Below are 53,172 nucleotides of genomic sequence, written 5' to 3'. Positions count from 1 at the left end.
CCGCTGGACCGCGGAAGGGGCGGTGTCGGCGGCGCATGCGCCGGCTGCGGCCAAACCCGCCGCCGCGGCGATGCCGGAGGCGGCGGCCGGCACGACGGATGAGCCGGGCGTCGTCCTGTCCGACGGGGCGCCCGGCGGGGCCGCTTACGCCCGCGCCCCCAAGCCAACGCGGAAGCGAGGGAACAGCCATGATCGAGCTTCTTCTGGTGGATGACGAGCCGTACATCATCGACAGCCTGAACGCGACGATCCCGTGGGATGCGCTCGGCATCAGCGAAGTGTACGCCGCCTCGTCGGGGCCGGAGGCGCTCCGGCTGCTCGAAGAGCGTCCGGTCGACATCCTCGTCACCGACATCCGGATGCCGGAAATGGACGGCCTCGAGCTGATCGAGCGGGTGAATGAGCGCTGGCCGAACGTGCGCTGCCTGCTGCTCACCGGCTATTCCGATTTCGAATATGCGAAGCGGGCGATCCGGCTGAAGGCGTTCGATTACATCCTGAAACCGGTCAACGATGAGGAGTTCATGCGCAGCGTCGCGAGCGCCGTGGATTCGCTGCGCGACGAATGGGCCGAGGCCGAGCGGGTGCACCGGATGCGCTACCGGCTGAACGCGGACCGCTCGGTCCTGAGCGGCGACCTGATCCGCGGGCTGGCGCTCGGCCGGCCGTGGCCGCGGCGGCAGATCGAGGAACGGCTGCGCGAGTACGGCATTCCGCTCGAGGCGGGCGGCATGGCGCTGCTCATGCTCGTGACGTTCGGCCGCTCCTTCGCCGGCTACGACGAGCGGTCGCTCGACCTGATCGGCTACGCGGTCGGCAACATCGCCGAGGAAGTCTTTGCCCCGGCCTTCCGGATCTGGCACGGCAAGGCGCCGCACGACGGCGTCATGCTGCTCGCCGCGCCGAAAGGCGGCGAGGCCGGGGAGGCGGGGTTGCCGGTCCGGGAGAAGCTGGAGCCGCTCGCGCGCGAGTTCCATCGGCAGGTGCGCCATTACCTCAAGGGCGATATTTCCACGATCGTGTCGCCGTGGTTCGTATTTCCGGACGAGCTCGCGGTCGCCTACCGGGCGGCGCTGGCCGAGCTGTTCCGACATCGGGGGGACGCCGGCGGGCAGATTCTGTTCCGGGAAGAGGAGCCGCACGATTCCGCGGCCGTGGCGACGCTCGAGTGCCTGTATCGCCCGCCGACGTTGATCCAGTTGCTCGAGTCGCGGAACTGGCAGGCGGCCGCGGACAAAATCGGCGAAGTGTTCGATGCGCTGGAGCGGATGCCCGCAACCCGCGAGCACTTGTACGAGGCGTTTCTGTCGATTGCAAGCGCTTTCCTCTACCTGGCGCACAAGCATGGCCTGCTGCTTCACCAGATCGGCGGTCCGGGGCTTGATCCGCTGCTTGATCCGCCGCTCCTGCTCGCCGCGGACAAGGTGCGGGCGTGGGCGTTCGACACGCTCGACAGCCTGCGCCGGCAGCTCACGGAGAGCGAGCGCGACATCAAAAGCCGCATCGTCCGGCAGGTACGGGAGATGGTCATGGCCGAGCCCGGCGAGATCACGGTCCGGTCGATCGCGGAGCGGGTCTACCTGCACCCCGTCTACCTGTCGAAGCTGTTCAAGAGCGAGACCGGCGAGAGCCTCGGCGACTACATCATCCGGGTCAAAATGGAGCGCGCCCGCTGGCTGCTGCAGCATACGAACCGGAAAATTTACGAGATCACGGCCGAGCTCGGCTACCAGAATCCGCAATATTTCAGCAAGATGTTCAAGAAGCACTTCGGCATGACGCCGCTTGAATACCGCGAGCGTTAAGCCGCACGAAAGTGGTTGATTAAGGTGCGGAAATGTTGAAATCGCGCCATGGGTTCGCGCCGGTTCCCTTCCTATAATTGAACATGCAACCACTTACATGTTGCATCATGCTTGCGACGATTGGGGGAGGGACACGTGAGAAGAGGCATGCGGAAATGGTGGTCCGCCGCGCTCGTGCTCGCGCTCGCGGCGATGCTGGTCTCGGCCTGCGGCGGTTCGAAGAACGGCGGCTCATCGGACGGCGGAGGAACGCAATCCCCGGCAACCTCTTCGTCTTCGGGCTCCAATTCCGGTTCGGAAGCCGGATCGTCCGACGGCTCCCGGCCGACGGACAGCCCGTACCGGGACAAATATGATCCGCCGGTCACGATCACGACGGTGTGGGGCATCGACCCGGCGCTCACGTTCAAGAACGGCGAGACGATCGAGAACAACGTCGCGACGCGGTGGGCGCTCGAGACGCTCGGCATCCGGATCGAGACACTCTGGTCGGTCACCGACACGAACAACGCGTTCGTCACGAAAATGCGCCTCATGATGGCGTCCGGCCAGCAAATGCCCGACGTCGTGACGGTCGGCGACGAGCAGCTCGCCCACGACCTGATCGATTCCGGCCTGTTCCGGGAGGTCGGCACGCTGTTCGACGCCTATGCGAACGAGAAATGGAAGCAGGCGATGGCGCTCGACCCGCACGTCTGGGATCCGTACATCCGGAACGGCCAGCGGATGGGCATCCCGGTGCTGGACTACGCGTACAACCACGACTATCTGCTCTGGATCCGGCAGGACTGGATGGACAAACTGGGCCTTGAGGCGCCGAAGACGCTCGACGATCTCGAGAAGGTAATGGAGGCGTTCAAGTACAACAATCCGGACGGCCTCTCGCCGGACCAGGTCATCCCGCTCTCCATCGGCTTCAAGAACACGTTCAATACCTGGATGGGCGATCCGTCCTGGGTGTTCGGCGCGTTCGGCACGATTCCCGAGCAGTGGAATCTGACGTCCGAGGGCACGCTGGAATGGGGTTCGATCCACCCCGGCGCGAAGCAGGCGCTCGAGACGCTGAAGCGCTGGCGCGACAAGGGGTACATCCCGGCCGAAGCGGCGCTGTGGGACGAGAACAAGACGGCCGAGCCGGCGGTGGCGGGGGTTGCGGGCATCATTCCCGGTCCGTACTGGATGAGCGGCTGGCCGCTGCAGGATACGGCGAAGAACGTGCCGCACGCGGTCTGGAAACCGTACCCGATTCCGGCCGGTCCGGACGGCAAGGCGGGCCGCCACGGCACCCGGTTCACGAACGGCGTCACGCTCATCAGCAAGGACGCGAAGCATCCGGAGGCGCTGTTCACGTACCAGAACTACCTGTTCGAACATCTGGCCGATCCCGAGCCAGGAAGCCAGTGGGACATCGGGGTGTTCAAGGGATACGACTATGACCTCGACGAGAACGGCAACCCGGTCTACGGCGACGACATTCCGGGCGGCGCGGTCAACATCAACCGCTACTGGCTCGTGCGAGACGGCGCGCGGATACCGGATGCGCAGATGAAGGCGCTGCTCCGGCTGGCGGACGGCAAGGAGCCGGAGACGCGGCTCGAGAAAGAGCTGAAGAACAACTACGGTCCGGAGACGCCGCTCGCCGCGAAGGTGCTCCTGTCGCAGCCCGACATCTCGTACATCGACATGTTCAGCGGCCCGCCGACGCCGACGATGAAGGAGCGGCTCGACTACCTGAAGAAGATCGAGCTGCAGACGTTCAGCGAAATCATCTACGGCCAGAGAAGCATCGACGAGTTCGACCGGTTCGTCGAGAACTGGAAGAGCTCGGGCGGCGACCAGATGACGAAGGAAGTCAACGAGTGGTTCGAACAGACGAAGGTGAAGTAAGGTCCGCAAGCCGGGCAGCCCCGCGGCCGCGCGTGCGGGGGCCGGACGCGGGACAAGCGCGGGAACCGGAGGCGTCGGGCCTCCGGTTTCCGTCTTCCGGATGATTGCGAAAAGATGCCAAGGGGCGCGCTTACAGGGGGGAGAGGAAATGAAGCCCGACATCAGGCGAACCTGGCCGCTTCATCTCATGCTGCTGCCCGCGCTGGCCGGGCTGATCGTGTTCAACTACGTGCCGCTCGGCGGCATCGTCATGGCATTCATGGACTACAAACCTTGGCTCGGCTTCGACGGTTCACCGTGGATCGGGTTCGGGCACTTCCGGGCGCTGTTCGAGCGGGAGGACAGCCTGCAGGTCATATGGAACACGCTCGTCATTTCGGTGTTCAAGATCATCTTCAATCTGCTCGTGCCGTTCGGCTTCGCGATTCTGCTCAACGAAGTGCGCATCCGGTTGCTCACCCGCACGATCCAGACAATGGTGTACCTGCCCCATTTCCTGTCCTGGGTCATCCTGGGCGGCATCCTCGTCAACTTCCTGTCGACGGACGGCGGCTTCGTCAACCGGGTGCTCGGGGCGATCGGCATCGGCCCGATTCCGTTCCTGATGCACGGCGACTGGTTCCGGTTCACGGTCATCGTCTCCGACGTCTGGAAGGAATTCGGTTACGGCACGATCGTCTTCCTCGCGGCGCTCGCGAACATCGACCCGTCGCTCTACGAGGCGGCCGAGGTGGACGGCGCGGGCCGCTGGAAGCAGACGCTGCACATCACGATTCCTTCGCTCCTGCCGATGGCGATCGTCGTCGGAACGCTCTCGCTCGGCAACATCCTGAACGCCGGGTTTGACCAGATCTTCAACCTGTACAACGGCATGGTGATGAACAAGGGCGACATCATCGACACGTTCGTCTACCGGACGGCGATCCTGGAAGGCAACTTCGGCTTCGCGACCGCCGTCGGTCTGTTCAAGTCGGTCGTCAGCATGGTGCTCATCGTCTGCGCCTACCGGCTGGCCTACAAATACGCGAACTACCGCGTGTTCTGAGGAGGGAGCGCCGTGTACCACAAAACGCTGTCCTGGCGCGTCTTCAACGTGTTCAACATCGCGTTCCTGTCGGTGCTCGCGGTCATCTGCGTCATTCCGCTCGTCCACGTGCTGGCCGTCTCGCTCAGCGCGAAGTCGGCGGCGGACGCGAATCTGGTCGGGCTGTGGCCGGTCGATTTTTCGCTCGAGGCGTACAAGGCGACGATCAACAACAAATACTTTCTCGGTTCGCTCTGGATTTCCGTGATGCGGACCGCGCTCGGCACGGCGCTCATCCTGCTCGTCACCGTGCTCGCGGCCTACCCGCTCTCGAAGGAGCCGCGCGAGTTCCGCGGCCGGTCCGTGTACGCCTGGCTGTTCGTGTTCACGCTGATTTTCAACGGCGGGCTCGTCCCGTTCTACATCCTCATCCTGAAGCTCGGGCTGATGAACAAGTTCGCGGTGCTCATCATTCCGGCGATGGTGAACGTCTGGCTGATCGTGCTCATGATGAACTTCTTCCGCGGCGTGCCGAGAGCGCTCGAGGAGGCGGCGTTCATCGACGGCGCGAGCCACTGGGATGTGCTGTTCCGCATTTACCTGCCGCTGTCGCTGCCCGCGCTCGCGACGCTCGGGCTGTTCGCCGGCGTCTGGCACTGGAACTCGTGGTTCGACGGGCTGCTGTACCTGAGCCGGAAGGAAGACTATCCGCTCGCGACCTACCTGCAGACGGTCATCGTCTCGCGGGACATGAGTTCGATGAACTTCACGATCGAGGAAATGCAGCTTCTGTCACAGAAGACGATCAACGCGGCGCAGATCTTCATCGGCGCGCTGCCGGTGCTCATCGTATACCCGTTCCTGCAGCGGTATTTCATCAAGGGGCTGGTGCTCGGTTCGGTGAAGGAATGACGGCGCACGGCCGGAGGGAAGCTTTCCGGCGCCATGTCCGATGCGGGATGCGTCGGCGGGACGGGTGCGGCAGGCGTTTTTCAGATGGACGACGGGGGCGGATGCCGTTTCATGCTCCGTTGACGGGACGGAACGGACGGGCCCCTTTTTTGCGCAAGGAAGACGGAAATGACGACGGAGGGATGACGATGGACGGAAGGTTCAGGCGCTGGCCGCCGGTCAGCCCGAAGCTGCCGGTGCTCATGCACGGCGCAGACTACAACCCGGACCAGTGGCTGCACGACCCGAAGGTGCTGGAGGAAGATGTGCGGCTCATGAAGCTGGCCGGCTGCAACGTAATGTCGGTCGGCATTTTCGCGTGGGCCGCGCTGGAACCGGAGGAAGGACGCTTCGCATTCGGCTGGCTGGATGACGTGATGGATCGCCTCCATCGGAACGGCATTTACGTGTGGCTGGCGACGCCCAGCGGAGCGCGGCCGGCGTGGATGTCGCAGAAGTATCCCGAGGTGCTGCGCGTCGGTCCGAACCGGGTGCGCAATCTGCACGGCTTTCGGCACAACCATTGTTACACGTCGCCGGTGTACCGGGAGAAGACGGCGATCATCAACCGGAAGCTGGCGGAGCGGTATGCGCATCATCCGGCGGTCGTCGGCTGGCACGTATCGAACGAGTACGGCGGCGAGTGCCATTGCCCGCTCTGCCAGGAGGCGTTCCGGGAGTGGCTGAAGGCGAAGTACGGCACGCTGGAAGCGCTGAACCGGGCCTGGTGGACGGCGTTCTGGTCGCACACCTTCACCGACTGGTCGCAGATCGAGTCGCCGGCGCCGCACGGGGAAAACCAGGTGCACGGGCACAACCTCGACTGGCGGCGGTTCGTGACGCATCAGACGGCCGATTTTCTGCGCCACGAGGTGCGGCAGCTGAAGGCGGTGAATCCGGACCTGCCCGTGACGACGAACATGATGGAGCTGTACGACGGGCTGGATTACCGCGTGCTGGCCCGGGAGATCGACGTCATTTCCTGGGACGCGTACCCGCTCTGGCACAAACCCGGAGCCGACAGCGACGCGGACACCGCTTCGTGGTTTGCGATGAACCACGATCTGTTCCGTTCGCTGAAGGGCGGGCGGCCGTTCCTGCTGATGGAGAGCACGCCGAGCCTGACGAACTGGCAGCCGGTGAGCAAGCTGAAGCGGCCGGGCATGCACCGGCTTTCTTCTCTGCAGGCGGTGGCGCACGGTTCGGATTCGGTGCAGTATTTCCAGTGGCGGAAGAGCCGCGGATCGAGCGAGAAGTTCCACGGCGCCGTCGTCGACCACGCCGGCCACGAGCACACGCGCGTGTTCCGCGAAGTGGCGGAATTGGGCGAGGCGCTCCGGAAGCTCGGGGATGTGCGCGGCTGCGCGGTGCCGGCGGAGACAGCGATCGTGTTCGACTGGGACAATCGTTGGGCGATCCGGGACGCGCAGGGGCCGCGCAACATGGGCATGGGATACGAGCGGACGGTGCATGCGCATTACCGGGCGCTGTGGGAGCTTGGCGTGCCGGTGGACGTGATCGGGTCGGAGGATGCATTTGATCCTGGGCGGTACAAGTTGATCATCGCGCCGATGCTGTACATGGTGAAACCGGGCGTCGGGGAGAAGGTCGAGGCGTTCGTGGAGCGAGGCGGCACGTTCGTCGCGACGTACTGGTCGGGGATCGTGGATGAACATGATCTGTGCCATCTTGGAGGGTTCCCGGGACCGCTGCGGCATGTGCTCGGCATCTGGGCGGAGGAAATCGAAGGGCTGTACGACGAGGACCGGAACGGACTGCGCGTGAACGCATCCGGTGCAGCCGAGCTCGGGCTGGCCGAAGGTCGGACGTACGAGATCCGCGAGCTGTGCGAGCTCGTGCATGCGGAGTCCGCCGAGGTGCTGGCGGAGTACACGGACGATTTCTACGCCGGGCGTCCGGCCCTGACCGTGCGCCGGCTCGGCGCGGGGCGCGCGTATTATCTGGCCGGACGGGCGCTGCCGCCGTTCTATGACGACTTCTACGGCGGTCTGGTGCGGCGGCTGGGCGTGCGGCGCGCGCTGGAGGCGGATCTGCCGCGGGGCGTGACCGCGGGAGTGCGCACCGACGGCGTGCACGACTATGTGTTCGTGCAGAACTTCACCGGCGAGCCGGTGAAGCTCTTGCTCGACGCGCGCGGGTACGTAGATCTTGAGAGCGGCGAGGCGATCGCACCCGGCGGCACGCTGGAGCTCTCGGCGTACGGCGTGCGCGTGCTGCGGCGGCGCGCCTGAAGCGGGCGTCGGCGCGCGGGTGACGCCGCGCCTGTTGAAGCGGCGCGGCGCCCGGACGGAGTTCCCGCGGAACGCGGCTCCGAAAAATCCCGGGAATGGTCAATCATGCGGAGGCGCGAAGATTTTCGCGCCTTTTCGTTTGCCTCTGGTCTTTGTCCCGGGGAAAGGTTCGGATGCTTTGGAACCATCTCCCCCTCGCTCATTCCTGTTCCGGGAGTCCTTTTGCATGTCCGGATTGCCAAGCATTGTCCCTTTTTACACAAGTGGTGTATAGTAAATTTGGTTCAAATGTTTCGCCCCGTGGATCACGAGATGCCCGCGGGTTACGAGAGAAGGTGAAGGCATGAACGCACCCCTGAACAAGGTTGATCCGAACAGCCCGATTCCGCTGTACCAGCAGCTGAAAAATATCCTGAAGCGAAAGATCATCAGCGAAGAATGGCCCGTCGGCACGATCATACCGACGGAGAAGGAACTGATCGAAGCATACGAGGTCAGCCGAACGACGGTCAGGGAAGCGATCGCGGAGCTGGTCAATCAGGGGCTGCTTCAGAAAAAGCAGGGCAAGGGAACGATCGTCATCTCCACCCGCGTGGAGGAAAGGCTGGGCAGATTGACGGGGTTCGCGGAGGAGATCGGCGACAAGGGACTGGAACATTCGGCCCGCCTGCTGTCCGCCGAATTCCAGCGCAACCGTTTCTATGAGCTTTCCCAGCTCGGGCTCGACGAGAACGCGACGGTTTTTCTCGTGGACCGGATCCGGTTCGTCGACAAGCAGCCGGTGGCCTATGAACGGAGCTGCTGGCCGGAAGACATCGGACGCCTGCTCGTGAACGAGGATCTGAACACGGTGGCGTTCTACAAGGTGCTGGAGGAAAAATACGGCATCGAACTGAAGGAAGCGACGGACACGATCTCCGCGGTCAACGCCACGAAGTACGAGGCCGAACTCCTCGGCATCACTCCCGGCGACGCGCTGCTCGAACGGCGCAGGATCAGCTGCGACATCAGCGGCCGGCCGGTCGAATTCACGAGAACCAAATACCGGAACGACAAGTACTCATACAAAGTCAAATTGCTCAGGTAGCATCCCTCGGGCAGCCCGGGAGACCGGGTGCACCGGGCATCGTGGATGCATGCGACCCGCATGCGGGTTTCATCGTTCAAGCGGAGACCTGGAGGGATCACGACGTTTTCCCCGCGTTCCCGGCGGAACGCGAAGGATTCGTTCGTGGTCTCTCCTTATTTTTCCCGCCGGGGCAAGCGCGTATGGAAAAAAATCATGACGAAATGATGAAATTACCCTTTGACAAATATCATGACGTATGGTAGCATCTTAGCAAAAGATCACTACATAATAATCTTATAAGCGCTTTCATCTGCCATCCGGTCATGTCCGGGTTCGGCGTCCGCGGTCAGTGCAGCATCACGAGGAGGAACATCGATTCCCGCGAAACCGCGTCTTTTTTTCAACCCGGATGGTAAGCGCTTGCATCATCATGCGGCCGCGCGGGTGCGAGCCTTTCCGGCATCGTTCCGGGCCGAAAGGGGCCGGAAACCGGCATGCGCATGCTCCGCAATCCTGCCGCACGGCATCCGTCCTGCCGACGCGGGTCGGACGGGACGGTTCGGGAAACCCTGATCGGGAGGTGAGGACGCGGCATTTCGGGCATGCGATTTCCAGGACAGACGAACGAGGGCGGTCTTGATCGGATCGGGCGGTATTGACCGGATCCGGGACAACTTACATTTCCGAACACAATCAGGATAACGGAAGGTGGTTGAAGTGTTCAACACCCGCGGAAAAACGATGATGCTTCTGCTGCTGGCGTTCGCGCTGGTACTGTCGGCCTGCGGGGGCGGCAGCAAATCGTCGCAACATTCGTCCAATTCCGGCGGATCTTCCTCCGGACAAACGTCCTCCGGCGGCGAAGGCGGCGGCTCGAACGAAACGGTCGAGATCAGCTTCATGCATTGGCGCACCGAAGACAAGGAGGTGTTCGACCAGCTCATCGCCGATTTCGAGGCGAAAAACCCGAACATCAAGGTCACCCAGACCATCTTCCCGTCTTCGGACTACACGTCCATCGCCCAGCAGAGGCTGCTCGACGGCTCCACCGGCGACGTGTTCACCGTCTTTCCGGGATCCCAGTTTGAAGCCATGCTCAGGGCCGGGCTGATGGAAGACCTGACCGGCAAGCCGGTGGTGGACCGGTTCGTTCCGAACCTGATCACGAAGGGTGCCAAGGACGGCAGGCAGTACGCGCTTCCGTACCATCTCGTCTACAACATGCCGCTGATCAACGTGGACATTTTTGAAAAGTTGAACCTCCAGCGCCCGAGAACCTGGAGCCAGTACCTCGACGTCCTGGAAACGCTGAAGCAGAACGGTTACATTCCGATCGCCTTCCCGGGCGCCGACATCGGCCAGGGGCAGCTCATGAACCCGATGCTGATGAACGAGAACACCGACGAAGAGATGTTCCCGAAGCTTCTGACCGGGGAGACGAAGCTGACGGACGAATGGTTCGTGAACAGCCTGCGCAAGTGGCAGCAGCTGTCCCAATACTTCCAGCCGAACTCCCTGGGCACGGGTTACGAAGCGGCCGTCACGCTGTTCGTGACCGAACAGGCGGCCATGCTCGGCACCGGTTCGTTCCACGCCGCGCTGGCGCTCAGCCAGAACCCCGACATGCGGCTGGACCTGCTGCCGCCGATCACGGTGGAAGACGAAAGCCAAATCGTGTATGAGGGCGTGCACAACACGACCTTCATGCTGGCGATCAACACGAAGTCGAAGAAGAAGGAAGCGGCCGAGAAGTTCCTGGAGTTCCTCGCCGAGAAGGAGACGGCGGAATACTACGCCAACAACACGGGGCAGCTCGGCGTCGTTCAGGGGCTCGAGTACTCGTCGAAGTCGCTGCAGTTCGAGACCGATTTCACGCAGCTGAACACCCGGTTCCTGCCGCGTTCGACCATCCCCGACAAGCAGATCGAGGACGCGATCACCAATGCGATCAGCGCCGTCATCTCCGGCATGGCTCCGGAAGATGCCGCGGCCGAAGCGCAGCAAGTCGTCGAGCAGGTCAGAAGACAATAAAACGGGGGTTCGTCCGCACAAGGCGGTCAGGTTGCATAAGGCCACGTCCTGGCCGCCTTCATTTTCTCGCAACGGGGAGTAAGCCATGAAACCATCCAAAGGGATTTACCTGTTCGTGCTCCCGGCGCTCATCCTGTACGGCATCTTTGTCCTGTATCCGGCGTTCTACGGGTTGTACGTTTCGTTCACCAACTGGGACGGGCTGAGCGCCGGTTACGAGTTTGTCGGCTTCCGCAACTACCGGAACCTGCTGATGTACGACACCATCTTCGCCAAGTCCGTCGTCAACAACCTGAAATTCATGCTGTTCGTCGTCATCGGGCAAACCACGCTGTCCCTCGTTTTCGCCCTGTTCCTCGTGCGGAACACGAAGGCGAACATTGCGCTGCGCACACTGTACTTCCTGCCGACCATCCTCGCCTCCGTGTCGGTCGCGTTCATCTGGGCGGCGATGTACGACAGCAACTTCGGCATGATCAAGGCGATCCTCGGCCTGTTCGGCGTGCAAAACGGTCCGGGATGGCTGGCGGACCCGGACATCGCGATCTACAGCGTCGCCTTCGCCCAGGTGTGGGCGCATACCGGCCAGCTCATGATCATCTTCATCGCCGGGCTGCAGGCCATCCCCGCGGATCTGTTCGAGGTGGCGGCGATCGAGGGGGCGTCGAAGTTCCAGACGTTCCGCCTCGTCACCTGGCCGCTCATCGCGCCGGCGGCGGCGATCGTCATCGCCTACACGACGCTCCAGTCGTTCAAGGCCTTCGATCTCGTGTTCGCCATGACCCGGGGAGGTCCGAACAACGCGACCGAGATCATCGCCACCTTCATTTACCGGCTCGCGTTCCAGTCCTACAAATTCGGCTACGCGTCGGCGGCCTCCATGCTCTTCCTGGTGTTTGTGGCGGCCATCACCATCATCCAGTTCAAGCTGCTGCGCACCGACCGCACCGGCTAATGACGGAAGGAGGGATCCGATGTTCAGGACCGTTCGCCGATGGATCAACCTTCGCACCATCTCGCTGTTCGTCTTCACCGTCGTCATTCTGGTGCCGCTCCTGACCGTCGTGTCCGCGTCGCTGAAAACGATGCGGCAGTATGTGATGGAGCCGCTCCGTCTGCCGTCGCCGCCCACCTTTGACAACTACCGGGACCTGTTCGTCGACTACGGGCTGCACCGCTATTTCGTTAACAGCCTGGTGCTGACGTTCTGCACGGTCGTGCTGGTCATCCTGTTCAGCACGATGGTGTCGTACGCGATCGTCCGCGTCGGCGGCTGGATCGGAACGTTGCTGTTCGGCCTGTTCTCGGCGGGCCTGATGATTCCCGCGCAGGTGAACATCATCCCGCTGTACGGGCTGGTCGTGAAGCTGGAGTCGTGGTTCGCCTCCGCCGCCTGGCTGCCGGACCTGAAATTCCGCGACTCGCTGCCCGGGCTGATCGTGATCGAAGTGTCGATTCTGCTGTCGATCAGCGTGTTCATCATCACGGGATTCATGAAGACGATCCCGCGGGAACTGTTCGAGGCGGCGGCGATGGACGGGTCGTCGGAATGGTGGATGTACGCGAAATTGGCGGTGCCGCTCAGTATGCCTTCCATCGCGTCGGCGGCCATTTTCCTGTGCGTGATCGTATGGAACGACCTGCTGTATCCGCTGCTCTTCACGGGCGAGAAGGCGAAGACGCTGACGATGGCGCTCATGATGTTCCGCGGCGAATACGAGTCGAACTTTCCGATCCTGTTCGCCGGCGTGATGACCGTATCCCTGCCGATGGTGCTGGCCTATTTGTTCCTGCAGCGCTGGTTCATTGCCGGACTCACCAGCGGGTCCCTCAAGGGCTGAGCCGGCTGCCATCGGACGCAAGGAAGGATGAGCAATGAATCCGAACGGCATTGATCCGGCGAGCCCGCTGCCCCTGTACCATCAACTGAAGGAAATCCTGAAGCGAAAGATCGTCAGCGGCGAATGGCCCGTCGGCACGCTCATTCCCACCGAACAGGAGCTGATCCGGGAATACGGGGTGAGCCGGACGACGGTACGGGAAGCGGTGCTGGAGCTGGTCAACCAGGGACTGCTGCAGAAGAAGCAGGGCAAAGGAACCGTGGTCACGGCTTCCCGGGTGGAGGAACGGCTCGGCAGGCTGACCGGGTTCGCGGAAGAAATCGGGGAGAAGGGATACCGGCATTCGGCGCGTCTCATTTCCTGCGAATTCAAGAAAAACTGCTTTTACGAAAATTCGCTGCTCGGGCTGGACCTGGATGCGACGGTCTTCTTCATCGACCGCGTCCGCCTGGCGGACGGCGTGCCGATCGCCTTCGAGCGGAGCTGCTGGTCGGAGGAAACCGGAAAGCTCTTGATGAGGGAGGATTTGAACACCGTCGCCTTCTACAAGGTGCTGGAAGAAAAGTACGGCATCGTGCTGCGGGAAGCGGAGGAGACGATCCATGCGGTCAACGCGACCCGGTGGGAAGCGGAGCTGCTCGGCATCAGCCCCGGCGAGGCGCTGCTGGAACGGCGCCGGGTCAGCTGCGACGAGCGCGGAAGGCCCATTGAATACACGCGAACCAAATACCGGAGCGACAAATATTCCTACAAAATCAACCTCAAGCGTTACAGGGACTGAAACCGTGGGAACGATGCCGGCAACATCCGGCATTCGGAAAACCTGGAGGTGCATGCGGCAGTGGACGTCGGCGGCGGAATGAAGCCGAAACTGGAGCGAATCCGGAATATGCTGGCCGGGCGGCAACTGGATGCCGTGCGGCTGACCCTGCAGAAGAACGTCTCATGGCTGACCGGCGGCAGAAGCCACGTCAATCCGCTGCAGGAAGCGGCCTGCTGCCAAATCGTCGTCACGCGGGACAAATGCGTGCTCATTTCGAACAACATCGAAAGCCGGCGCCTCGTGGAGGAGGAGATCGGGGAAGCGGACCGGGCATGTTTCGACGCCGTCGAACAGTGGCCCTGGCATGAACCGGAGCAACTGCAAGACGTTCTGGCGCGCCATCTGGAGCATGCGGCGGTCATGACGGACGTGGAGCTGGAGGCGGAATTTTTCGCCCTGCGCACGACCTTCGGCGCGGCGGAGAAGAAGGCGCTGGAGGAGCTCGGGCGCCTGACCGCCGAAGCCGTCGAGCAGGCGGCTTTCGACGTCAGGCCCGGCGACACGGAATTCAAGATCGCCGGACGGCTGGCCTATCACTGCTACGAGCGGGAACTGGAACCCGTCGTGAATCTGATCGCCGCCGATGAACGGGTGTGGGAGCGGCGCCATCCGCTGCCGACGGGGAAGGCGGTGAGCCTGTACGCGATGCTGGTCGTCTGCGCCCGCAGGAACGGGCTGATCGCCTCGGCCACGCGGCTCGTCCACTTCGGCCCGGTTCCGGAGGATTTGCGCGCCCGCCATCGGGCGGTGGCGGAAATCGATGCCCGCATCATCGATGCGACCCGGCCGGGGGAATCGCTTGCCGGGCTGTACGGCAAACTGCGGGATTTCTATCGGGAAGCCGGGTATCCGGACGAGATCGACTGCCATCATCAGGGAGGTCTGACCGGCTATGCCACGCGGGAGCGGCTGGCGACGCCCGGCGCGTCCTTCACGGTGGCTCCCGGGCAGCTGTACGCCTGGAATCCGTCGATTGCCGGAGTGAAATCCGAGGACACGATGCTGGTCCTGGAAGACGGCAACGAGATTTTGACGCATACCGGCGCCTGGCCGATGGTGGAGGCGGAGGCGGGCGGACGCGTCATGAGACGTCCGGACATTCTGGTCAGAAGGATCTGAGTCGTCATGGATCGGCCCGATCGGCAATGATCAATGATGATCGGCATTGCCCAAAAAAGATCATGATGATATTATTATAACAAAAGAAACATCATGACCTAATCCGACGGGAGTGTGGCCTCAGGTGCAAAAACCATTCAAGGTGGCGGTGCTGGGCGCCGGAGACATGGGGAAAAACCATATCCGCGGCTGGACGCTGGCCGGCCACGAAGTGGTCTCGGTGACCGATCTCAACCCGCAAGCCGCCAGGGAAGCGGCCGTCATGATGAATCTGGATCACGTGACGATTTATCAGGATTACCGGGAAGCGATCGCGGACCCGCGGGTGGACATCGTCTCGGTTGCACTGCCGCTCGTCGAGCATGCACCGGCGACGATTCTGGCGGCGGAGCACGGCAAGCATGTCTTCTGCGAGAAACCGCTGGCCAGTTCCATCGAGGAAGGCATCCGCATGCGGGAGGCGGTGGAGAAGGCCGGTGTCCGCTTCGCCATCGGATTCCAGCGGAATCTGGCGCACGGTGTGGAGCTCGTCAAAACCTGGGCGCGGGAAGGAAAATTCGGCCGCCCCATGGTGATCAGCTCCGACCTGCTCCAGGAAGTTCGGCCGAAGCGGATCATGCACGACAAATTCGGCAACCAGGGCCCGGTGGTCGATACGCTCTGTCACTTTCTGTTGATGTGGCAGACGATCCTGGAGGCCAAACCGGTGCGGATTTACGCCCGCGGCGGCGTGTACGCCAAGGGGCGCCCGGAGATCGCCCACTTCCGCGAGCTGGCCGTCGACACCGCGGTGGTGACGGTGGAATACGACACGGGCGACATCGGCACGATGACGATCTCGTGGTGTCTGGCGAAGGACACGAAGATGCGGCCGCGTCCGGACCGGATTTTCGGACCGAAGGGCGGGGCGGAAGGCAAGTTCAACACCTTCGGCGCCGACGCCGGAACGGAGATCGTGCTCCTCGAGGGCGACGGTGAGGAGCGCGTGCCGTTGGAGCAGCGGGATCTGTTCCGCATCGAGATGGAGCTGTTCGCCCGGGCGATTCTCGAGAACAAGCCGGTGCCGTACGGATTTGAAACGGGCCTGGAGATGCTGCGGCTCTCCCATGCGGTGCTCGAGTCGATCGAAACGGGCAAAGTCGTGGAACTGACTTGAGAGCGGAGGGAACGACATGAAAATCGGCTTCTATCATTCCTGTTTCAACCATTGGGAGTTGGAGAGAACCTTCGCCTGGGCGAAAGAGAACGGATTTTACGGCATCGAGCTGCATGGCGGGCCGCGCTACAAGTTCATCGACTGGAAGGAACTGGCCGAAGGCCGGAACACCGGTGAGTTCGCACGCCTCCAGGAGAAGTACGAAATGCCGATCACGGGCATCATGTACGGCGCGCTGAACTACCTGTCGCCGGATCCGGCGGAGCGCGAGCGGGCAAGGGAAACGCTCGGCATTCTGCTGAAGGCGGCGGCGAACACGGGGATCCGGGTCGTGTCCACGTTCACCGGCCGCGACCCGATGAAGACGATCGAGGAAAATCTGGACCTGTTCGAGCGGGAGTTTCCGCGGATCGCGGAAATGGCGGAAAAGCTCGGCGTGACGCTGGCCTTCGAGAACTGCCCGATGTACGAGTTCTGGCCGCCGGTGTACAACATCGCCGTGTCGCCTTTTCTATGGAAGGAACTGTTCACCCGGGTGCCCTCGAAGGCGTTCGGCCTGAACATCGACCCGTCCCATCTCGTCTGGCAGGGGATTGACTGCGCGCAGGCGGTGCTGGATTTCAGGGAGCGCATCGTGCTGGCGCAGGCGAAGGACACGGAGGTGCTGCCGAACGTGCTCCGGGATCAGGGGATGCTGACGATGAAATGGTGGCGCCACCGCATTCCCGGACAGGGGGACGTGGACTGGAACAAGTTCGTCACCGCCCTGCACGAAATCGGTTACGACGGCGTGCTCAGCATCGAACATGAGGATCCGATCTGGACCGGCACGGACGAGAAGGTGCAGAAAGGTTTGCTCCTCGCCAAAAAGCATCTCGAACAATTCGTGTGAACGGGGTGACCCCATGTTTGCCGCCACAATCGCCTATTTTCCCATCGGCAGAAAAACGTTCGACATGGAAGCGGCGGAACGCCTGTTCCGGGAATCCGAAGAACTGCTCAGGGGAATGGCCGACCGGGTGCTGAGCCCCGGCGCCGTGCTGACATCCGTCGAGGAGCTCACCGCCTGGATGGACGGCATCCGGGGGGAGAAACCCGATCTCGTCGTGTACCAGTCCCTCACGTTCGCGGATGCGGAGTTCATCGCGGCCATTGCCGGACACTTCCCGGCCGAAGTGCTCGTCTGGTCCGTGCGCGAGCCGTCCGTCGGCGGCCGGCTCCGGCTGAATTCGCTCACCGGCGGCAACAGCACCTGCAACGCTCTCCGGATGATGGGTCGGAAATACGACTTCATCCTCGGCAATCCGGACGAACCCCGCGTGGGCCGTCGTTTGCGGGTGAAGCTCAGGGCCGCCGAGACGGTGCGCAAGCTGCGCGGGCTCACGGTCGGCGTGGTCGGCGATCATCCTCCGGGCTTCTTCTTCTCCGGCGCGGATGAGCTGGAGCTGAGAAACCGGTTCGGCATCCGCCTGCACCGCCTCGATCTCTACCGGCTGTTCCGCGAGTCGCGGGATGTGCCCGAAGAGCGGTACTTGCCGTTGATCGCGGCGGCCGCAAGCGGGGTGACCGGTCTGGACGCGGGAGCGGAAACGACCGTCCGCTACGCGCAATTTGCCGCGGCGCTCAAGGACCATGTCGCACGGCTCGGCATCCGGGCGACGGCGATCCGCTGCTGGCCGGATTTCTTCACGGAACTGGGCGCGGCCGCCTGCTCGACGCTGTCCCTGTTCACGGAAGAGGGCGTCGTGTCGTCGTGCGAGGCGGATATCCTCGGCGCCGTCACGATGTACATCCAGCGGGAGCTGAGCGGCGGATCGCCGCCGTATCTGGGCGACCTCGTGCACGTGGACGAAGCCGAGAACAGCGTCACCTTCTGGCATTGCGGAGCGGGCGCCTGGTCGCTGGCCAATCCGGCGACGGGGGCGAGAGCCGGCGTGCATCCGAACCGCAAGCTCGGCTTCACCCTGGAATTCGGCCTGAAGCCCGGACCGGTGACCATCGCGAGGCTCGGGAAGACGAACGCGGGATACCGGATGCTGATCATGAAGGGAGAGGTATTGGACCGTCCCCAGGCGTTCTTCGGCACTTCCGGCGAAGTGCGCTTGTCCGGCAACGTATCGGAGATCGTGCACGCGCTCATGAAGGAAGGCTTCGAGCCGCACTATTCCCTGGTGTATGCCGACATCGCCGAAGAACTGATGGAACTGTGCGGGCAACTGGGCATCGAAGCCGTGAACTACACGTGACGGAGAGGCAACGTATGAATGCACACAACAAACCGAAGGTGGCGATCGGGCAGGCGGGCGGCCCCACTTCCGTCGTCAATGCCAGTCTGGTCGGCTTTCTGGAGGAAGCGCGGGACCACTTCCGGGTGTTCGGCATCGTGAACGCCCTGCAGGGATTGGTCGAAGACTGGCTCGTCGAAGTGGACGACCAGGTGTACGGGAAAATCCGGGAGTACTTCCGCATTCCGGGGTCCGTGCTCGGATCGGGCCGCCGGCACATGGCGCCCGGCGACTTCGCCGCAGCCGTCGACCATCTGCGCAAGCGGGACATCCACCATCTCGTGCTGATCGGCGGCAACGGGACGATGTACGCCTGCCGGCAGATGGAACTGGCGGCGCAGGCCGCCGGCTATGACCTGACGGTGATCGGCATCCCGAAGACCGTCGACAACGACCTGCTCGAGACCGACCACACCCCTGGATACGGCAGCGCCGCCCGGTATGTGGCGGCGTCGGTCCGCGACATCGGGGAAGATTTGAAGGCGATGCAAAACTTCGAGACGGTCCGCATCATCGAGACGATGGGCCGGAACGTGGGATGGCTGGCGGCTTCCAGCCTGCTGCTCAAGGAAGCGGAGCATCATCCGCCGCATTTCGTGTATGTGCCCGAGCGTCCGCTGGTGCTGGACCGGTTCCTGGGCGACGTGGAGCGGGCCGTGTCGCGGTTCGGATATGCCATGGTCGTCATCAGCGAAGGCGTCCGGGACTTGAGCGGCCAGGTCCTGTCCCGGATCGCCCTGAACCGGGATGCGAACAGCACGGTTCTGGGCGGCGCCTCCAAATATCTGGCCAACCAGGTGGCCCGGCATCTGAACCTGCCCGTCCGCGCGGAATTGCTCGGCATGAACCAGCGCTGTTTTGCCGCGATGGCATCCGCCGCCGACCGCATGGAGGCGGAACTGTTGGGCCGGGAGGCCGTCCGGCTGCTCCGGCGGGGCGAGTCGGGCGTCATGCTGACGCTGGTCAGGGACGAGGCATCCGGTGCAGCGGGCCTGCCGTTCCGCGTCGGAAGCTGCCCGCTGGAACGGGTGGCGGGCAAGGAGCGGCCGCTGCCCGACGACGTCCTGAACGAAGACGGGACGCAGGCAAGCGCCGCGTTCAAGGCCTGGCTCCGGCAGCTGGCCGGCGATGACCTCAAGGCTTATCCCGGCTGGTCGTTCATGCCCGGACGGGTCGGGGGCAGAGGGGGTGTCCGTCGAATATGATCCAGTGGTGCACCGGCAGCGAAATGCTCGCCAGGGCGAGGGCGGAAGGCTACGCGGTCGGCGCCTTCAGCGCGCACAACGCCGAGATGGTCCAGGCCATCCTGTGGGCGGCGGCCGAAGAGCGGGCGCCGGTCATGATCCAGGTGGGCCAGCGCGCCATCCGCTACATGGGCATGGAGCCGATGATGCGGATGATCGAGGCGTTCGGCCGGGAGGTGGACGCCACGGTCGCCGTCCATCTCGATCACGGCAACGGATTCGGGCAGGCGATGCAGGCGATCCGGCTCGGCTTCCAGTCGGTCATGTATGACGGATCGCATCTGCCGATCGAAGAGAACATCGCGATCACCCGGAAAGTGGCCGAAGCCGCCCATGCCGTCGGGGTCTCGGTGGAGGGCGAGATCGGCGTCATCGGGGGAACGGAAGACGACATCACCGTGGACGAGGAAGAGGCGCGGCTCACCCGGGTCGAGGAAGCGGTGCGCTTCGCGGAGGAGACGGGCGTCGATTCCCTCGCGGTGGCGATCGGCACCGCCCACGGATTTTACAAGGGTGAGCCGAAGCTCCATTTCGACCGTCTGGACGACATCCGCCGGGCGGTCGGGCTGCCGCTCGTGCTGCACGGCGGCTCGGGCGTGCCGGACGACCAGATCCGGCGGGCGATATCCCTCGGCATCGCCAAGATCAACGTGGACACCGAACTGAGGCAGGCGTTTACCGATGCCGCCCGCGGCGTCTGGTCCGACGATCCGGAGCAGTACCACGTGGCCGTGGCGCTGGGGGCGGCGAGGGAAGCGGTCAAGCGGAAAGTGCAGGAGAAAATCCGCCTGTTCGGCAGCAGCGGGAAAGCCTGAGCGAATCAACGGCACTTGCATGTGCCTGGATGAAAGGGGCGAATGCAGGGATGAACGGGCTCATGTACATCGGCGGTGAATGGAGGGAGGCGATATCGGGGCAGCGCAGGGAGGTGCGCAATCCAGCCACCGGCGAAACGGTGGGAAGCGTGCCGGTGTGCGGCAGGGAAGACGTGGCCGCCGCCATCGACGCCGCGCATGCCGCCTTCCGGCCGTGGGCGGATTTGACGGCGCAGGAGCGGTCCGAACCCCTCCGCAGGGCGTTCGAGATCCTGGTGGAGCGGAAGGACGAGATCGCCCGGATCATGACGCTGGAACAGGGGAAACCGCTCGCCGAGGCGAAGGCCGAGGTGCTGTTCGCGGCCGAGTTCCTGCGCTGGTACAGCGAAGAGGCGAAGCGGGTATACGGCGAGACGATTCCCGCCTCCGCGCCGCACAAACGCATTCTGGTCATCCGCCAGCCGGTCGGCGTCGTGGGGGCGATCACCCCTTGGAACTTCCCGGTCTCCATGCTGACCCGCAAGATTGCGCCGGCGCTGGCGGCGGGGTGCACCGTCGTGCTGAAGCCGGCCGATTACACGCCCCTGTCCGCGGTGGCCCTGTTCCGGGTGCTGGAGGACGCGGGATTTCCGCCGGGCGTCGTGAATCTCGTCACCGGCAAGGGAAGCGTGGTCGGGGCGGAGTTTCTGGAAAACCCCAAACTGGGCAAAATCACCTTCACCGGTTCCACGGAAGTCGGCAAACAATTGATCGAAGGTTCGGCAAAATACGTGAAGCGCATATCCATGGAACTTGGCGGCCATGCGCCGTTCATCGTCTTCGAGGACGCCGACCTGGAGCAGACGGTGGACGCGTGCATCGCCAGCAAGTTCCGGAATGCGGGTCAGACGTGCATCTGCGCCAACCGCATTTACGTGCAGGATACGATCATGGACCGTTTTGCCGCCATGCTCGCCGGGAAGGTGAAGGCGCTCAAGGTCGGCAACGGCATGGAACCGGGCGTGGACATCGGACCGCTGATCGATTGGGAAGCGCTGGAGAAGGTGGAGCAACAGGTGCAGGACGCCCTCTCGAAGGGGGCGAAGCTGGAGGCCGGCGGCAGGCGGTATGTGCGCGAAGGGCTGAACGGCGCTTTCTATGAACCGACGGTGCTCAGCCATGTCGACGAGTCAATGGACATTTGCTCGGTCGAGACCTTCGGACCGGTGGCGCCGCTGATCGCCTTCCGCACGGAAGAGGAAGTGATCGCCAAGGCCAACGCCACCGAATACGGGCTGGCCTCCTACGTGTTCACCCGGGATCTGGGACGGGCGTTCCGCGTCTCGGAACGGCTGGAATACGGCATCGTCGGCGTGAACGATCCGCTTCCCTCCGTGGCGCAGGCTCCCTTCGGCGGATGGAAGGAAAGCGGATTGGGCCGCGAGGGCGGCCGGCACGGTCTGGAAGCCTTCCTGGAGATCAAATACATTTCCCTCGGATTGAACGGGTAACGGGTTTCTGATCTCGAAGGGGAGGCGATGCCGGAACAGAAGGGCCTGTCGAGCGATTCAACCGATCATGAATTTCATGAATCAGAATAAGGATCGAATCCGATGCAAAATGCCGCTGCATGCCAGACTGATGGAAACGGAGGGACTCGGGACATGCACAAATTTCTCATCCACCACAAGGAGGACCACGTCGGGGTGGCCACGTCGGACATCGCCGCGGGCGAGACGGTGATCGGCGTGTTCATGGAAGATGATTCGACGATCGAGGTAAAGGCCAACGCGGACATTCCCCTCGGCCACAAGATCGCAATCCGCGACGCCGCCCCGAAGGAGAAGGTGCTGAAGTACGGTCTGCCGATCGGCCATGCGCCGGAAGGGTTCCGCAAGGGCGACTACGTGCATACGCACAATCTCAAGACGCTGAGGTGGTAACAGATGCGGCAATTGTACGGTTACAGGCGAGAAAACGGCAAGGTGGGCATCCGCAATCATGTGATCGTGCTTCCCGTCGACGACATTTCCAACGCCGCCTGCGAGGCGGTCGCCAGGAACATCCAGGGCGTGCTGGCGCTGCCCCACTCGTACGGGCGGCTGCAGTACGGCAAGGATCTGGATTTGCACTTCCGCACGATGATCGGTACGGGCGCCAATCCGAACGTCGCCGCCGCCATCGTGATCGGCATCGAACCGAACTGGACGAACATCGTGGCCGAAGGGATCGCGAAGACGGGCAAACCCGTCGCGGCGTTCTCCATCGAACGGGTGGGGGACCTGGAGACGATCCGCCGCGCTTCCCTGAAGGCGAAGGAATTCGTGCAATGGGCTTCCGAACTGCAGCGCGAGCCGATCGAGCTGAAGGACTTGACCGTCAGCATCAAGTGCGGCGAATCGGACACGACGACCGGTCTGGCTTCCTGCCCGACGGTGGCGCAGGCGGTGGACCGCCTCGTGGACGCCGGGGCGACCGTCATCTTCGGCGAGACGTCGGAGCTGACCGGCGGCGAGCATCTGATCGCCGACCGCTGCGCCACGCCGGAACTGCGCGAGAAATTCATGGCGCTCTATAACGACTATGTCGGGGAAATCCTGTCCTCCGGCGTCGATCTGCTCGGTTCCCAGCCGACCCAGGGCAACATCATCGGCGGCCTGTCCACCATCGAAGAGAAGGCCCTCGGCAACATCGCCAAGACGGGCACGAAAAAGATCATCGGCGTGCTCGAATCCGCCGAAGCGCCGAACAACGGCCCGGGGCTCTATTTCATGGACACGTCCTCCGCGGCCGCGGAGTGCATCACGCTGATGGCGGCCGGCGGCGCGGTGGTCCACTTCTTCCCGACCGGCCAGGGGAACATCATCGGCAACCCGATCGAACCGGTCATCAAGGTGACGGCCAACCCGATCACGGCGAGCACCATGAGCGAACACATCGACGTGGACGTGAGCGGTCTGCTCAGCCGCGAGATCAATCTGACCCAGGCCGGCGACCTGCTGATGGATTACCTGTGCCGCGTCGTGAACGGACGGTTCACCGCCGCCGAGGCGCTCGGACATCGGGAATTCGTCATGACGAAGCTCTACCGGAGCGCGTGAACAAGGTCATCACGTCATGGGGTTGGATGCCGGACGGCATCCAACCCCCGTTTTCGGGAGGTGACGCGTGGTGTCGGGCGAATCGACGTCCGGCCGCTGGCGGCCTGACGATCTGGACGCCTTCTGCCGGCAGGTGTTCATGAAACTCGGCATGCCGGAACAGGATGCCGCGATCGCCGCGGAATCCCTCGTCAGGGCGGACCTGGAGGGGAATGAAGGCCACGGCATCAGCCGGCTGCCGATCTACGCGAAGCGGATGAAGGAAGGGCGCATCTCGCCCAACCCGGCCATCGGGTATGAGACGGCGGGGGCCGTGCTGAAGGTGGACGGCGGCAACGGGCTCGGCCAGGTCGTCTCCCGCCGGGCGCTGGAGAAGGCCGTGCCGCTGGCGAGGAGCTACGGACTGGCGGGCGTCTTCATCCGCAGGAGCAATCACTTCGGCACGGCCGCGTATTACTGCCAGTACGCCGCAAGCTGCGGCATGGCGCTCGTGGCCATGACCAATTCGCCCCCGGGCATCCCCCCGTGGGGCGGCCGCAAGGCGTTCTTCGGGACGAATCCGATCGCCTTCGGTTTCCCGGTGCGGAGCGGCCCGCCGGTGATCGTCGACATGTCCTCGAGCGTCGTGGCGCGGGGCAAGATCATCCTCGCGAACAAACTCGGGCAGCCGATCCCCCCGGGATGGGCGATTGACGAAGAGGGCCGGGAGACGACCGATCCGGCCGCGGCGCTCAAGGGTGCCGTTCTCCCCGTCGGCGGGGCGAAGGGATACGCCCTGGCCATGGCCGTCGAAATCATGTGCGGGCTGCTCGGCGAGGCGGCCTACGGCCCGCACGTCAACAATCTGTACAAGGACGGGGACGGCGAGGCCGACGTCGGCCACAGTTTCCTGCTCCTCGACCCGTCCAAATGGCTCGACATGGACGCGTATTACGCGCGGATGGAGACCTTCCTGCGGGAAGTGAAGGCCGTGCCGCGCGCCGCCGGCGTGGAGGAGATCTTCTACCCGGGCGAGCGGCGCCATGCGAAGCATGAGGCGCGTTCGCGGGACGGGCTGGACCTGCCGCGGGAAGTGGAGCAGGAACTCAGGCGTTTGGGGGAAGCGTTGGGAGTTTCTTTTCCGAAAGAGGGACGGGCCGGATGAAAGTGCTGATAACCGAATTGAACTGGCCGATCGGCATCGAACTGCTCGAAGCAAAGGGATGGGACGTGCACTATGATCCCGGGCTCTGGAAGGACCGGGAGGCGCTCCTGGAGCTGATCCCGTCGGCCGATGCGCTGATCGTGCGCAACCAGACCCGGGTCGACGCCGAGCTGATCGGCCGGGGCGGGCGGCTCAAGGTGATCGGCCGGCTCGGCGTCGGGCTGGACAACATCGACCTCGGGGCGGCCGCGGAGCGGAACATCCCCGTCGTATACGGCCGCAACGCCAACGCGGCTTCCGTGGCGGAATACGTGTTCGCCGCGATGTTCGCGTTCGTCCGGAGGATCGGGGATGCCGCCGCCGATGTCCGGTCGGGCGGATGGGACCGGAGGGGATTCACCGGCGTCGAACTGGCGGGCAAGACGCTGGGGCTCATCGGCGTCGGCGAGATCGGCCACCGCGTGGCTGTCCGGGCGAAGGCGTTCGGCATGAACGTGATCGGGTACGATCCGTTCGTCGCGCCCTATGATTTCCCCGCGGCGGAGACGGGCATCTCGCTCGCGGATCTGGACCGGGTGCTGGCGGAATCCGATTTTCTCAGCGTCCACGTGCCGCTGACGCGCGAGACGCGCAACATGCTCGACATGGGCGCGTTCCGGAAAATGAAGCGCGGAGCGGTGCTCATCAACAGCGCGCGCGGCGGCGTCGTGAACGAAGCGGATCTGAACGAGGCGCTCGCATCCGGCGCCATCGCCGGAGCGGTGCTGGATGTGCTGGAGACGGAACCTCCGGCGAAGGATCACCCGCTGCTGAAGCGGGACAACTGCCTGATCACGCCGCACATCGCCGGACTGACGGAGGAGTCCCAGTCGCGCACGGCCGAGCTGGTATCCCGGGAAGTCATCCGTGAGCTCGAAGGGCGGGTCTCGCTGTGCAGGGTTCCTTCAGGCCGGAGCCGATGAAAGGGCTGCGAGCCGCCGTCGCCGTGCCCGGCGGATGGCTTGCGGGCGGATGGAAGGGATGGTGCAGGGGGGTCCTCCTGACGGTCATCCTCGCGGTGCTGGCCGGCCAGATCGCCCGGCTCCCCCTGTTCTCCGTCATGGGTGTCATGGTCATCTCCATCCTGCTCGGCACCTTGTGGAAGACCGCGATGGATGTGCCCGCGGACGCGCCGGCCGGCATCGCCTTCAGCAGCAAATATCTGCTCAGGACCGGCATCGTGCTGATGGGGCTGCGCCTCGATCTGCAGCAGATTTGGCAGGCGGGAACGGCGGTCGTCTGGATCGACGTCATCGTGATCGCGTTCACGCTGGCGTTCATGCTGGGGCTCGGCCGCCTGCTGTCGGTGGAACGCACGCTGTCGGCCCTCATCGCCGTCGGCACGGCCGTGTGCGGCGCCGCGGCCATCGCGGCGGTGGCGCCGCTCATCGGCGCAAGGAAGGAGACCACCGCGCTCTCCGTGGCCGGCATTGCGGTGCTCGGAACGGCCGGAGCGCTGGCGTACATTATCGCCTATCCGCATCTGGGGCTGGATCCTTACCTGTACGGCGTGCTGGCCGGTTCCACCCTGCATGAGCTGGCCCATGTCATCGCGGCCGCCGCGCCCGGCGGCGACGCGGGCGGCGAAGCCGCGATCGTCGTGAAACTGGGCCGGGTGGCCCTGCTCATGCCGGTTGCGCTGGTGCTCGGCCATGCGTTTCGCACGTCCCGGGCCGGCGGCGCCGGAGCGTCCGGCGCGGAGCCGGGGCGTGGGAACGCCGGCGGGCGTCTTTCCGGATGGCGGCGTCTGCCCGTGCCGTGGTTCATTTTCGGATTTCTGGCCATGAGCGTCGTCAAGACGCTGGGCGTCCTGCCGGAGACGATGGTCCGGAATCTGATCGGACTCAGCGTGTTCCTGATGTCGGCGGCGATGGCCGGGCTCGGCCTCGGCATCCGCTTCGCCGATTTCCGCCGGCTCGGCCTCCGGGCCGTCACCGCGGCCGTCGCCGGCTTTGCGGCGCTTTCGGGGCTCGGCTTCGGGCTGATCCGCCTGTTTTATTGAACGGCGGACGATGGACGGCTGCGGGCAAAATAAAAAAACTATGAAAATGCCCGCTGCGGATTACGCATCCGAAAGGGCGGTTCCGGCTGTCGGACAGGCTGCGCGGGCCGCCTTTTTTGTGCGCCGGCTACGGATGTGCCGGTTTTCGTCACCCCCGGGTGCCGGTTTCCGAAGGGGCGGACGTGCGAAATCCGCCGTTCGGCGGCGCACGGATGGCCGCTGGCGGAACGCGGAACCGTCAGCGGCCTTGTCATGCCGCACGGGCCGGATCTGACGGCAGGACGATACATCGAACCGTTCAAGCGCCGGAACCCGGCCGGGCCGGCATTCACGCGATCCCGTTCGTCAGCGCGCCGAGGCGCTCGATTTCCACCGTTACCGTGTCGCCCGCCCGAAGGTACGGCGTTCCGGGCAGCCCCATCGCCACGCCGGAGGGTGTCCCCGTCAGAATGATGTCGCCGGGCTCGAGCGTGAAGTAACGCGAGATGTACGCGATCAGTTCGGCGCAGCCGAAGATCATGTCACCCGTGTCGGCCTGCTGGCGGACCTCGCCGTTCACGATCGAGCGGATCGCGAGCCGCTGCGGATCGCCGACTTCGTCCGCGGTGACAAGGTACGGCCCGATCGGGCAAAAGCCGTCGCCCGTCTTGCCGAGCAGCCACTGGGACGTGCGGTTCTGCAGGTCGCGCGCGGAGATGTCGTTGGCGCAGCAATAGCCGAACACATAATCCAGTGCCTCGGATTCCCGCACTCCGCTCGCACGCCGACCGATCACGACGCACAGCTCCGCCTCGTAATCGAGCTGATCGGTCAGATGCGTCCCGCGGACCGGCCGCAGATGCGCGTTCAGCGCGTTCGCGAACTTGCCGAACAGCACGGGCGTCTCCGGCGGCGTCAGGTTCATCTCCGCGGCGTGCGCGCGATAGTTGACGCCGACGCAGATGATTTTGCCCGGCGCGGGCACGCAGGGCCCCCATTCGACCCGGTCCTCTGCCACCCAATACGGTGCATCGGCCGAAGCCGGACACGCTTCCAGCAGTTGCGCCAGCGCGGCGATTCCGGCATCGCCCGCGCGGATCGCGGCCATCGGATCGGTCGGCGCGTCGGCGGCAAAGCCGCGTACGCTCCGGAGCGCTTCCTTCACGTCCAAAATGCCGTCCGCCGCCTTTACGCCCAGCCGGAGCTCGCCTTCTCTCGTCAGCGTCACCAGTTTCATTCGATCTTCTTCTCCTTTCCGTTCCGCCGCAAGCGGCCGTCGTTCGCCGGGAACCGGACAGCCCGCGTCCGGGTCTCACTATTAACAATAACCAAAAAACGGCTGGCAGCAACGGATTCGGGTCCCGGAATGCCGTCTGCAATCGGGGATACCGATGCAAGAGAGGAATTCCCGCCCGCCGCGTTGAATGTTGACAGAAATCTGGATCCAAGGGAGTCGATGCCGGTGAGCGAGAAGAAAATTCTTCTGTCCGAACGCGAGATTCCGACGCACTGGTACAACATCGTGGCGGACATGCCGAATCCGCCGAAGCCGCCGCTGAACCCGGCGACCGGGAAGCCGGCCGGTCCGGAGGATCTCCGGGCGATCTTCCCGATGGAGCTGATCCGGCAGGAGGCGTCCCGGGAGCGGTGGATCGAAATTCCGGAGGAGGTGCGCGAGCTGTACAAAATCTGGCGCCCGACGCCGCTCGTCCGCGCGCTGAATCTGGAGAAGGAGCTGGATACGCCGGCGCACATTTACTACAAATATGAAGGCGTATCCCCGGCGGGCAGCCACAAGCTCAACACCGCGATTCCGCAGGCCTACTACAACAAGAAGGAAGGCATCCGGCGGCTCACGACGGAGACCGGCGCCGGCCAGTGGGGTTCGTCGATCAGCATGGCCTGCCGGTTCTTCGGGCTCGAATGCATGGTCTACATGGTGAAGGTCAGCTACAACCAGAAGCCGTACCGCCGCATTCTGATGAATGCGTTCGGCGCCACGGTCGTCGCGAGCCCTTCGGAGCTGACGGAGGCGGGGCGCGCCGTGCTTGCCGCCGACCCGGACTCGAACGGATCGCTCGGCATCGCGATCAGCGAGGCGGTGGAGGACGCGGCGAAGCGCGACGACACGAACTACTCGCTCGGCAGTGTGCTGAACCATGTCTGCCTGCACCAGACGATCATCGGCCAGGAGGCGAAGCTGCAGCTCGAGAAGGCCGGCGAATATCCCGACGTGGTGCTTGCGAGCTGCGGCGGCGGTTCGAACTTCGCGGGGATCGCGTTCCCGTTCCTGAAGGACAAGCTGACGGAAGGACGGAACGTCCGCCTCGTCGCCGTCGAACCGTCGGCCTGCCCGACGCTGACGCGCGGCGCGTTCGCTTACGATTACGGCGACGTGGCGAAGATGACGCCGCTCCTCATGATGTACACGCTCGGCCACGAGTTCATGCCCCCGGGCATCCACGCGGGCGGGCTGCGCTATCACGGCGACTCGCCGCTCGTGAGCCAGCTCTACCATGACGGGCTGATCGAGGCGGTCGCGTACGACCAGACCCGCGTGTTCGAGGCGGCCGTGCAGTTCGCCCGGACCGAAGGCTTCCTGCCGGCGCCGGAATCGGCGCACGCGGTGCGCGGTGCGATCGACGAGGCGCTGCGCGCGAAGGAGGCCGGGGAGAAGCGGGTCATCCTGTTCAATCTGTCGGGTCACGGCCATTTCGACATGTCGGCGTACGAGTCGTATCTGTCCGGCGCGCTGCAGGATGTGCCGTATTCGGAGGAAGCGCTGCGGGAGAGCCTGAGCCGGCTGCCCGTGGTGTGACGGACCGGGCTGGCGGGAACGCCGGAGAGGCTGTGCTGGATAAAAGCGGCGCCGGCAGGTCCGACGGTCGAAGGGCCGCTCGTCGGAAGCCGGCCGGCGCCGCAAGAACAAGGTTCTGACAATGGGATATCGAAATGCAAATTAATAACATTTCACCCAAGGATATCATTTGACGATCGCCGGATATTCCTTTTATCATAGTCTTTGTTACTTCATATTGCATGGATGTTAGCGTTTTCAATCTTGCGAAACGTCCGGGCATGCGAGGAGCAGTGAGAGATATGAGAAAAGCGGGACATCTCTTGATGATCGTTTTGCTTGCGGTCGCGCTGGCCGCTTGCGGATCGGGCAAAAAAGACAATGAAGGTTCCGGCAACGGCGCGAACTCGACCGGCGCCGCGGGATCCAACACGGAGCAATCGTCCGGAAATGCGGGACAATCCGAAGGCTCCGGCGATTCCGGAGATTCGGGCCAATCGTACCGAATCGCGATTTCCCAGATTGTCGAGCACCCGTCGCTGGACGCGACCCGCGAAGGGTTCCTGGCGGCGCTGAAGGACGCCGGCATCGAAGAGGGCGTCAACCTGACGGTTGACTACAACAACGCGCAGGGCGATCCGACGAACAACCTGTCGATCGCGCAGAAGATTGCGGCGGACCCGAACGACCTGGTGCTGGCGATCGCGACGCCGTCGGCGCAGGCGGTGGCGCAGCATGTGAAGGATGTGCCGGTGCTGTTCGCGGCCGTCACCGATCCGCTGGGCGCGAATCTTGTGGACAATCTGGAAGCGCCGAGCGGCAACGTGACCGGTGCTTCGGATACGAACCCGGAAGCCGTCCGGAAGCTCATGGACTTCATCGCGGAGTATCTCCCGGATGTCAAGACGGTCGGCATCATCATCAACGAGGGCGAGCAGAATGCCGTCGTCATGGCCGAGAACGCCGAGCAGCAGCTCGCGACGCACGGCATCCAGACGGTGAGGGCCGCCGTCGCGAACACGTCCGAGGTGAAGCAGGCCGCGGAATCGCTGGTCGGCCGGGCCGACGCGTTCTTCATCACGCTTGACAACACGGTCGTCAGCGGCGTCGACGCGATCATCCAGGTCGCGAACGAGCACGACATCCCGTTCTTCTCCAGCGACCGCGACACGGTCGAGCGCGGCGCGTTCGCAACCGTCGGGTTCAAGTACTACGACCACGGTTATCAGGCCGGACAGATGGCCGTCGAGATCCTGAAGAACGGCAAGAAGCCGTCCGAGCTTCCCGTATCCTTCCCGGACAAACTTGACTTTATCCTGAACCTGAAGGCGGCCGCCGAGCAGAACATCACCGTGACCGACGAGATGAAGGCTGTCGTGCAAGATCCGGCGAACAACATCATCGAGTAACGGTCGACAACGGGAGTGAGCGGTCTTTCGTTCACTCCTTTCGTATGTCAGGAGGACGAACACCATGTTTGGAGCACTGTGGAGTTCGATGCCCGGAGCGGTGGAACTGGGGCTCTTGTACGCGCTGATGGCGCTGGGCGTCTACATTACCTTCCGCATTCTCGACTTTCCGGACCTGACGGTCGACGGCAGCTTCACGACCGGCGGCGCGATCGCCGCGGTATTGATCACCGCCGGCTATCACCCGTGGCTGGCGACGGCGGCGGCGTTCGCGGGCGGACTGGCCGCCGGCGCGCTCACCGGCCTGCTGCATGCGAAGGGCAAGATCAACGGCCTCCTGTCCGGCATCCTGATGATGATCGCGCTCTATTCGATCAACCTCCGGATTCTGGGCCGTCCCAACGTGTCGCTGCTCGGAATGGACACGATTTTTCCGCGGGTCGGCAAGGATGAGAAATGGCTCCTCCTGCTTGTCATCGCGGTCGTGATCCTGATCATCAAGCTGCTGCTCGACGCGTTCCTCAAGACGGATCTCGGGCTGGCGCTGCGGGCGACCGGGGACAATGCGAAGATGATCGCCAGCTTCGGTGCGAACACGGACACGACGAAGATCATCGGCGTCAGCCTGTCCAACGGCCTCGTGGCGCTGTCCGGCGCGTTCATCGCGCAGCAGGGCGGCTTCGCCGACATCTCGATGGGGATCGGGATGATCGTCATCGGCCTCGCGTCCGTCATCATCGGCGAGGCGATCTTCGGCGCGAAGACGGTCTTCCGCGCGACGCTCGCGGTCGTGCTCGGCTCGATCGTCTACCGGATCGTCGTGGCGCTTGCGCTGCGCGTCGAGTGGCTGGAATCGTCGGACGTCAAACTGATCACGGCCATCATCGTCATCATCGCGCTGGTCTTGCCGACGGCGTCCCGCGCGTGGTCGGTACGGAAGACGGCCCGGAAGCGTTCGCGCGAGCTGGCGGGATCGGAGGGACGCTGATGCTCAGGCTGACGAACATTTACAAGCTGTTCAATCCGGGTTCGGTTGATGAAAAAACGGCGCTCGCCGGCATCAATCTGCAGCTCAATCCGGGCGACTTCGTGACCGTCATCGGCAGCAACGGCGCGGGCAAATCGACGCTCATGAACGTCATTTCCGGCGCGCTGCAGCCGGACATGGGCGAGGTCGTGATCGACGGCCGGGACGTTACCCGGATGCCCGAGTTCAGACGCAGCGCCTTCATCGGGCGCGTGTTCCAGGACCCGATGGCGGGCACCGCGCCGCGCATGACGATCGAGGAGAACCTCGCGATGGCCTGGAAACGGGGGCAGCCGAGGGGGCTGAAGTTCGGCGTGACCCGCCGGAAGCGGGAATTTTTCCGCGAGCAGCTCGCCCGGCTCGGCATCGGGCTCGAGAACCGGCTGTTCGCGAAGGTCGGCCTGCTGTCGGGCGGCGAACGGCAGGCGCTCAGCCTGCTGATGGCGACGTTCACGAATCCGCGCATCCTGCTGCTGGACGAGCACACGGCGGCGCTCGACCCGGCCCGCGCGGATCTGATCACGCGGCTCACGGAGACGATCGTCCGGGAGCAGAAGCTGACGACGCTGATGGTGACGCACAACATGGAGCAGGCCATCCGGCTCGGCAACCGGCTGATCATGATGGACAAGGGCCGGATCATACTGGATATCGATTCGGAGAAGAAGAAGACGCTCACCGTCGAGCGGCTGCTCGGCGAATTCGAACAGATCAGCGGGCACAAGCTGACCGATGACCGCATCGTGCTCGGGTGAGCGCGTCGCGTCGCACCCGGTGATCATGGAGCATGCCGAATCGGGGATGAAGGGAAGTACGGAATGGAACCGTTCGAACGCGGCAGGCTGCTGCTCAAGCTCATGCTCGTGCTGGCCCGGGACCGGCGCGCCATGCAGGGACGGATTCAGACGACGGGCTTTGTGCGGGAATACGGTGAACTGCCGCCGGACCTCGGCGTGATGACGCTGGGGCGGCTCGGCGACGACGAGATCGCCGCGCTCGCGGAGAGCGTCGGCATCCGGCCGGCGCCGGCGGGGGCGAAGTGCGATATCTTCATGAACGGGTACGGCTATCGGATCGAGTCGCTGGCGGCTTATCCGCCGGTGATCATCGACGATGTGGAACCGGACGGGCTGGCGGCGGCGTGCCGGTTGGCCGGCATTCCGGCGGACCGGCTCGGGGAGCGGCTCGAGGCCTGCCGGCAGGCGGCGGAGCGGCGGTCGACGCGCGCGCCGGTCCGAACGGAGACGGGCGCCATCCCGGGCGCAATCGGACCAGCGCCGTCCGAATCGGCGAACGCGCCGGCCGGGCCTGCGCATGCTCCGTCCGGCCCGGCGGCCGGACGGGAGGATGATCGGCCGGTTCCGGAGGCGGACGGCGGCCCCCGGCCGGCCCTGGAATCCGACGAAATCCGGATCGCGGACCCGGATTCGCCGCTGAAGGACGATCGGGAATGGCTCGCGCCGCTGATCGAATATTTCTGGTTCACGGGGTCCGAGCGCGGACGGTCGCATTTTCCGGCGGATTATCTGCTCGATTTCGACGATCCGCTCAACATGAACACCTGGCGCACGTTCGACAAACGTTACGCGGTCGAAGCGGTATGGGATCGCCTGGCGATCCGTATCGCGCGGGTCGGGCGGGACGGCGCGCCCCGGGAGGCCGTGCGGATCCGCGTCGTGTAATCCTTCCTTGCGGGGAGCGAAGCCCGGAGCCGGCGCCGAAGATCGGCGCCGGCGGAATGCCGGGCGATCGCCGATGCACCGGGGAGGTGTGAAGCGCGGGATCCGGGCGAACGCGCAGCCTCCGCCATCGGGAACCGAAAAAACGGCCACGAAACGCAAAAATGCACCTGTTTCGGCGCGATACCAAACCACTGCCGAAATCGGGTGCATTTTTTTGCGCTGCGTCGGGAAGGATGGCGTCCGGAGGTTTCGTTCATCAATGCGCCGCTTTCTTCCGGAAATTGCTGCCGGTCACTTCCGCGATGTTCTCGATCGCGACAAGGGCCCTCGGATCCAGCTCGTACACGATCTCGCGCAGGTCGCTCAGCTCGATCCGGCTGACGATGATGTAGATGATCTTCTTGCGCTCGCCCGAGAACGCTCCCTCGCCGTAGATGAAGGTCAGGCCCCGGCCGAGCTTCCGGGACAACGCCTCCGCGATCGGGTCCGGATTGTCCGAGATGATCGTGACCGACTTCATCTCTTCCATGCCCTCGACGACGATGTCGATCATCTTGAATGCGATGAAATACGTAATGATGGAGTACATCGCCGTCTCCAGGCTGAAGACGAGCATCGCCGCCAGCAGGAAAATGAACACGTTGATGACCATGATGAACTGGCCGACGGAGACCGGCTTCTTCCTGCTGACGAGGATGGCGAGAATCTCCGTGCCGTCCAGCGCGCCGCCGGTGCGGATGACGAGGCCGACGCCCGCGCCGAGGATGACCGCGCCGACGATCGTGGCCAGGAACTTGTCGTCCGTGATCGGCTCGAAATGGTGCAGGTAGGCGGTGACCGCCGAGAGGATGACGACGCCGAACAGGGTGTGGAACGTGAACCGCAGCCCCAGCTTGCGGAAGCCGATGTAGAGGAACGGCAGATTGAAGAGCACGATGAAGATGCTCATCGGCACCTTGAACAGCGCGGCCGCGATGATCGACAGGCCGATGACGCCGCCGTCCAGAATGTCGTTCGGCACGAGGAACAGCTCGAGCCCGATGCCCGCGATGACGGCCCCGACGGCGATCATCAGCAGCTGCTGCGCCTCGTGCAGCACTTTCTTCTTCTTCTCAACAGCCATATGTGCGATCAGCCCCAATGCAGATTCGCCCGCAGGACAAACCGTAAAATGGCGGACATGAAAATTATACACACAGCAAACCGCGCGTTCAAAGCAAAATTGATCCGGCCGGTACCAAAAGAGGAGACAACAGGTCAAGGCCCGCCGCTTTACTTTTCATCGTTTAACTGTTATATTACGAATATAACAGATATAGCATGATGGGTGGTGGCGGACATGCTGATCCGCATCGATTACCAGTCGGAAGTGCCGATCTATGTGCAGCTCACGAACCAGATCATCGAGGGCATGGCGTCCGGCGCGCTCAAGCCCGGGGAGCCGCTTCCGTCGGTGCGGGCGCTGGCCGCGGATCTGGGCATCAACCTGCACACCGTGAACAAGGCGTACACCCATCTGAAGCAGGAAGGGTTCATCCAGGTGCACCGGCAGCGCGGCGCGATCGTCCGGCCGGACCCGATGCCCCCTGCCGACGACGCGTTCCGCGGCAGGCTCGAGGCGCAGCTGCGACCGTTCGTCGCCGAAGCGGTCTGCCGCCGGATGGAGGAGGACGATTTCCTCGACGTGTGCCGACGCCTTTACAGGCAATTCACCCGGAAGGAGGAATCCTGACGTGAACGGATATACATTCGCCATCGTCATGCTGCTCGTCGTGACGCTGCCGCTCGGCGCGATCATCACGTTCATCCCGTACCTCACGAGAAGGACGGAAAGCTTCGGCGTGTCGATCGAGGCGAAATATTACGACGATCCCGAGATTGCCGGCATGCGCCGGACCTATGCGACGGTGACGGGGCTGGTCAGCCTGATCGCCCTCATCGCCGGCCTCGCCGCCGCCCTGTCACTGGATGCGGAACGGCATCTCGGCTGGCTGCTGCCGTCGGTGGTCTGCGCCATGCTGGGCGCGCATCTGATTCTGTATCTGCGGTACCATTTCCGCATGCGGAGGCTGAAGGCGGAGCGCGGCCTCGTGTCCCTCGCGATGCAGGAGACGGTCGTCGACACCGATTTCTACCGGGAGAGGCGCGCCCATTCGATGGCATGGCTCATTCCCCATCTGCTCGTTGCAGCCGCGACGGCGATCTTCATCGCCGTCAACTACGACGCCTTCCCGGACCGGATCGTCATGCAGTACGGCCTGGACGGCACCCCGACGAACGTGGTGGACAAGAGCTGGGGAACCCTGCTCTTCCCGGTATGGATGCAGCTTTTCATGATCGCCACGTTCGCCGTGGTGAACTACGGCATCTCCGCGAGCAAGCAGCAAATCGACGCCTCCCATCCGCGGAGCTCGCTCAAGCGCAACCTGATCTTCCGGAGAAAATGGTCCGCGTTCATCCTGACGATGGGCTTCCTGATGACGGTGCTGTTCGGCCTGATTCCGTTCCATCAGCTTTACGGGTTCAACTCCGGCATCCTGCTCGCCTCGATCCTGACGATCGTCGCCATCATCCTGCTCTGGGCCATTCGGCTCGGCTTCGTGACGGGGCAGGGCGGGAGCCGCATCCGGCTGCCGGATGAGCCCGGCGAGGCGCCGACCGGCAAGGTGAACCGCGATGACGACCGGTACTGGATTCTGGGACAGTTCTACTTCAATCCCGACGACCCCGCGCTGTTCCTCGAGAAGCGGTTCGGCATCGGCTGGACGATGAACTTCGCCCGGCCGTTGGCCTGGGTGATCCTGCTCGCGCCGCTCCTGCTGGCCGCCGTCATCATCCTGACGGTAGAACTCGGGTAATTCGGGGTATGTAAAAGAGAGATCCGCATCCAAATCAATCGCATGGGAAGGAGAATCGCAATGCAATCGAGACAGACAGCCGCCTTTCGCATTCCGGGAGTCCCGATGCGCTTCGCGCGCGCGCTCCTGCTGGCCGCCGCGTTCCTCATGGCCCTGCCGCTTCAGGCGTTCGCGGCGGATCGGGAGGGAGCCGGAGAAGCGGGAACGCCGCTCACGCCGGAGACGGCGGCGGCATTCCTGGAGGAGTTCTTCGAGCTTGCAAAGCCGTACTATACGGGGGCCGCGGTCGTCATCGTGAAGGACGGCGAAGTGATCGCGCAGGAAGGCATCGGCTACGCGGACGAGGAGAAGGGGATTGCCGTCGACCCGGCGGGCACCCTTTTCCATATCGCTTCCGTGTCGAAAACGTTCACCGCCGTCGCGATCATGCAGCTCGCCGAACAGGGGAAGATCGATCTGGACGGCGACATCCGCCACTATCTTCCGGGCATCGAAATCGAGAATCCGTTCGCGCGGCCGGTGACCGTGGCCGACCTGCTGGCGCATCGCAGCGGATTCGAAGCCCGCGAGCCGGAGGATGCGGATCTGAACGCCGATTTCGACGGATACGCCCGGCAGATGGAAGACTACGCGAAGCGGCGCATGCCGCCGGTCGTGCGCGAGCCGGGTTCGGCTTACATGTACGACAACTTCGCCTACCTGCTGCTCGGGCTGATCGTGCAGAATGCAAGCGGCGAGCCGTTCGGGGAGTACATGCGGCGGCACGTGTTCGAACCGCTCGGCATGAACGACAGCACGTTCCTTCCGGAACCGGACCGGCTTGAACGTCTCGCGACGTATTACCATTCGATCACCGGCGAGCCGCTGGAGCGTTACGTGCTCAGTCCGGCCATCATGCCCTACGGCGGCATGCTGTCGACGGCGGAGGACATCGGCAGGTTCATGATCGCGTTCCTGAACGAAGGGCTGGCGCCGGACGGCGCGAGGGTGCTCTCCGCCGAATCCGTCGCCGCGATGAGCGAATACCGGGGATCGATCCATCCGCTCCTGCCGGATGCGACGTATGGCTTCGAAGCGCCCGGGCAGCTGCCGATGGCCGGTTCGAGCGGCGCCGTGCTCGCGAAGCTCGGCGACCTGCCGGGCAGCAGCTCGATGCTGCTGCTCCTGCCGGAGGAGGAGACCGGCGTGTTCCTGGTGTACAACCGGAACGGCGTGCTGCGCGATCTGTTCCATGCGCAGTTCATGGCGAAGTTCTTCCCGGAATATGCGGTGCCCGCGGATCTTGCGGCATTCGCGGAGGAGCCGGCCGTGGATCTGAAGGCGCTCGAGGGACTGTACACCGACCTTCGCCAGCCCGCGATCGCGTACCGGATCGAGGCGGGCGACGACGGCGTCCTGACGGTGTCCGACGCGCTGCTCGGCACCCGCACGTTCCGCCAGGCGGGCGGAAACCTGTTCGTTGACGAAACGCTGCAACGCTTCGCGGCGTTCCGCATCGACGCGGACGGCACGGTCTACATGCGGGAGACGGCGATCAATCCGCTCGGATATCAGCGCAAGGCCGATGCGCCCGCCGGCTACGCGGACGTGGGCGGGGACCATCCGTATGCGCCGTTCATCCTCGGCATCCAGTCGCTCGGCTACTATCCGAACGAAGCGGGGCTCAGATTCGAGCCCGAACGTCCGGTCACCCGGGCCGAGCTGGTATGGCATCTGCTCGCGATCAGCGGGCTCGGGGGTTCGGACGCGGACACGTACGCGTTCTCGGATATCGCGGGCCATCCGCTGGCGCCGTACATCCAGGCGGCGGCCGAATTCAACCTCGTGCACGGCACGGGCGGCGGCCGCTTCGAGCCCGACCGGCCGGTGACGCGGCAGGAGGCGGCGATCATGGTCTACAACGGCCTGAGGCGGTCGGTGCCGGAGCCGGCATTCGCCGACGTGCAGGTCGAGGGGAACACGGCTCCCTGGGCCCGGCATGCGGTGCGCATGATCGTGGGGCTCGGGCTGCACGGTCCGGAAGTCGCCCTGTCGGACAGCGGCGTGCCGATTTTCAACGGTGCGGAGTGGCTCACGCGCCAGGAGGAGGCGGCGCTGCTCTACAAGCTGCTGCTCACGCCGGTGCAGCAGATCGCGGAGGAGCTGATGCAGCGGCCGCCGTCGGAAACGGTTCCCGGAGCCGGCGCGGACGCCGGACGTCAAGGGGAATGAGGCCCCGGAGAAGCAAAAACGGTGCAGGCCGGATGATCCGGCTTGCACCATTTTTGCTTGCGTCCGTTCGTATCCGGCTGTCATTTTCCGCCCGTGAACGTGATCCCCTTGACGAAGAAGCGATTGGCGAAGATGAACATGAGAAGCGCCGGCAGCGTGAACACCATCGACGCGGCCATGATCAGGTTCCAGAAGCTGTAGTATTCGCCCTTGAACGTGTTGAGGCCAAGCGGCAGCGTGTACATCGCCTTCTCCGACATGATGACGAGCGGCTTCAGGAATTCGTTCCACGATCCCATGAAAATGAACACCGCCTGCGCCGCCAGCGCCGGTCCCGCGAGCGGCAGCGCGATCCGGAAGAACGTGCCGAACCGGCCCAACCCGTCGATCTCCGCCGCCTCCTCCAGATCCTTCGGGAAGCTGAGGAAGAACTGGCGCATCATGAAGATGAACGTCGCATTCACCGCGGCGGGCACGATCAGGCCCTGATAGCTGTTCAGCCAGTTGAGCTCGTTCAGGATCAGGTAGCTCGGGATGAGGGTAAGTTGTCCCGGAATCATGAGCACTGCCAGAATGCCGAAGAAAATCAGCTTGTTGCCCGGAAAATTGAACCGCGCCAGGGCGTAGCCCGCCATCGAGTTGAAGAGCAGGTTCAGCCCCATGACGACGACGGCGACGAACGAACTGTTGAGGAACCAGCGCGGAAACAGCGGCTCGTCGATGAAAATCCGCTTGTAGTTTTCCAGTGTGAACTCCTTCGGGATGAAATTCGGTTCCCCGGTCGAGATTTCGGCCAGCGTCTTGAATGAGGCGGACAGCGCCCAGAGGAACGGCATGAACGTGATGACGGCGTATGCGATAAGGATCGCGTACTGAATGACGCGCAGCGCGATCCGGAAACCTCTCTTTTCCGTTGTCCTGACCCGCATCCGGCGGTTCCCTCCTTCAGTTCAGCTTTTCTTCGCCGAAGATCCGGCGCTGGATGACGGTGATCAGCATGATGATGGCGGCAAGCACGACCGCCAGCGCCGAGGCGTAGCCCATGTCGAGGAGCTTGAACGCGTATCCGTAGATGAGCAACACCACGGTCAGCGTCGAGTTGTTCGGGCCGCCGGAGCCATTCGAGAAGATGTATGCCTGGTCGAACAATTGGAACGTGCCGATGATGCCCATCGTGACGACGAAGAACGTAACCGGTTTGAGGAGCGGCAGGGTGATGCTCCAGAATTTCCGCAGCGTCCGTGCTCCGTCAATCTCCGCCGCTTCGTAGAGGGATTCCGGGATGTCCTGAAGCGCGGCCAGATAGATGACCATGTAATACGGCGCGGTGGACCAGATGTTCATCAGCATGATCGCCTTGAGCGCCACGTTCGGGTCGCCGAGCCAATTGAAGGGCGGAATGCCGAAGAAGCCGAGCAGGTCGTTCAGCAGGCCGTCGGTCTTGAAGATCCACATGAAGATGAGCGTGAGCACCGCGGAGGATGTCACCGTCGGGAGAAAATAGAGCGCCCGGAACGTATTCCGCCCCCGAAGCTTCGAGTTCAGCACGGCGGCAAGCAGGATGGCGAGCGCGGTCTGCAGCGGGACGACGATGATCGCGTATTCGAACGTGTTGGACAGGGCGATCCAGACGCGTTCGTCGTCGATCATCCGGATGTAGTTGTTGAAGTTGATGAAGCGGTACGAGATACCGCCGAGGAGCTGCACTTTGTGGAATGACAAAAAAAGCGCATATACAATCGGCGCCAGCGTGAAGATGCCGATGACAAGAATCGTCGGCGCCAAAAATGCGTAGCCGGCGGCCATCTCTCTGAGCTTGCGCCTGCTCATGCGCGGTTCCTCCTTCGTATAGGGGATTGCGGTTTCCGGCGGGCAAGAGCGCATTCGTCCGCCGCGGCCGCGAACGGCCGGAACGGACGAACGGGCTCGTGCCGGCCGGAAGAGGGCGGCCGGACCGCCCTCTTTCCTGCCGCGGTGCGGATCATTGCATCGCTTCGATTTCCTTGTTCGCGGTTTCCACGGCCTTCTTCATCGCGTCTTCAAGCGATTGCTCGCCGAGGAACGCGCTGACGAACTGGTTGTTGAAGTTGTTGATGATGAGCGGACCGTACTTGCCGACCTGCCACGGCGTTGCATACGCCGAGCCCGCGACGATCGCCGCGCGGTATTCGTCCTTGTCGTAGCCGAGTTCGGCCGCGACCGACTTGCGGGTCGGCAGCGCGAAGCCCTTGCTGGTCCAGATCTTCATGCCTTCCTTGCCGGTCAGGAATTCGATCAGCTTCCAGGCTTCCTGCTTGTGCTTCGATTGCTTGTTCATGACGTAGGCGACGGTGAACGCCATCGTCCCTTTCTTGCCGTTCACGGTCGGCACTTCGGCGGTGCCGTACTCGAGATCCGGGAAGTTGTTGTCGAGGTACGGAATCGCCCAGTTGCCCTCGATCACCATCGAGACCTTCTCCTGGCCGAACATTTCACCGCCCCAGCCGGCACCGACTTCGGTCGGCTGCACGCTCGTCTTGTCGATCAGATGCTGGTCGATGACGAGCTGCAGACCTTGCAGCGCTTCGGGCGAATCGAAGACGGCCTTGCCTTCCGCGTCGACGACTTCGCCGCCAAACGCCTTGATCATGAACATCTGACGCGCGAGCTCCGGCGCCACGCCCAGTCCGTAGCGGCCGTCCTTGGTGAGGATCTTCGCATATTCGCGCAGCTCATCCCAGGTCTTCGGCGGTTCCGAAAGGCCTGCTTCTTCAAAATGCTTCTTGTTGTAGAACAGCACCAGCGTCGACATGTCCTTCGGAAAACCGTAGTAGTTTCCGTCCGCGCCCTTGAACGCGTTCAACAACGGCTCCTCGAAGTCGGCGATGTCAAATTCGTCCGTGATGTAGCCGTTCAGCGGCTCGAGCACGTTCTGATCGAACAGCGCCTCGGCTTCGGACGAGTCGAGATAGAACACGTCGCCGGCCTGGCCGCCGATCAGCCGCGTCTTGATGACGTCCATGTACTGCTCGGAGATGACCTCATACTTGACCTTGATGTTCGGGTACTTCTTCATGAATTCCTCGAGCGTCTCCGTCAGAAGCTGCTCTTCTTCGGGCGATGCGCCCCAGCCGTTGAGCGTGATCTCCACGACTTCGCCGCCGGAATCTCCCGACGAGCCGCCCGAATTGCCCGAGCCCGAGTTGCCTTCGGACGAGGACGTGTTCGCATTGCTTCCGGACGACGACGAACTGTTGTCCGATTTGCCGCCGCAGCCCGCGATGACAAGCGCCAGGGCCAGCAGGACGGTCAGGATGGTCAATCCTTTCTTTCTCATGTTTGCTGCAGAACCTCCCTTTCAATGTTGCGCATCTTGATGATGTATTGCATGAAGCACGCGCAGCTCGCAGCCGGTCGAGTTGTGCTCGACCGACACCGTCGGCGCCGCGCTTCCTTCCCGCCGCGTGACCGTCAGCGAGAGGGTTCCGGAGCCGATGCGGAGCCCGCGCACGTTCAGCCGGTTCATGCCGTCCGGCAGGGCCGGCCGAAGCCGGATGACGCCCTCCGGAACGTCGGGATCCAGGCCGAGGAACACCTGCAGGAACACAAGCGGCGTTCCCGCCGCCCATGCCTGCGGCGAGCAGGCGACCGGATACGGGACCGGGCGACCCAGGGAATCCGGATAGCCGCAGAACAGTTCCGGCAGCCGGGCGTACTCGAAATGTTCCGCCGCCCGCATGAGACCGCCGGCGACCCTGAGCGCTTCTTCCGTGAATCCCATGCGGCTCATGCCGATCAGGCAGAGCGAGTTGTCGTGCGGCCATACGCTGCCGTTGTGATAGCTCATCGGATTGTATCCGGCGGATTGCTCGCTCATCGTGCGGATGCCGTATCCGCTGAACATGTCCGGGGCCGTGAGCCGGCGGACGATCCGTTCCGCGCGGGCCTCGTCCGCAAGTCCCGTCATCAGCAGATGGCCCGGATTCGAGGTGACCGATCGCACCTGCCTCTTGTCCCGGTCAAGCGCAATCGCGTAGAACGATTCGTCCGGCATCCAGAACAACCGGTCGAACCGGAGCTTCAACTCCGCGGCGGACCGCTCAAGCGCCTCCGCTTCGGCGTTGCGGCCCAGCTTCCGGAAAATCCCGGCCATGCCCGTCTTCGCGAGGTAGACGTAACCCTGCACTTCCGCGAGGGCGATCGGTGATTGTGCGAACTCTCCGGAGTCGTGAACGATCGAGTCACCGGAGTCTTTCCAACCCTGGTTCGCGATGCCGTTCGACGAGACCGAGTGGTACTCGATGAAGCCGTCGTTGTCCAGGTCGCCGCTTTCGTCGATCCATGCGAGCGCCCGTTCGAGCGCCGGCATCAGCTCGCGGATGGCGTCCAGATCGCCGGTCCAGCGGTAATACTCGACGGCCAGGACGATGAAGAGCGGCGTCGAGTCGACCGATCCGTAGTAAGGGGTGAACGGGATCTGGTTCGTGTTCGCGAGCTCGCCGTACCGGATCTCGTGCATGATTTTGCCCGGTGTCTCGTCTCTCCAGGGGTCGACCTTGCTTCCCTGATAAGCCGCCATGGTCCGCAGCGTGCCGAGCGCGACGTCGGGATTGGCGGACAGCATCTGCAGCGCGGCGATCAGGCTGTCCCGGCCGAACGGCACCGCGTACCACGGCAGACCGGCGACGGGGAACGGACCGTGGCCGAGATCGGTGAGCAGCATGCGCAGATCCAGCATGCCCCGGCGGTAAAGCCGGTTGAAGATATCGAGGTCCGAATCGACCGACGTGGACGTCTGCTCCCAGACACGGTAAGACGCATCAAGCAGCTGCAGCGCCTCTTCGCGCGGTCTCGGCTCGGGAACGTTTTCGCCCTCGATGACGGGTGTCACGGTAAACTCGATGGTGCGCGTCTCCCGGGGCTCGAGCTCGATCGAAAACGTTACCGACCCGTCCGGTGAGACGCGGTCCGCGCGAACGTTCCAGGCGATGCGCGTCTCCCGCGCGATACCGTCGGCGCCGGCGTAGCGGATGACGATCCGCTCGTCCTGCACGCCGATTCCCGTAACGGAACCGATCCGCCCCGCCTGGATGCCGCGCACGACGAACATGTCGGCGAAGTCCGCGCCGAAGGCGAGCGTCGTTTCGAACGCGACCCGTTTCGGGCTGTAGTTCGTATACGAGACCGATTCGTACAGAACGCCGTCTTGGATGAACCGGTGGCGCAGCATTTCCACCGATTCCCGCCATAACTTGATTTGCCCGTTCGCTTCCATGTGCGGATTCGTCAGCCGGAACACGGCCTGGCAGTTCGTCTCGGCCGTGGACTCGAGCAGGACCGGTTTTACGCCGTTGATGGAAAGCTCCAGCCGGCTCAGAAACCGGGTATCCCGCGTGTACAACCCGCAGCCGTCCGTCGAACCCGGCGGGATGTCGCCGTTCTCATCCGTCAGGAGGAACAGGTCGTTTTCTTTGATGACGCGTTGCTTCAATGTAAGATCCTCTCCAGGCTCCTGTCCAAATTTCAACATCCGAAACCGCCAGATCATCCGAAACGTTTCGGATAACTGCATTATATTCTTGGTCGAAAACGTTTGCAATAGGAGACAAGACAAAAATTTTGGGTGGTTGAGAATCTGCAGCAAGTTTATTAAAATAGAAGGAAAATCTACGAAACGTTTCGGATAAGACGACTCGGAAGGTGACATCATCTCGTGACGACGATCAAGGATGTCGCGCGGGCGGCCGGTTTCAGCGTGACGACGGTATCCCGTGCGCTCAACGGTCACGATGACGTCAATCCCGAAACAAGACGGCGCATTCGCGAGGTCGCGGAGAAGCTTGGATACAGCCCCAACATTGCCGCGAGAACCCTTGTCTCGAAAAAAAGCCGGACGCTCGGGTTGCTGCTGTCCGCCCTGACCCGCAGCAGCGTGAAGGACAACATCGTGTTCGAAATGCTCTGCGGCATGAACGACCGCGCGGCAGAGCTCGACTATGACCTGGTGCTGTTCAACACGACGCCCCAGAAGCAGCGCCAGAAATCCTACAAGGCGCTGTGCAAGGAGCGGGGCGTCGACGGCGTCATCATGATGGGCATGCGGCTCGACGATCCCTACCTCGAGGAAATGCTGCATGCGTCCATCCCGTGCGTGCTGATTGACATTCCGATCGAGCGGAAGAAGAACATCGGCTACGTCATGACGGACAACGTCCAGGGGGCCATGGATGCGGTCAACCATCTGATTGCGCTCGGCCACCGCCATATCGGCATGATCAACGGCCATGCCCAGGCGGCGGTCAGCATCCGGCGGCTGGAAGGTTACCGGAAGGCCCTCGAGCGGCACGGCATTCCGTTCAACGAACGCTATGTCGAGGACGGAGCCTTCCGCGAGGACGGCGGGAAGGAAGCGGCTTTCCGGCTGCTGACGTCCTGTCCCGAGCTGACGGCCATTTTCTGCGCAAGCGACCTGATGGCGCTCGGGGCGCTGCAGGCCATCCGCGCGCTCGGGAAGCGGGTGCCGGAGGACATCTCCATCGTCGGCTTTGACAATATCGTCGCTGCGCAGTATTGCACGCCCGCGCTAACGACGGTGAACCAGGACAAATACCAGATGGGCTATCTCGCCGCGGCCGTCCTGATCGACATGCTGGAGGGGCGCCAGGTGCAGCGTTACCGCGTGATGCCCGCCGAGCTGATCGTGCGCGACAGCACGGGGCCGGTTCGGGGAAGTTGAGTGAAACCGATGAAGCCTTCGCGGGATCGGGATCCCGCGAAGGCTTCTTGTCTTGGCGCGGGTTCAGTGCGGCAGCCGGCGCAAGGGGAGCGGTGCGCAGCGATGCCGGCGCGACACATCCCGGCGTTCCGCGCGAGTTGCCGGAAAACGGAACGGCTCCCCCGGTTCAACCGGCGGTTGAATCCGCTCCCGCCGTCACATGCGGATGGAGCGAGCGGGGCATACTGGAACGGGATGACGCCGCAGACGGACGGGTCGGCGGGCGCGCGAATATGCTGGAAACAGGCCGGACGGGATCGGCCGTCCGCGGACGGCGGATATCTCTGTTGGTGAAGGAGGGCGGGGGATGCGGATCGGTGTACCGAGGGAAGTCAAGAACAACGAAAACCGCGTGGCGCTGACGCCCGCCGGGGTCAGCGCCCTGACGCGCCTGGGACACGAAGTGATCGTCGAGCGGTCGGCGGGCGAGGGCAGCGGGTTTTCCGACCGGGAATACGCGGCCGCGGGTGCGAAAATCGCGGGCTCGGCGGCTGAAGTGTGGGGCGCGGCCGAGATGGTGATGAAGGTGAAGGAGCCGACGCCGGAGGAGTACGATTTTCTGCGGCCGGACCTGATCCTGTTCGCGTTCCTGCATCTCGCGCCGCTGCCGGAGCTCACGCGGCGCCTCGTGGAGCGGAAGGTGTGGGGCGTCGCGTTCGAGACCGTGCAGCTGTCCGACGGTTCGCTGCCGCTTCTCGCGCCGATGAGCGAGGTGGCCGGGCGGATGGCCGTGCAGATCGGGGCGCAGCTGCTCGAGAAAACGCACGGCGGCAAGGGCATTCTGCTCGGCGGCGTGCCGGGTGTGGCGCCCGCGGAGGTCGTCATCGTCGGCGGCGGCATCGTCGGCACGAACGCGGCGAAGCGGGCGCTCGGCTCGGGCGCGCGCGTCACGATCCTGGACGTCAATCCGCGCCGGCTGCGCGAACTGGACGATCTGTTCGACGGACGGGTGACGACGATCATGTCGAACCCGGTCGAGCTGGAGCGGGCCGTCGAGCGGGCCGATCTGCTCATCGGAGCGGTGCTCGTTCCCGGCGCGAAGGCGCCGAAGATCGTCAGCGAGGCGATGGTGAAGCGGATGCAGCCGGGATCGGTCATCGTCGACGTGGCCGTCGACCAGGGCGGCTCGATCGAGACGATCGACCGCGTGACGACGCACGACAATCCGACCTACGTGAAGCACGGCGTCGTGCATTACGCGGTCGCCAACATGCCGGGGGCGGTGCCGCGCACGTCGACGATGGCGCTCGAGAACGCGACGCTTCCCTACGCGATGAAGATCGCGGGCCTCGGCATCCGGCAGGCGGTCCTGTCCGACCCGGCGCTCGCCCGCGGCGTGAACACCGCCTGCGGCGCGGTGACGTGCGAAGCGGTGGCGCGGGCGGTCGGCATGCCGTATGTGCCCGTCGAATCGCTGCTCAAGGTCGGAAGCGGGGCGTAGCCGCTTCCGGGCGGGAAGGCGTCCGGTCCGAAGGGAAGCGGCCGGACTGCCGGCGCCCGCAGGCTGCAGGAGGTGTGAACGTTGAAAGCGATGCTGCTGTCCGGTCTGATCGCGCTGGCCGCGGCGGCTCCGGTACCCGGGCCGCAGGATGCCGCGGACGGCGCGCTCGTGATCCGGCTGCCCGGCGAGACGCTCCGGGTCCATCGCGCCGAATTCCGGCTGCCCGCCACCGGTTTCGTCGATCCCGTCCGGTTCGAGCGGCTGGTCGCGGGGCTCGCGGCGAAGCTGGAGGTTCCGGCGGAGAACGCGAAGTTCAACGCGGACGGCTCGATCCGGCCGGAGCGGCCGGGGCGCCGGCTGGACCGGACGTCGTTCGAGGAGCGATTCTACGCCTATTTCTACGGAGATGGGGAAGCGGTCATCGAGCCGCCCGTGCGGCCGGTGCCGGCGAAGGTCGACGGCGAGCTGCTCGCCGGGCTGCACGAGAAGGTGATCGGCCGGTACGTCACCTATTACAATCCGAGGAACCGCAACCGGTCCCACAACATCGAGCTGGCCGCGAGGACGCTCGACAGCACGGTCGTGTTCCCGGGCGAGACGTTCTCCTTCAACCGGACGATCGGACGCCGGACGGTGGAGCGGGGGTATCGGGAAGCGCCCGTCATCGTGCGCGGCGAACTGTCCGAGGGAGTGGGCGGCGGCATCTGCCAGGTGTCGTCGACGCTGTTCAACGCGGTCGACAACGCCGGCCTGCAGATCGTCGAGCGATACACCCACAGCCGGCATGTCGCCTACGTGCCGCCCGGCCGGGACGCGACGGTGAGCTGGTACGGGCCGGATTTCGTCTTCCGCAACACGCTCAACCAGCCGGTGCTGATCCGTTCCTTTGCCGCCAACGGCACGATGCGCGTCGTGCTCTATTCGACCGAATCGGTCCGCCATCATCCGCGGGAAGTGCCGGGCATGAAGCCCGGGCCGATCGAGGAGGTGCGGGACGCGCTTCATCCGGGTTCGCGCTGACCGCACGGCTGCTCCCGGGGCGGCGGAAGGGCGTCGTCCCGGGCGCGCCGGAACGGCGGGCGGCCGTAACGAACGGGAATTCTTTTTGACAGTTCGGGTCGATATGCGGTATCCTAAAAATACGCTTAATTCCCGGTGGCAATGTCCGGGAAGCGGGGGAACCAGTCATGTTGGGGCGAATCGTCCGCAAGCCGGACGTAGGGGACCATCTACCCGAGCCCGTCAGCTAACCTCGTAAGCGTGAGATGGGTCTGAAATTGAACGAAGTTTCAACGGCGTGTTTTTGGTCGCCGACAGACCCCTCGCGGGTCTTTTTTCTTTCCTTTCTTCAGGCTCATCCGCAGGGCGTTATTGAATCGGCTGGTTTCTAATCCAGAAGAAAGGAGGTTAACGCAAACATTGCCATCTTACAAATCCCCGGTTTGAAAGGAGAGGCGTAAAATGGCGAAGGTGAAGTACATTACGGACATTTCGAAGATCGAGGCGCTTTCCGAAGAGGAACGGGAGCGGCTCAAGCCGGTTACCGAGAAATTCGTCTTCCGCGTGAACGATTACTATTTGAATCTCATCGACTGGAGCGATCCCGACGACCCGATTCGCAAGCTCGTCATCCCGAGCACGGGAGAGCTGCAGGAATACGGGCGCTGGGACGCATCGGACGAGGACACGAACTACGTCGTGCCCGGCTGCCAGCACAAATACGGGACGACGGCGCTGCTCATCGTCTCGGAGGTGTGCGGTGCCTATTGCCGGTACTGCTTCCGCAAGCGGCTGTTCCGGAACGACGTGAAGGAAGCGGTTGCCGACGTGACGCCGGGCCTCGAGTACATCGCGGCGCATCCCGAGATCAACAACGTGCTGCTCACGGGCGGAGACAGCCTCATGCTCGGCACGCCGCGGCTCAAATACATCATCGAGCGGCTGCGTGAAATTCCGCACGTGAAGATCATCCGGCTCGGATCGAAGCTGCCGGTATTCAATCCGATGCGGATCTATGAAGATCCGGAGCTGCTGGATCTGATCCGGAAGCATTCGACGCCCGACGCGCGCATTTACGTGATGGCGCACGTCAACCATCCGCGCGAGATTACGCCCGAGGCGAAGCGGGCCTTCGAGGCGCTGCACTGGGCGGGCGCGATCGTCGTGAACCAGACGCCGGTCCTGAAGGGGATCAACGACGACGCGGAGGTGCTCGCCGAGCTGCTCGACAGGCTGTCCTGGGCGGGCGTGACGCCGTATTACTTCTTCATCAACCGGCCGGTGGCGGGCAACCGGGATTTCGTGCTGCCGCTGGAACGGGTATACCGGCTGGTCGAGGAGGCGAAGGCGCGCACGTCCGGCCTCGGGAAACGGGTCCGCCTCGTGATGAGCCACACGTCCGGCAAGATCGAAATCCTCGCGATCGAGGGCGGGAAGGCGTATCTGAAGTACCACCAATCGCGGGACGGCGAATACGGCAAGTTCATGGTGCTGGACTGCCCGCCGGACGCGGCCTGGTTCGATGACTTGCCGGGCAGCGAGCGGTACTGGAAGAAGCCCGAGAAGAAGACGGACAAGGTCGTCTCCGCGAATGAGCTGCCGGCAGTTCCGCCAAAGCGGGTGCGGCGTTCGCATGCGGCCGAATCCGCGCGGCAGGCGGAAGCGAAGCCGTGCTGACATGGCGGCGCATGCGGTTCCGACGGATGATTTCCGCAAGCTCTGATGTTTCGGTTACGCGTCAGCGCAAGGCATCGGGGCAATGAAAAGCCCGGATCCTTCAAGAAAAGAGGGGGCCAACGCCCCCTCGATTTTTTTCCTGGCGGAGAACCGAATCCCCGAACCCGACTCGTGTGTTCCGTTGCCTGGTCCGCCGTCCCCGCATCACGCCTTCGGCACGAACGGGCCGGTCGATTCCCGCTTCACGAGCCGCGTCGGCAGCAGAATCTCCCGATACGCGTCCTCCGGGCTCTCGATGCGGCGCATCAGCTGGGCGAACGCCTCCTTCGCGAACAGGTTGAGGTCGATGTTCATCGTCGTGATCTTCGGCATGCCGATCTGCGAGAAATCGCTGTTGTCGAATCCGCAGACGGAGACGTCCTCCGGGATGGCGTATCCCATGTTCTGCAGGACGGAGCAGGCGAAGAAGGCGAAACCGTCGTTCACGCAGAACCACGCGCTCGGCTTGTCCTCCACGGCGCGGAGCGCTTCTCCGATCTCGCCGACTTCCTCGCGCACGCGGATCAGCATGTGGGCCTGCGGCGGCTCGATGCCGTATTCCCGCATCGCGAGCAGATAGCCTTCCCATCGTTCCAGGTAGCTCGGCGAGGCGCCGATGTTGCCGAGGATGCCGATCCTCCGGTGCCCGAGCTCGAGCAGGTGTCTGACGGCCAGATACGCGCCGAAGCGGTTGTTCGTGAGAACGGCGTCCGCCTCGATCAGCGGATCGTGGTGGTCGATGAGCACGGTCGGAATGCCCTTGGAGAGCACGTGATTTACATACTCGGTACTGATATGGGAAAGAATAAGCAGGCCGTCGACGTCCATCTTTTCGATGAAATCCGGCAGCAGCAGCCGGTCCCGCGCTTCCGGCGTAATCGACTGGATCCGCAGGCCGATCCCGCGGCTCTGGGCCTCGCGCTCGATCGCGAGATAGATTTCGCCGAAGAAGATTTTCATCGAGAACGCAAATTCGGACGCGATGAGCCCGATCGTCCGCACCCGTTTGTTCCTGCCGTCCGACGAACGTTTCGGCTTGTAGCGGTAGCCCATTTCGATGGCGGTCTGGATGATTTTCCTGCGGGTCTCCTCGCTGACGCCGTCCTTGCCGGACAGCGCCTGTGACACCGAGTTCTTCGACAGGTTCAGGCGGTCGGCGATATCCTGCATGACGATGCGTCGTTTCTTGGCCATGGGACCAACCCTTTCAGCGGCGCGTCGCGCCGAAAAAATCAGTTTTGTCACGTTACAAATCAATATACATGATGAAAGATAAAAAGTAAACGAAAAACGGGAAAAGTCGATGGTTTTCGAGGGAATTCCAAGGTTGTACCGTACAAAAATCAGGTTATTGACAGCGCTGTCAGCCTGATGCATAATGTGATTTGTAATGATGACAACAGCATTACAAATCTAATTTTGTCAATCTAGTCATGCTGGTGTCGTCATCTAGCAGGATGGTTTTCAACTTTAGTGCTAGGGGGTTGTGCAGATGAGCAAAAGGTTGTCCATGCTGATGTCCGTTCTCCTGGTCATCGCGCTCGTGCTGTCTGCCTGCGGCGGTAGCAAGAACAACGGCAGCAGCGGGAACGGCGGAAATACCGCGGGAACGGACGGCGGTTCGTCCGGCGGCAACGCGGACGGATCGGGACAGAAGGTGCAGATCCGGCTGTCGACCTGGGCCGGCGCCGATGAGGCGAAGGAGCTGCAAGCGATTCTCGACGATCTGAACGCCAAGTCGGATGTCTACGAAATCGTCCAGGATTCCAACCCGGCGGAATACGACACGCGCATCATCACGCAGCTGTCGGGCGACTCCGGTCCGGACCTCTTCTGGGTCAGCGCGCAGCGCGCGGCGCAATTCGCCGCCGGCGGCGTCATGCTCGACATCACGGACCGGCTCGCGAACTCGTCGCACCCGGCGGCCAACACGGACGACTACTATGAAGCGTCGTTCGGGCCGTTCACGCACGACGGCCGCATCTACGGCCTGCCCTGGCTGCAGCAGCCCGTCATGCTGTATGTGAACAAGGCGCTGTTCGACGAGGCGGGTCTCAGTTACCCGGATGAAAGCTGGACCTGGGACGACTTCATTGCGGCAGCCAAGAAGCTGACGAAGGACGCGAACGGCAAGCGCGCGGATGAAGAAGGTTTCGATCCGAACAACACGGTCCAGTGGGGCTTCACGCTGAACGGCTGGCCGCCGGTGCAAATGTTCATCTGGCAGAACGGCGGCGAAGTCATCACGGAAGACGGCAAGTCGCCGATCGACTCGCCGGAAGCGATGGAGGCGCTGAACTTCTACGCCGACCTCGTGCAGGGTCCGCTCGTTCCGTCGCAAACCATCATCCGCGACCGCGGATTCGACCAAATGTTCCGCAACGGCCAGGTTGCCATGTTCATGGGAGGCGCTGCGGACGACCTTGACCGGACCGTCGAAAACGTGCAGGCGTTCATGGTTCCGGCGGGTCCCGACGGCACGCACGTGACGTTCGCAGATATCCTCGGCATGGGCATCAACGCGAAGACGAAGAACCCGGATGCGGCCTTCCAGGCGTTCCTGGATCTGACCGACGCGATCCATCACTGGAAGATCATGCCTCCGCGGAAATCCCTGGCCGATTACGAGACGCTCAAGGAACTGCATCCGGACAAAGCGCATTCGCTTGAGGCGATCATCGCGTCGATGCAATACGGCAGACCGTACCGCTATTCGGAAAAGTATCCGGATTGGGACAACATCTTCTGGACGCAGCTCATGGATCCGATCGTCAACGCAGGCGCCCGTCCGAGCGATCTCGTTCCGAAAGTGAAGCCGCTGCTCGAAGACGCGCTGAAATAACGGCGCAGGAGAAGGAGGCAGTTCGCTGCCTCCTTCTTTGCTGAGCCGCCCGCGAAGGAACGCGACGGAAAGGAGGAAAAGGCAGTGGGACACCATCTGGCCACGTTCATCCGCTGGCTGCTCGTGCCGGTCGCGCTGGCCGGGATCGCCGTGTTGCTCTATTGGCTGTTCAGGTGGATCGGCTGGAAGAAAAAGCAGGCGATGGGGCTGGCGCTGGTCTCGCCGTGGATCGTCGGATTTCTCGTGTTCACCCTTTATCCGCTCGGCAATTCGCTCTATTTGAGCTTTACCAAGTCATCGATCTTCGGCAAGACGGAATGGGTCGGGCTGGACAACTACATCCGGCTGTTCACGCTCGACATCGAGTTCTGGCCCTCGGTCCGGATCACGCTGCTGTATGCCCTGTTCTCCCTGCCGATCGGCGTGATCGGCGCGCTGCTCGTTGCGATGCTGCTGAACAACCAGATCAAGGGCATCGGCACGTTCCGGACGATCTATTTCCTGCCCGCGGTGCTGCCCGAGGTGGCGGTGGCGCTTCTGTGGCGGTGGATGTTCAACAGCGAGTCCGGGATTTTGACCTGGCTCCTGTCGCCGATCCTGCATCTGTTCGGCATGGACAAACCGAACTGGTTCGGCGATCCGCGGTTCATTCTGCCGGCGTTCATCATCATGAGCGTCTGGGGCATCTTCGGCACGAACACCGTCGTCTTCCTCGCGGGGCTGCAGGGGGTGCCGCGTTCCCTGTACGAAGCGGCCGAGATCGACGGCGCGAACGGATTCCGGAAGTTCCTTCACATCACGGTGCCGCAGATCTCGCCGGTCATTCTGCTGCAGATCGTCATGGGCATGATCGGCGCGCTGCAGATTTTCACGATCGCGATGTTCGTCCG

The 53,172-nt window shown here is 63.5% G+C and carries 43 protein-coding genes and 1 riboswitch (1 of these 44 running past the window's edge); of the genes, 36 read left to right on the top strand and 7 right to left on the bottom strand.

The features are described from left to right. Window positions 1–188 precede the first annotated feature (188 nt). From A9Z00_RS14230 to A9Z00_RS14125, 22 genes are all read left to right on the top strand, one after another. Complete coding sequence (locus tag A9Z00_RS14230; RefSeq protein ID WP_296978847.1) at window positions 189–1,805, top strand: response regulator; 1,617 nt, start codon at window positions 189–191, stop codon at window positions 1,803–1,805. Window positions 1,806–1,952: 147 nt separating this feature from the next. Beyond that, a complete protein-coding gene (locus A9Z00_RS14225) occupies window positions 1,953–3,692 on the top strand; it encodes an extracellular solute-binding protein (RefSeq protein WP_483316324.1) in 1,740 nt (579 codons plus the stop codon). Between the two features lie 148 nt (window positions 3,693–3,840). After that, window positions 3,841–4,737 carry an ABC transporter permease gene (locus A9Z00_RS14220; RefSeq protein WP_296978841.1) on the top strand — a complete coding sequence of 299 codons (897 nt, stop codon included), beginning with the start codon at window positions 3,841–3,843 and terminating at the stop codon, window positions 4,735–4,737. Between the two features lie 12 nt (window positions 4,738–4,749). Next, window positions 4,750–5,628: a carbohydrate ABC transporter permease gene (locus A9Z00_RS14215; RefSeq protein ID WP_296978839.1), complete on the top strand. Its 879-nt coding sequence runs from the start codon at window positions 4,750–4,752 to the stop codon at window positions 5,626–5,628. Between the two features lie 188 nt (window positions 5,629–5,816). Beyond that, window positions 5,817–7,919, top strand: a complete 2,103-nt coding sequence (locus A9Z00_RS14210; protein WP_296978836.1) for a beta-galactosidase — start codon at window positions 5,817–5,819, stop codon at window positions 7,917–7,919. A 343-nt stretch (window positions 7,920–8,262) separates the two neighbouring features. Beyond that, entirely contained in the window at window positions 8,263–9,006 is a 744-nt protein-coding gene (locus A9Z00_RS14205) for a GntR family transcriptional regulator (protein WP_296978834.1), read from the top strand. Window positions 9,007–9,696: 690 nt separating this feature from the next. Continuing rightward, window positions 9,697–11,019 carry an ABC transporter substrate-binding protein gene (locus tag A9Z00_RS14200; RefSeq protein WP_296978831.1) on the top strand — a complete coding sequence of 441 codons (1,323 nt, stop codon included), beginning with the start codon at window positions 9,697–9,699 and terminating at the stop codon, window positions 11,017–11,019. 85 nt (window positions 11,020–11,104) lie between these two features. After that, window positions 11,105–11,974, top strand: a complete 870-nt coding sequence (locus A9Z00_RS14195; RefSeq protein ID WP_296978828.1) for a carbohydrate ABC transporter permease — start codon at window positions 11,105–11,107, stop codon at window positions 11,972–11,974. 19 nt (window positions 11,975–11,993) lie between these two features. Then, complete coding sequence (locus A9Z00_RS14190) at window positions 11,994–12,860, top strand: carbohydrate ABC transporter permease (RefSeq protein ID WP_296978825.1); 867 nt, start codon at window positions 11,994–11,996, stop codon at window positions 12,858–12,860. A 34-nt stretch (window positions 12,861–12,894) separates the two neighbouring features. Continuing rightward, window positions 12,895–13,641 carry a GntR family transcriptional regulator gene (locus tag A9Z00_RS14185; protein WP_296978822.1) on the top strand — a complete coding sequence of 249 codons (747 nt, stop codon included), beginning with the start codon at window positions 12,895–12,897 and terminating at the stop codon, window positions 13,639–13,641. 78 nt (window positions 13,642–13,719) lie between these two features. After that, window positions 13,720–14,802 carry a M24 family metallopeptidase gene (locus tag A9Z00_RS14180; RefSeq protein WP_296978819.1) on the top strand — a complete coding sequence of 361 codons (1,083 nt, stop codon included), beginning with the start codon at window positions 13,720–13,722 and terminating at the stop codon, window positions 14,800–14,802. 124 nt (window positions 14,803–14,926) lie between these two features. Continuing rightward, complete coding sequence (locus tag A9Z00_RS14175) at window positions 14,927–15,958, top strand: Gfo/Idh/MocA family protein (protein WP_296978817.1); 1,032 nt, start codon at window positions 14,927–14,929, stop codon at window positions 15,956–15,958. Between the two features lie 16 nt (window positions 15,959–15,974). Beyond that, window positions 15,975–16,850 (top strand): sugar phosphate isomerase/epimerase family protein, encoded by an 876-nt coding sequence (locus tag A9Z00_RS14170; protein WP_296978814.1) that lies wholly within the window; start codon window positions 15,975–15,977, stop codon window positions 16,848–16,850. Between the two features lie 13 nt (window positions 16,851–16,863). Beyond that, complete coding sequence (locus tag A9Z00_RS14165) at window positions 16,864–18,204, top strand: L-fucose/L-arabinose isomerase family protein (RefSeq protein WP_296978811.1); 1,341 nt, start codon at window positions 16,864–16,866, stop codon at window positions 18,202–18,204. A gap of 14 nt (window positions 18,205–18,218) precedes the next feature. After that, window positions 18,219–19,448, top strand: coding sequence for a diphosphate--fructose-6-phosphate 1-phosphotransferase (locus A9Z00_RS14160; protein ID WP_296978808.1), 1,230 nt, complete (start codon window positions 18,219–18,221; stop codon window positions 19,446–19,448). After that, window positions 19,445–20,302, top strand: a complete 858-nt coding sequence (fba, locus tag A9Z00_RS14155) for a class II fructose-1,6-bisphosphate aldolase (protein ID WP_483316322.1) — start codon at window positions 19,445–19,447, stop codon at window positions 20,300–20,302. The genes A9Z00_RS14160 and fba overlap by 4 nt, the downstream gene beginning before the upstream one ends. A gap of 62 nt (window positions 20,303–20,364) precedes the next feature. Next, entirely contained in the window at window positions 20,365–21,792 is a 1,428-nt protein-coding gene (locus A9Z00_RS14150) for an NAD-dependent succinate-semialdehyde dehydrogenase (RefSeq protein ID WP_296978806.1), read from the top strand. Between the two features lie 153 nt (window positions 21,793–21,945). Then, window positions 21,946–22,224 carry a UxaA family hydrolase gene (locus tag A9Z00_RS14145; protein ID WP_296978803.1) on the top strand — a complete coding sequence of 93 codons (279 nt, stop codon included), beginning with the start codon at window positions 21,946–21,948 and terminating at the stop codon, window positions 22,222–22,224. A 3-nt stretch (window positions 22,225–22,227) separates the two neighbouring features. Continuing rightward, window positions 22,228–23,382: a UxaA family hydrolase gene (locus A9Z00_RS14140; RefSeq protein ID WP_296978800.1), complete on the top strand. Its 1,155-nt coding sequence runs from the start codon at window positions 22,228–22,230 to the stop codon at window positions 23,380–23,382. A 70-nt stretch (window positions 23,383–23,452) separates the two neighbouring features. Then, entirely contained in the window at window positions 23,453–24,526 is a 1,074-nt protein-coding gene (locus tag A9Z00_RS14135) for an Ldh family oxidoreductase (protein ID WP_296978797.1), read from the top strand. Then, on the top strand, window positions 24,523–25,488 hold the full coding sequence (locus tag A9Z00_RS14130; protein ID WP_296978794.1) for a hydroxyacid dehydrogenase: 966 nt from the start codon (window positions 24,523–24,525) through the stop codon (window positions 25,486–25,488). The genes A9Z00_RS14135 and A9Z00_RS14130 overlap by 4 nt, the downstream gene beginning before the upstream one ends. Then, window positions 25,485–26,567 (top strand): YeiH family protein, encoded by a 1,083-nt coding sequence (locus A9Z00_RS14125; protein ID WP_296978791.1) that lies wholly within the window; start codon window positions 25,485–25,487, stop codon window positions 26,565–26,567. The genes A9Z00_RS14130 and A9Z00_RS14125 overlap by 4 nt, the downstream gene beginning before the upstream one ends. A gap of 328 nt (window positions 26,568–26,895) precedes the next feature. On the opposite strand, the gene A9Z00_RS14120 is transcribed toward A9Z00_RS14125, so the two are convergent. After that, the gene (locus tag A9Z00_RS14120) at window positions 26,896–27,783 is read right to left on the bottom strand and encodes a fumarylacetoacetate hydrolase family protein (protein ID WP_296978786.1); all 888 of its coding nucleotides are present in this window, start codon (window positions 27,781–27,783) and stop codon (window positions 26,896–26,898) included. A 225-nt stretch (window positions 27,784–28,008) separates the two neighbouring features. On the opposite strand from A9Z00_RS14120, the gene A9Z00_RS14115 reads away from it, so the two are divergent. From A9Z00_RS14115 to A9Z00_RS14095, 5 genes are all read left to right on the top strand, one after another. Then, window positions 28,009–29,364: a TrpB-like pyridoxal phosphate-dependent enzyme gene (locus A9Z00_RS14115; protein ID WP_296978783.1), complete on the top strand. Its 1,356-nt coding sequence runs from the start codon at window positions 28,009–28,011 to the stop codon at window positions 29,362–29,364. A 281-nt stretch (window positions 29,365–29,645) separates the two neighbouring features. Continuing rightward, on the top strand, window positions 29,646–30,752 hold the full coding sequence (locus A9Z00_RS14110; RefSeq protein WP_296978781.1) for an ABC transporter substrate-binding protein: 1,107 nt from the start codon (window positions 29,646–29,648) through the stop codon (window positions 30,750–30,752). A 64-nt stretch (window positions 30,753–30,816) separates the two neighbouring features. Further along, window positions 30,817–31,740 carry an ABC transporter permease gene (locus A9Z00_RS14105; protein ID WP_296978778.1) on the top strand — a complete coding sequence of 308 codons (924 nt, stop codon included), beginning with the start codon at window positions 30,817–30,819 and terminating at the stop codon, window positions 31,738–31,740. After that, the gene (locus tag A9Z00_RS14100; protein WP_296978775.1) at window positions 31,740–32,534 is read left to right on the top strand and encodes an ABC transporter ATP-binding protein; all 795 of its coding nucleotides are present in this window, start codon (window positions 31,740–31,742) and stop codon (window positions 32,532–32,534) included. Before A9Z00_RS14105 ends, A9Z00_RS14100 begins: the two co-directional genes overlap by 1 nt. Before the next feature lie 63 nt (window positions 32,535–32,597). Then, window positions 32,598–33,461, top strand: a complete 864-nt coding sequence (locus A9Z00_RS14095) for a hypothetical protein (protein WP_296978774.1) — start codon at window positions 32,598–32,600, stop codon at window positions 33,459–33,461. A gap of 256 nt (window positions 33,462–33,717) precedes the next feature. Here the strand turns inward: A9Z00_RS14095 and A9Z00_RS14090 are convergent, their stop codons facing one another. Next, a complete protein-coding gene (locus tag A9Z00_RS14090; protein ID WP_296978772.1) occupies window positions 33,718–34,584 on the bottom strand; it encodes a YitT family protein in 867 nt (288 codons plus the stop codon). Window positions 34,585–34,800: 216 nt separating this feature from the next. On the opposite strand from A9Z00_RS14090, the gene A9Z00_RS14085 reads away from it, so the two are divergent. From A9Z00_RS14085 to A9Z00_RS14075, 3 genes are read left to right on the top strand one after another with little or no spacing between them, the layout of a single operon-like run. After that, window positions 34,801–35,193 (top strand): GntR family transcriptional regulator, encoded by a 393-nt coding sequence (locus A9Z00_RS14085; protein WP_296978768.1) that lies wholly within the window; start codon window positions 34,801–34,803, stop codon window positions 35,191–35,193. Between the two features lies 1 nt (window position 35,194). After that, window positions 35,195–36,319, top strand: a complete 1,125-nt coding sequence (locus A9Z00_RS14080; RefSeq protein WP_296978765.1) for a DUF1648 domain-containing protein — start codon at window positions 35,195–35,197, stop codon at window positions 36,317–36,319. A 60-nt stretch (window positions 36,320–36,379) separates the two neighbouring features. Then, entirely contained in the window at window positions 36,380–38,530 is a 2,151-nt protein-coding gene (locus A9Z00_RS14075) for a serine hydrolase domain-containing protein (protein WP_296978762.1), read from the top strand. 80 nt (window positions 38,531–38,610) lie between these two features. Here the strand turns inward: A9Z00_RS14075 and A9Z00_RS14070 are convergent, their stop codons facing one another. The 4 genes from A9Z00_RS14070 to A9Z00_RS14055 form a co-directional block, all read right to left on the bottom strand. Continuing rightward, window positions 38,611–39,459, bottom strand: coding sequence for a carbohydrate ABC transporter permease (locus tag A9Z00_RS14070; RefSeq protein WP_296978759.1), 849 nt, complete (start codon window positions 39,457–39,459; stop codon window positions 38,611–38,613). A 16-nt stretch (window positions 39,460–39,475) separates the two neighbouring features. Beyond that, window positions 39,476–40,360: a carbohydrate ABC transporter permease gene (locus A9Z00_RS14065; RefSeq protein WP_296978756.1), complete on the bottom strand. Its 885-nt coding sequence runs from the start codon at window positions 40,358–40,360 to the stop codon at window positions 39,476–39,478. A 151-nt stretch (window positions 40,361–40,511) separates the two neighbouring features. After that, window positions 40,512–41,846: an ABC transporter substrate-binding protein gene (locus A9Z00_RS14060; RefSeq protein ID WP_296978753.1), complete on the bottom strand. Its 1,335-nt coding sequence runs from the start codon at window positions 41,844–41,846 to the stop codon at window positions 40,512–40,514. A 21-nt stretch (window positions 41,847–41,867) separates the two neighbouring features. Further along, window positions 41,868–44,000: an amylo-alpha-1,6-glucosidase gene (locus tag A9Z00_RS14055; protein ID WP_296978750.1), complete on the bottom strand. Its 2,133-nt coding sequence runs from the start codon at window positions 43,998–44,000 to the stop codon at window positions 41,868–41,870. 222 nt (window positions 44,001–44,222) lie between these two features. Between A9Z00_RS14055 and A9Z00_RS14050 the strand changes: the two genes are divergently transcribed. From A9Z00_RS14050 to A9Z00_RS14035, 4 genes are all read left to right on the top strand, one after another. After that, entirely contained in the window at window positions 44,223–45,245 is a 1,023-nt protein-coding gene (locus tag A9Z00_RS14050; RefSeq protein ID WP_296978747.1) for a LacI family DNA-binding transcriptional regulator, read from the top strand. A gap of 346 nt (window positions 45,246–45,591) precedes the next feature. Further along, window positions 45,592–46,725 (top strand): alanine dehydrogenase, encoded by a 1,134-nt coding sequence (gene ald / locus A9Z00_RS14045; protein WP_296978744.1) that lies wholly within the window; start codon window positions 45,592–45,594, stop codon window positions 46,723–46,725. An 81-nt stretch (window positions 46,726–46,806) separates the two neighbouring features. Beyond that, window positions 46,807–47,745, top strand: coding sequence for a VanW family protein (locus tag A9Z00_RS14040; protein WP_296978741.1), 939 nt, complete (start codon window positions 46,807–46,809; stop codon window positions 47,743–47,745). Window positions 47,746–47,857: 112 nt separating this feature from the next. Next, window positions 47,858–48,002: riboswitch (cyclic di-AMP (ydaO/yuaA leader) on the top strand. Window positions 48,003–48,186: 184 nt separating this feature from the next. Beyond that, the gene (locus tag A9Z00_RS14035) at window positions 48,187–49,401 is read left to right on the top strand and encodes a KamA family radical SAM protein (RefSeq protein ID WP_296978739.1); all 1,215 of its coding nucleotides are present in this window, start codon (window positions 48,187–48,189) and stop codon (window positions 49,399–49,401) included. 204 nt (window positions 49,402–49,605) lie between these two features. On the opposite strand, the gene A9Z00_RS14030 is transcribed toward A9Z00_RS14035, so the two are convergent. Continuing rightward, window positions 49,606–50,634 (bottom strand): substrate-binding domain-containing protein, encoded by a 1,029-nt coding sequence (locus tag A9Z00_RS14030; RefSeq protein WP_296978735.1) that lies wholly within the window; start codon window positions 50,632–50,634, stop codon window positions 49,606–49,608. Between the two features lie 298 nt (window positions 50,635–50,932). On the opposite strand from A9Z00_RS14030, the gene A9Z00_RS14025 reads away from it, so the two are divergent. Beyond that, window positions 50,933–52,282 (top strand): ABC transporter substrate-binding protein, encoded by a 1,350-nt coding sequence (locus A9Z00_RS14025; protein WP_296978733.1) that lies wholly within the window; start codon window positions 50,933–50,935, stop codon window positions 52,280–52,282. Window positions 52,283–52,366: 84 nt separating this feature from the next. Then, window positions 52,367–53,172: the 5' portion of a carbohydrate ABC transporter permease gene (locus A9Z00_RS14020; protein ID WP_296978730.1), read on the top strand. It continues 184 nt past the right edge of the window; only the first 806 of its 990 coding nucleotides appear in the window; the start codon lies at window positions 52,367–52,369; the stop codon falls past the right edge of the window.

Source organism: Thermobacillus sp. ZCTH02-B1, assembly GCF_002159085.1.
In the GTDB taxonomy this organism is placed as follows: Bacteria; Bacillota; Bacilli; order Paenibacillales; family Paenibacillaceae; genus Thermobacillus.
Note: the sequence above shows the minus strand (reverse complement) of the source record. Positions and strands in the feature narration are given on the sequence as shown.

Bases quoted from the DNA above. Each gene is read 5' to 3' on its own strand.
- A9Z00_RS14085 (WP_296978768.1), top strand. From the start codon at position 34,801: ATGCTGATCCGCATCGATTACCAGTCGGAAGTGCCGATCTATGTGCAG.
- A9Z00_RS14130 (WP_296978794.1), top strand. From the start codon at position 24,523: ATGAAAGTGCTGATAACCGAATTGAACTGGCCGATCGGCATCGAACTG.
- A9Z00_RS14165 (WP_296978811.1), top strand. From the start codon at position 16,864: ATGTTTGCCGCCACAATCGCCTATTTTCCCATCGGCAGAAAAACGTTC.
- A9Z00_RS14105 (WP_296978778.1), top strand. From the start codon at position 30,817: ATGTTTGGAGCACTGTGGAGTTCGATGCCCGGAGCGGTGGAACTGGGG.
- A9Z00_RS14210 (WP_296978836.1), top strand. From the start codon at position 5,817: ATGGACGGAAGGTTCAGGCGCTGGCCGCCGGTCAGCCCGAAGCTGCCG.
- A9Z00_RS14075 (WP_296978762.1), top strand. From the start codon at position 36,380: ATGCAATCGAGACAGACAGCCGCCTTTCGCATTCCGGGAGTCCCGATG.
- A9Z00_RS14205 (WP_296978834.1), top strand. From the start codon at position 8,263: ATGAACGCACCCCTGAACAAGGTTGATCCGAACAGCCCGATTCCGCTG.
- A9Z00_RS14180 (WP_296978819.1), top strand. From the start codon at position 13,720: ATGAAGCCGAAACTGGAGCGAATCCGGAATATGCTGGCCGGGCGGCAA.
- A9Z00_RS14095 (WP_296978774.1), top strand. From the start codon at position 32,598: ATGGAACCGTTCGAACGCGGCAGGCTGCTGCTCAAGCTCATGCTCGTG.
- A9Z00_RS14160 (WP_296978808.1), top strand. From the start codon at position 18,219: ATGAATGCACACAACAAACCGAAGGTGGCGATCGGGCAGGCGGGCGGC.
- A9Z00_RS14035 (WP_296978739.1), top strand. From the start codon at position 48,187: ATGGCGAAGGTGAAGTACATTACGGACATTTCGAAGATCGAGGCGCTT.
- A9Z00_RS14030 (WP_296978735.1), bottom strand. From the start codon at position 50,634: ATGGCCAAGAAACGACGCATCGTCATGCAGGATATCGCCGACCGCCTG.
- A9Z00_RS14170 (WP_296978814.1), top strand. From the start codon at position 15,975: ATGAAAATCGGCTTCTATCATTCCTGTTTCAACCATTGGGAGTTGGAG.
- A9Z00_RS14090 (WP_296978772.1), bottom strand. From the start codon at position 34,584: ATGGCTGTTGAGAAGAAGAAGAAAGTGCTGCACGAGGCGCAGCAGCTG.
- A9Z00_RS14220 (WP_296978841.1), top strand. From the start codon at position 3,841: ATGAAGCCCGACATCAGGCGAACCTGGCCGCTTCATCTCATGCTGCTG.
- A9Z00_RS14120 (WP_296978786.1), bottom strand. From the start codon at position 27,783: ATGAAACTGGTGACGCTGACGAGAGAAGGCGAGCTCCGGCTGGGCGTA.
- A9Z00_RS14230 (WP_296978847.1), top strand. From the start codon at position 189: ATGATCGAGCTTCTTCTGGTGGATGACGAGCCGTACATCATCGACAGC.
- A9Z00_RS14070 (WP_296978759.1), bottom strand. From the start codon at position 39,459: ATGCGGGTCAGGACAACGGAAAAGAGAGGTTTCCGGATCGCGCTGCGC.
- A9Z00_RS14125 (WP_296978791.1), top strand. From the start codon at position 25,485: ATGAAAGGGCTGCGAGCCGCCGTCGCCGTGCCCGGCGGATGGCTTGCG.
- A9Z00_RS14145 (WP_296978803.1), top strand. From the start codon at position 21,946: ATGCACAAATTTCTCATCCACCACAAGGAGGACCACGTCGGGGTGGCC.
- A9Z00_RS14185 (WP_296978822.1), top strand. From the start codon at position 12,895: ATGAATCCGAACGGCATTGATCCGGCGAGCCCGCTGCCCCTGTACCAT.
- A9Z00_RS14140 (WP_296978800.1), top strand. From the start codon at position 22,228: ATGCGGCAATTGTACGGTTACAGGCGAGAAAACGGCAAGGTGGGCATC.
- A9Z00_RS14190 (WP_296978825.1), top strand. From the start codon at position 11,994: ATGTTCAGGACCGTTCGCCGATGGATCAACCTTCGCACCATCTCGCTG.
- ald (WP_296978744.1), top strand. From the start codon at position 45,592: ATGCGGATCGGTGTACCGAGGGAAGTCAAGAACAACGAAAACCGCGTG.
- A9Z00_RS14150 (WP_296978806.1), top strand. From the start codon at position 20,365: ATGTACATCGGCGGTGAATGGAGGGAGGCGATATCGGGGCAGCGCAGG.
- A9Z00_RS14065 (WP_296978756.1), bottom strand. From the start codon at position 40,360: ATGAGCAGGCGCAAGCTCAGAGAGATGGCCGCCGGCTACGCATTTTTG.
- A9Z00_RS14060 (WP_296978753.1), bottom strand. From the start codon at position 41,846: ATGAGAAAGAAAGGATTGACCATCCTGACCGTCCTGCTGGCCCTGGCG.
- A9Z00_RS14025 (WP_296978733.1), top strand. From the start codon at position 50,933: ATGAGCAAAAGGTTGTCCATGCTGATGTCCGTTCTCCTGGTCATCGCG.
- A9Z00_RS14195 (WP_296978828.1), top strand. From the start codon at position 11,105: ATGAAACCATCCAAAGGGATTTACCTGTTCGTGCTCCCGGCGCTCATC.
- A9Z00_RS14110 (WP_296978781.1), top strand. From the start codon at position 29,646: ATGAGAAAAGCGGGACATCTCTTGATGATCGTTTTGCTTGCGGTCGCG.
- A9Z00_RS14225 (WP_483316324.1), top strand. From the start codon at position 1,953: ATGCGGAAATGGTGGTCCGCCGCGCTCGTGCTCGCGCTCGCGGCGATG.
- fba (WP_483316322.1), top strand. From the start codon at position 19,445: ATGATCCAGTGGTGCACCGGCAGCGAAATGCTCGCCAGGGCGAGGGCG.
- A9Z00_RS14100 (WP_296978775.1), top strand. From the start codon at position 31,740: ATGCTCAGGCTGACGAACATTTACAAGCTGTTCAATCCGGGTTCGGTT.